This window comes from Acetobacterium sp., assembly GCF_041752335.1.
Taxonomy (GTDB): domain Bacteria; phylum Bacillota; class Clostridia; order Eubacteriales; family Eubacteriaceae; genus Acetobacterium.
The window spans coordinates 1-57,671 of the sequence record NZ_JBGSHG010000006.1 but is presented as its reverse complement, the minus strand read 5'-3'; the positions used below and the strand labels follow the sequence as shown (position 1 = coordinate 57,671).

At 45.5% G+C, this 57,671-nt stretch carries 49 protein-coding genes; 23 read left to right on the top strand and 26 right to left on the bottom strand.

The annotated features are described in order from the left end of the window. Positions 1-106: 106 nt before the first annotated feature. A complete protein-coding gene (locus ACEW8F_RS01380; RefSeq protein WP_373481681.1) occupies positions 107-3,148 on the top strand; it encodes a methyl-accepting chemotaxis protein in 3,042 nt (1,013 codons plus the stop codon). Positions 3,149-3,315: 167 nt separating this feature from the next. Here ACEW8F_RS01380 and ACEW8F_RS01375 read toward each other — a convergent pair whose 3' ends face one another. The 6 genes from ACEW8F_RS01375 to ACEW8F_RS01350 form a co-directional block, all read right to left on the bottom strand. Then, positions 3,316-4,536 (bottom strand): SHOCT domain-containing protein, encoded by a 1,221-nt coding sequence (locus ACEW8F_RS01375; protein ID WP_373481680.1) that lies wholly within the window; start codon positions 4,534-4,536, stop codon positions 3,316-3,318. Positions 4,537-4,687: 151 nt separating this feature from the next. Next, positions 4,688-6,280, bottom strand: a complete 1,593-nt coding sequence (locus ACEW8F_RS01370; protein WP_373481679.1) for an FMN-binding glutamate synthase family protein — start codon at positions 6,278-6,280, stop codon at positions 4,688-4,690. Positions 6,281-6,600: 320 nt separating this feature from the next. Then, complete coding sequence (locus ACEW8F_RS01365; RefSeq protein WP_373481678.1) at positions 6,601-7,290, bottom strand: DUF4956 domain-containing protein; 690 nt, start codon at positions 7,288-7,290, stop codon at positions 6,601-6,603. Positions 7,291-7,301: 11 nt separating this feature from the next. Further along, the gene (locus ACEW8F_RS01360; protein ID WP_373481677.1) at positions 7,302-8,093 is read right to left on the bottom strand and encodes a polyphosphate polymerase domain-containing protein; all 792 of its coding nucleotides are present in this window, start codon (positions 8,091-8,093) and stop codon (positions 7,302-7,304) included. 162 nt (positions 8,094-8,255) lie between these two features. After that, positions 8,256-9,800: a sensor histidine kinase gene (locus ACEW8F_RS01355; protein ID WP_373481676.1), complete on the bottom strand. Its 1,545-nt coding sequence runs from the start codon at positions 9,798-9,800 to the stop codon at positions 8,256-8,258. A gap of 4 nt (positions 9,801-9,804) precedes the next feature. Continuing rightward, a complete protein-coding gene (locus ACEW8F_RS01350; protein ID WP_373481675.1) occupies positions 9,805-10,476 on the bottom strand; it encodes a response regulator transcription factor in 672 nt (223 codons plus the stop codon). A 216-nt stretch (positions 10,477-10,692) separates the two neighbouring features. On the opposite strand from ACEW8F_RS01350, the gene ACEW8F_RS01345 reads away from it, so the two are divergent. The 3 genes from ACEW8F_RS01345 to ACEW8F_RS01335 are packed head-to-tail and all read left to right on the top strand — an operon-like array spanning position 10,693 to position 12,631. Continuing rightward, the gene (locus ACEW8F_RS01345) at positions 10,693-11,046 is read left to right on the top strand and encodes a rhodanese-like domain-containing protein (RefSeq protein WP_373481674.1); all 354 of its coding nucleotides are present in this window, start codon (positions 10,693-10,695) and stop codon (positions 11,044-11,046) included. 25 nt (positions 11,047-11,071) lie between these two features. Continuing rightward, positions 11,072-11,296 (top strand): hypothetical protein, encoded by a 225-nt coding sequence (locus ACEW8F_RS01340; RefSeq protein WP_373481673.1) that lies wholly within the window; start codon positions 11,072-11,074, stop codon positions 11,294-11,296. 6 nt (positions 11,297-11,302) lie between these two features. After that, positions 11,303-12,631, top strand: coding sequence for an ASKHA domain-containing protein (locus tag ACEW8F_RS01335; protein WP_373481672.1), 1,329 nt, complete (start codon positions 11,303-11,305; stop codon positions 12,629-12,631). A gap of 83 nt (positions 12,632-12,714) precedes the next feature. On the opposite strand, the gene ACEW8F_RS01330 is transcribed toward ACEW8F_RS01335, so the two are convergent. After that, the gene (locus tag ACEW8F_RS01330; protein WP_373481671.1) at positions 12,715-14,088 is read right to left on the bottom strand and encodes a TrpB-like pyridoxal phosphate-dependent enzyme; all 1,374 of its coding nucleotides are present in this window, start codon (positions 14,086-14,088) and stop codon (positions 12,715-12,717) included. 480 nt (positions 14,089-14,568) lie between these two features. On the opposite strand from ACEW8F_RS01330, the gene ACEW8F_RS01325 reads away from it, so the two are divergent. Then, on the top strand, positions 14,569-15,687 hold the full coding sequence (locus ACEW8F_RS01325) for a G5 domain-containing protein (RefSeq protein WP_373481670.1): 1,119 nt from the start codon (positions 14,569-14,571) through the stop codon (positions 15,685-15,687). 105 nt (positions 15,688-15,792) lie between these two features. Here ACEW8F_RS01325 and ACEW8F_RS01320 read toward each other — a convergent pair whose 3' ends face one another. Next, positions 15,793-17,403, bottom strand: a complete 1,611-nt coding sequence (locus ACEW8F_RS01320) for a hypothetical protein (RefSeq protein ID WP_373481669.1) — start codon at positions 17,401-17,403, stop codon at positions 15,793-15,795. 520 nt (positions 17,404-17,923) lie between these two features. Between ACEW8F_RS01320 and ACEW8F_RS01315 the strand changes: the two genes are divergently transcribed. The 4 genes from ACEW8F_RS01315 (at position 17,924) to ACEW8F_RS01300 (ending at position 23,781) form a co-directional block, all read left to right on the top strand. Further along, positions 17,924-18,679: a tRNA1(Val) (adenine(37)-N6)-methyltransferase gene (locus ACEW8F_RS01315; protein ID WP_373481668.1), complete on the top strand. Its 756-nt coding sequence runs from the start codon at positions 17,924-17,926 to the stop codon at positions 18,677-18,679. A 254-nt stretch (positions 18,680-18,933) separates the two neighbouring features. Continuing rightward, positions 18,934-19,536 (top strand): protein-glutamate O-methyltransferase CheR, encoded by a 603-nt coding sequence (locus ACEW8F_RS01310; RefSeq protein WP_373481667.1) that lies wholly within the window; start codon positions 18,934-18,936, stop codon positions 19,534-19,536. 14 nt (positions 19,537-19,550) lie between these two features. After that, positions 19,551-20,138 carry an MBL fold metallo-hydrolase gene (locus ACEW8F_RS01305; RefSeq protein ID WP_373481666.1) on the top strand — a complete coding sequence of 196 codons (588 nt, stop codon included), beginning with the start codon at positions 19,551-19,553 and terminating at the stop codon, positions 20,136-20,138. 52 nt (positions 20,139-20,190) lie between these two features. After that, complete coding sequence (locus ACEW8F_RS01300) at positions 20,191-23,781, top strand: methyl-accepting chemotaxis protein (protein WP_373481665.1); 3,591 nt, start codon at positions 20,191-20,193, stop codon at positions 23,779-23,781. An 86-nt stretch (positions 23,782-23,867) separates the two neighbouring features. Here the strand turns inward: ACEW8F_RS01300 and ACEW8F_RS01295 are convergent, their stop codons facing one another. Both ACEW8F_RS01295 and ACEW8F_RS01290 read right to left on the bottom strand, forming a co-directional pair. After that, complete coding sequence (locus ACEW8F_RS01295) at positions 23,868-24,830, bottom strand: ATP-binding protein (RefSeq protein ID WP_373481664.1); 963 nt, start codon at positions 24,828-24,830, stop codon at positions 23,868-23,870. Further along, positions 24,817-25,845 (bottom strand): DnaD domain protein, encoded by a 1,029-nt coding sequence (locus ACEW8F_RS01290; RefSeq protein WP_373481663.1) that lies wholly within the window; start codon positions 25,843-25,845, stop codon positions 24,817-24,819. The genes ACEW8F_RS01295 and ACEW8F_RS01290 overlap by 14 nt, the downstream gene beginning before the upstream one ends. 272 nt (positions 25,846-26,117) lie before the next feature. On the opposite strand from ACEW8F_RS01290, the gene ACEW8F_RS01285 reads away from it, so the two are divergent. From ACEW8F_RS01285 to ACEW8F_RS01240, 10 genes are all read left to right on the top strand, one after another. Next, entirely contained in the window at positions 26,118-27,395 is a 1,278-nt protein-coding gene (locus tag ACEW8F_RS01285; RefSeq protein ID WP_373481662.1) for a UDP-N-acetylglucosamine 1-carboxyvinyltransferase, read from the top strand. A gap of 170 nt (positions 27,396-27,565) precedes the next feature. Next, on the top strand, positions 27,566-28,354 hold the full coding sequence (locus tag ACEW8F_RS01280; RefSeq protein ID WP_373481661.1) for an MBL fold metallo-hydrolase: 789 nt from the start codon (positions 27,566-27,568) through the stop codon (positions 28,352-28,354). Between the two features lie 28 nt (positions 28,355-28,382). Continuing rightward, positions 28,383-29,486, top strand: coding sequence for a S1C family serine protease (locus ACEW8F_RS01275; protein ID WP_373481660.1), 1,104 nt, complete (start codon positions 28,383-28,385; stop codon positions 29,484-29,486). Between the two features lie 449 nt (positions 29,487-29,935). Continuing rightward, on the top strand, positions 29,936-31,189 hold the full coding sequence (locus tag ACEW8F_RS01270; RefSeq protein ID WP_373481659.1) for an ammonium transporter: 1,254 nt from the start codon (positions 29,936-29,938) through the stop codon (positions 31,187-31,189). 70 nt (positions 31,190-31,259) lie between these two features. Then, entirely contained in the window at positions 31,260-31,598 is a 339-nt protein-coding gene (locus tag ACEW8F_RS01265) for a P-II family nitrogen regulator (RefSeq protein ID WP_373481658.1), read from the top strand. Between the two features lie 525 nt (positions 31,599-32,123). After that, positions 32,124-33,380 (top strand): ammonium transporter, encoded by a 1,257-nt coding sequence (locus ACEW8F_RS01260; RefSeq protein WP_373481694.1) that lies wholly within the window; start codon positions 32,124-32,126, stop codon positions 33,378-33,380. A 130-nt stretch (positions 33,381-33,510) separates the two neighbouring features. After that, the gene (locus tag ACEW8F_RS01255; protein WP_373481657.1) at positions 33,511-33,849 is read left to right on the top strand and encodes a P-II family nitrogen regulator; all 339 of its coding nucleotides are present in this window, start codon (positions 33,511-33,513) and stop codon (positions 33,847-33,849) included. A 243-nt stretch (positions 33,850-34,092) separates the two neighbouring features. Next, positions 34,093-35,109, top strand: a complete 1,017-nt coding sequence (locus ACEW8F_RS01250) for a sugar-binding transcriptional regulator (RefSeq protein WP_373481656.1) — start codon at positions 34,093-34,095, stop codon at positions 35,107-35,109. 2 nt (positions 35,110-35,111) lie between these two features. Further along, positions 35,112-35,900 (top strand): HAD-IIA family hydrolase, encoded by a 789-nt coding sequence (locus tag ACEW8F_RS01245; RefSeq protein ID WP_373481655.1) that lies wholly within the window; start codon positions 35,112-35,114, stop codon positions 35,898-35,900. Between the two features lie 119 nt (positions 35,901-36,019). Then, entirely contained in the window at positions 36,020-36,295 is a 276-nt protein-coding gene (locus tag ACEW8F_RS01240) for an HPr family phosphocarrier protein (RefSeq protein WP_373481654.1), read from the top strand. 235 nt (positions 36,296-36,530) lie between these two features. On the opposite strand, the gene ACEW8F_RS01235 is transcribed toward ACEW8F_RS01240, so the two are convergent. The 16 genes from ACEW8F_RS01235 to ACEW8F_RS01160 all read right to left on the bottom strand — a co-directional run bounded on the left by ACEW8F_RS01235 (position 36,531) and on the right by ACEW8F_RS01160 (position 52,492). Beyond that, entirely contained in the window at positions 36,531-37,346 is an 816-nt protein-coding gene (locus tag ACEW8F_RS01235) for a homocitrate synthase (protein WP_373481653.1), read from the bottom strand. Beyond that, a complete protein-coding gene (locus tag ACEW8F_RS01230; RefSeq protein ID WP_373481652.1) occupies positions 37,318-38,301 on the bottom strand; it encodes a hypothetical protein in 984 nt (327 codons plus the stop codon). The genes ACEW8F_RS01235 and ACEW8F_RS01230 overlap by 29 nt, the downstream gene beginning before the upstream one ends. A gap of 333 nt (positions 38,302-38,634) precedes the next feature. Next, positions 38,635-38,943, bottom strand: a complete 309-nt coding sequence (locus tag ACEW8F_RS01225; protein ID WP_373481651.1) for a 2Fe-2S ferredoxin — start codon at positions 38,941-38,943, stop codon at positions 38,635-38,637. 73 nt (positions 38,944-39,016) lie between these two features. Continuing rightward, positions 39,017-41,731: a nitrogenase cofactor biosynthesis protein NifB gene (gene nifB, locus ACEW8F_RS01220; RefSeq protein WP_373481650.1), complete on the bottom strand. Its 2,715-nt coding sequence runs from the start codon at positions 41,729-41,731 to the stop codon at positions 39,017-39,019. Further along, positions 41,724-43,079 carry a nitrogenase iron-molybdenum cofactor biosynthesis protein NifE gene (nifE, locus tag ACEW8F_RS01215; RefSeq protein WP_373481649.1) on the bottom strand — a complete coding sequence of 452 codons (1,356 nt, stop codon included), beginning with the start codon at positions 43,077-43,079 and terminating at the stop codon, positions 41,724-41,726. Before nifE ends, nifB begins: the two co-directional genes overlap by 8 nt. Positions 43,080-43,126: 47 nt before the next feature. Continuing rightward, on the bottom strand, positions 43,127-44,491 hold the full coding sequence (nifK, locus tag ACEW8F_RS01210; RefSeq protein WP_373481648.1) for a nitrogenase molybdenum-iron protein subunit beta: 1,365 nt from the start codon (positions 44,489-44,491) through the stop codon (positions 43,127-43,129). Further along, complete coding sequence (nifD, locus tag ACEW8F_RS01205; RefSeq protein WP_373481647.1) at positions 44,491-46,080, bottom strand: nitrogenase molybdenum-iron protein alpha chain; 1,590 nt, start codon at positions 46,078-46,080, stop codon at positions 44,491-44,493. The genes nifK and nifD overlap by 1 nt, the downstream gene beginning before the upstream one ends. A 15-nt stretch (positions 46,081-46,095) precedes the next feature. Next, entirely contained in the window at positions 46,096-46,479 is a 384-nt protein-coding gene (locus tag ACEW8F_RS01200) for a P-II family nitrogen regulator (RefSeq protein ID WP_373481646.1), read from the bottom strand. Positions 46,480-46,493: 14 nt separating this feature from the next. Next, entirely contained in the window at positions 46,494-46,820 is a 327-nt protein-coding gene (locus ACEW8F_RS01195; protein WP_373481645.1) for a P-II family nitrogen regulator, read from the bottom strand. Between the two features lie 46 nt (positions 46,821-46,866). Continuing rightward, positions 46,867-47,688, bottom strand: a complete 822-nt coding sequence (gene nifH / locus ACEW8F_RS01190; RefSeq protein WP_373481644.1) for a nitrogenase iron protein — start codon at positions 47,686-47,688, stop codon at positions 46,867-46,869. Positions 47,689-48,240: 552 nt separating this feature from the next. After that, a complete protein-coding gene (locus tag ACEW8F_RS01185; protein WP_373481643.1) occupies positions 48,241-49,191 on the bottom strand; it encodes a hypothetical protein in 951 nt (316 codons plus the stop codon). Between the two features lie 12 nt (positions 49,192-49,203). Then, on the bottom strand, positions 49,204-49,842 hold the full coding sequence (locus ACEW8F_RS01180) for a Fe-only nitrogenase accessory AnfO family protein (protein WP_373481642.1): 639 nt from the start codon (positions 49,840-49,842) through the stop codon (positions 49,204-49,206). Positions 49,843-50,087: 245 nt separating this feature from the next. Then, positions 50,088-50,570 carry a DUF6773 family protein gene (locus ACEW8F_RS01175; protein WP_373481641.1) on the bottom strand — a complete coding sequence of 161 codons (483 nt, stop codon included), beginning with the start codon at positions 50,568-50,570 and terminating at the stop codon, positions 50,088-50,090. Continuing rightward, positions 50,557-50,769, bottom strand: a complete 213-nt coding sequence (locus ACEW8F_RS01170; RefSeq protein ID WP_373481640.1) for a helix-turn-helix transcriptional regulator — start codon at positions 50,767-50,769, stop codon at positions 50,557-50,559. The genes ACEW8F_RS01175 and ACEW8F_RS01170 overlap by 14 nt, the downstream gene beginning before the upstream one ends. A gap of 169 nt (positions 50,770-50,938) precedes the next feature. Further along, positions 50,939-51,823: a radical SAM protein gene (locus tag ACEW8F_RS01165; protein WP_373481639.1), complete on the bottom strand. Its 885-nt coding sequence runs from the start codon at positions 51,821-51,823 to the stop codon at positions 50,939-50,941. A gap of 24 nt (positions 51,824-51,847) precedes the next feature. Continuing rightward, the gene (locus ACEW8F_RS01160; RefSeq protein ID WP_373481638.1) at positions 51,848-52,492 is read right to left on the bottom strand and encodes a pentapeptide repeat-containing protein; all 645 of its coding nucleotides are present in this window, start codon (positions 52,490-52,492) and stop codon (positions 51,848-51,850) included. Positions 52,493-52,643: 151 nt separating this feature from the next. On the opposite strand from ACEW8F_RS01160, the gene ACEW8F_RS01155 reads away from it, so the two are divergent. The 4 genes from ACEW8F_RS01155 to ACEW8F_RS01140 all read left to right on the top strand — a co-directional run. Continuing rightward, on the top strand, positions 52,644-53,852 hold the full coding sequence (locus tag ACEW8F_RS01155; protein WP_373481637.1) for a pyridoxal phosphate-dependent aminotransferase: 1,209 nt from the start codon (positions 52,644-52,646) through the stop codon (positions 53,850-53,852). A 139-nt stretch (positions 53,853-53,991) separates the two neighbouring features. Further along, the gene (locus ACEW8F_RS01150) at positions 53,992-54,939 is read left to right on the top strand and encodes a 3'-5' exoribonuclease YhaM family protein (protein ID WP_373481636.1); all 948 of its coding nucleotides are present in this window, start codon (positions 53,992-53,994) and stop codon (positions 54,937-54,939) included. A gap of 9 nt (positions 54,940-54,948) precedes the next feature. Beyond that, entirely contained in the window at positions 54,949-55,677 is a 729-nt protein-coding gene (locus ACEW8F_RS01145) for an acyl-[acyl-carrier-protein] thioesterase (protein WP_373481635.1), read from the top strand. 377 nt (positions 55,678-56,054) lie between these two features. Beyond that, a partial coding sequence (locus ACEW8F_RS01140; protein ID WP_373481634.1) for a formate--tetrahydrofolate ligase occupies positions 56,055-57,671 on the top strand: 1,617 nt, incomplete at its 3' end.

Here is a 57,671-nt window from a genome sequence, read left to right as displayed (position 1 = left end):
GGGTCTAACATGCTTCATTAAGAATGATGATAAAATGTTAAATTTTTTAAAGCAATTGCGATGCTAAAAATAACAACATCATGATGTAAACGAAAGGAACCTTGGTATGGACCAAAACAAGCAAATCCCGAAATCCAAGTCGATTCAGGTAAAACTATTGATTGTCCCACTCATCTGTGTATTAGCTGGGGTAGTAATGATTGGTGTCATTTCTTCGTATTTAACCCGAAACAGTTTACTGGCAGAAATGAAAGAAAACGGGTTTTCATCTTCACAACGTTTTGTCGATCGGATTGAAGATAATACGGAAGCGGTAAAAACTATGAATGAAATGCTGGAATCCCAGATTCGTAGTATTGGGAACATCGTCATCGACAATCGGGCCAGCATCAACGATGGGTATTTAACCCAGCTGGCCGCGCAAACAGGGATCGATCATATCTATTGGTACAATCCATCAGGGGAGATCATCAATGCCGCCAATGGCGAATACCTGGGATGGAAGGCCGAGCCGGGGGATCCCATTCATAATTTTATGATCGGTGGCGCCCCGGAGTTGATGGAAGAAATCAGAAAAAGCACCGAAACAGATGAAAATTTCAAATACGGTTATATCAGAAGCAACACCGGCGAATTTGTTCAGGCCGGGGTTTCGGCCGATCGGGTGCTGGAACTAACTGAAAAATTCGGTTATCAGGCTTTGATTGATGAACTGGTATCCGATGAAAGCATTGTTTATGCCAGCTTTATTGATAAAAATTTAATTGCGGTAGCTGATAGTGATATCGATGACGTTGGCAAAAGCTATCAGGATGATGAAGCGATAAAAAAGGTGGCCCTTGAGGGAGAAATGAGTGCAGAAGAATATTTTTATGAGGCTGAAAATGTAAAGGTCTATGATGTATTGTATCCGGTGGTGGTCAATGGCGAACTCCAGGGAGCCTTAAATATTGGGTATTCCATGAGCACGGTACAGTCGGCGATCACAAAAAATATCCTGCTGATTGCCCTTGCCGGTCTGATTATTTTTCTGTTGCTGGGTATCATCCTTTTCAAGATTTCCACCTCCATCATTAAACCCATTGCCAGCATCAACCATATGATTAAAGAAATGGGAAAAGGGCATTTAGGCATTCGAGTAAAGCTCGATTCACAGGATGAAATTGGAGAGATGGCATTGGCCATGGATCAGTTTGCGGATGATCTTCAGAATAAGGTGATCGGCACCATGAATCAGATTTCGGCCGGGGATGTATCGGCAAATATTGATACAGCGGATGAATTAGATGAGATCAGCCCGGCGCTTAAACGGACGATTCAGACCATTCGTGATTTAATTTTGGAAGCCACTCAATTGTCGCAGGCAGCCGTTTCAGGACGGTTGGAAATAAGAGGAAATGCCCGGGCTTTTGAGGGCGGATTCAAAGAAATTGTTGAAGGGGTTAATGCCACTTTAGACGCAGTCGTGGGTCCGCTTCATATCGCCGCCGAATACGTAGACAAGATTGGCCAGGGTGAGATACCACCGAAAATCACCAGGAGCTATGAGGGTGATTTCGATAAATTAAAACAAAGTATCAATGCCTGTATTGATGGTTTGGGGGCTTTGAAAGAAGGAAATCGAATTCTTGCTTTGATGAGTAAGAATGATTTCAGTCAGAGTATTGAGAAACAATATCTGGGTATCTATGGCGAAATAGGCGAGGCGATTAATTCCGTTCACAACCAGCTTGTCCGAATTGTCAATATCGCCAATCATATTGAAGCGGGGGAACTCAGTGATTTAAACGATTTGAAAGCCATTGGCAAACGAAGTGAAAATGACACCTTGGTACCCAGTCTGATTGGGATGATGGAAAATATCATGATACTGGTCGAAGAGACTCAGATTATGGCTCGAACAGCAGTGGCAGGGGATCTGAGTTTCAGAGGCGATCACGATAAGTTTTCTGGTGAGTACGCCAAGGTCATTGAAGGTTTTAACCAGACTTTGGACGCAGTGATTCGTCCGATTAACGAAGCTTCAGAAACCCTCAAAGAGTTGGCTGAGGGTAATCTCAATACCGCCATGAGCGGTGATTATCAGGGCGATCATGCCATCATCAAAGAAGCTATGAACCAGACCATTGCCAATTTGAAGCGATATGTCAATGAAATTACCAGTACCCTGGAAGAAATGAGCGGGGGAAATCTGAATCAGGAAATTACTTCCGCTTACACTGGAGACTTTCTGGCTATCAAAAATGCCCTCAATGGCATCAGTTCCAGCTTGAGTACAACCATGTCGGAGATTGATGTGGCGGCTGCTCATGTGGAAATCGGGGCCCGACAGATTTCTGATGGTGGTCAGGCACTGGCCCAGGGAACCACCGAGCAGGCCAGTTCCATTGAGGAATTAACCGCCTCCATTGAAGAAGTGGCTGGTGAAACCAAACAGAATGCCCTCCGGGCCAATGACGCCAATGAACTGGCCGTGCGCGTCCGGAAGAATGCTGAAGTTGGCAATGGGCAAATGGCAAAAATGATTTCCGCCATGGGGGATATTGACGAATCATCCCAAAATATTTCCAAAATTATTAAGGTGATCGATGATATTGCCTTCCAGACCAATATTCTGGCACTGAATGCGGCCGTTGAAGCAGCCCGGGCAGGGCAACATGGCAAAGGTTTTGCAGTAGTGGCCGAAGAAGTCCGGACGCTGGCAGCCCGAAGCGCCGAAGCCGCCAAAGAAACCACGGGTCTTATTGAAGGCTCCATTGAAAAGGTTGGCGTCGGAATAAAAATTGCCGATGAAACAGCCGAAAGCCTCAAAGAGATCTTAAATGAAATTGAAAAGGTCACCAGCTTAGTGGGAAACATTGCTCGGGCTTCTACCGATCAGGCCTCCGAAATTGCCCAGATCACCCAGGGGATCGAACAGGTTTCGCAGGTGGTTCAGACCAATTCAGCCACGGCTGAAGAGAGTGCGGCATCTAGTGAAGAATTATCCGGTCAGGCCGAAATGCTTAAACAGATGGTGGGAGCATTTAAGCTGAAGGGAAAAGCCAATCGCAATACAGAAGCCACTGCAGATAAGTATGCACAGAAAAAAAAGCATCGATCACAGCCACAGATTGTCCTGGACGATGAAGACCTTGATAAATACTAGCGCATTGAAGCGATTGTATGGAGAAGCGGATTGCCAGGCTGGTCTGCGATAAACTTGAGCACTGATTTAAGCGATTTGCAGTCTTGCGTGAATAAAAAAACAGAGGCCATCCCATCAGGGGAAGGTCTCTGTTTTAATTTTTGACAAAAATCGGATTGGTGAGATTTCTATAATTTAGCCAGCAATTCCTGTTTCTTCTGATTGAATTCTTCCTCGCTGATGATGCCCTTTTCTTTTAAACCAGCCAATTTTTCGATCATGGCGATGGGGTCTTCTGGGGGCGGATCGGTGGTCGAGGTGACTGTTTGAGGCGACTCAGAGGCCGATTGTTCAGGGGCTGTCGGGGCGGATCCGGCCGGTTTATGGGCGTTATAAATTGCGATAACCCGTTCGGCTTCCAGGGCATAGAGGATGCTGATGGTTTCGATGGCATCAGCCGTTTTTATCTCCATATCATTGGGATTCATCCCTAGGGTCAGGGATAAGTCAAGGAAAGATAAGGTACTGGGTTGGGTGGACATTGACACAATCTGGTCGTAGTGAAAACTTTTTTTTGTGCTCAAATTTCGGTCGTAGAGAACAATTTTACGGTTAGTACAGGTGATGAACTTTTTGGAAACCAGGCTGCCCAGTCCCCAGGCAAAATAGACCAGCATCTCGTCAGGCTCCAGAAAGCTTTTGACAATTTCCAACGTGGTGGGATCCAGTTTGGAAGCAATGAAGGCATCAATCTGAGCATCATCAATTACAAAATCATTGTTAGTCAGGCGCCAGAGATATTCAGTTAAGGTAATGATGTCAATGGTTTTGACTTCTTCGGCCGGGGTGGTGATCAAGGTGATGGAATTTACAATGAGGGTACAGTGTTCCTCGCCCTTATTGATGGCGATGGAAAAGAGTTTTTCGCGGGGAATGGAGCCCGCCACAAAAAATGACTGGTTTTCAGGGAAGCGTATTTTAAAATAAAGGTTACTGGTAGTTAGCAGCAGGAGCTGACCTTTGGAATCTTTGAATTGAAACAAGAACTTTTCCAGGATATTATAGGTCGGAAAAGTTTTTAGAACATTTTTCAAAACTTTTTCTTCATCGGGATGCATGTCAATTTTGGTAGCCGCTGGGCTGTTGGCAGGAAACAAGAGTTTCTCACAGAAATTTCGGGTGAACCCGACGACTTCATCATCCCCGGCATTGATCAGGGGGCTGTCTGGTGCTGCCACAGGGTTAAGAAGCTGTGTCACCAGGGTATCGGTATAGGTTTTGATCCGCTGATCCATTTCTGCTTTTAACCGTTCCTGTTCTTCTTTTTTAAGGGCTAAATCGGCTTGAATTGAATCAATACTTTCCTTGGCCAGATCGGTAACATCTTTAAATAGATCTTTTATTCCCATGATTGTTCTCCTTTTGATTGATGAATTACTTTTTGATTAATTACTTTCATTTTACCTAAGGATGAGGAAAATAGCAAATTAAAACAGCCGCCTGAATTGATCTTTAAGATAAATCCAGACGGCTGTTAAAAAAATATTTAGTTAAGGATGTTTAGCCTTTTAAAATAGAAAGGGCTTCTTCCCGGCCGCATTCCATCAGGTAAGGAATTCTGGTGACTTTGGCACATTCTTCAGTTAAAGACATCAGTTCGTTGCGGGTGATGCTTTCGGTATTGAAGCATCGGGCACCGGCCATTAACTGCTGTAAGCCAACCCGGATTTTGTCGGAGTAGCTGTAGATTCCAATGGCTCCCAAAGGAATATTTTTGATTTCCTTAGCGCCGACGATTTCTTTGACCGTTTCGTAGCAGACAAAAATTTCTTCTGGCGTGGAACCAAACTCGCTGACCGTTTTTGGCAGGTTGTTTTCTTTCATCCATTGATGGATGTTTTTACCAACCATCCCCGGAATCATCAGGGCCCGACCCATACAAACTGCTTTAACATAAGGTGCGCCAAGCGCTAAAGCTTTGAAGACACCGTCTTCGCTGCTGAATCCGCCGGCAAAAGCCAGGTCAGTAACGCGTTCGCCCTGAGCTTCCAGAATTTGAGCAAATTCAACGGCGGCTGAATGCAGATAAATTGAAGGCATACCCCATTCTTCCATCATTCGCCAGGGACTCATCCCCGTTCCGCCGGGTGCACCGTCAATGGTCAACAGGTCGATTTTTGCTTTTGAACACCATTTCATTGCCATCGCCAGTTCTCTTAAACCATAAGCACCGGTTTTTAAGGTGATTCGTTTGTAACCTAAGGCTCTTAATCGTTCAACTTCGGCCATAAAGCTTTCTTCGCTGATAAAGCCAAGACGGCTATGTCGTTCAAATTCTTTGATGGCGCCGTCATTAAAGGCCGCCTGAATAACTGGATCCATCGGATCAGGGGTGACAATGTAACCACGTCGTTGCAGCTCCATAGCCCGTTCGATGGTGTTAACCTTGATTTCACCGCCGATACATTTAGCGCCCTGGCCCCATTTCAATTCAATGGTTTCAATATTGTGCTTGTTGATGATGTATTCGGCAACGCCCAGACGGGTATCTTCAACATTCATCTGAATCAGGATTTCACCTTTGCCAGTGTGATATTTTTTATAGGCTTCGATGCGGCGGTCCATATCAGGGGCTTCGATGACCATATTGTTTTTGTCTAAAACCAGACGGGGATCAATGCCACAGACATTTTCACCACAGACAATGGTAACACCGGAAATAGCCGCACCCACGGCGAAATGATCCCAGTTTTTACGGGCGATTTCAGTGGAGCCCAAAGCTCCGGTAAAAATCGGAACATCCATGGCTACTTTTGAATCCCAGCCATAGGCACATTCGGTGCTGACATTGGGAAAACGGGCATTGTCAGGCGTGCCCACTTCGCCATTTGGCAAGCCTTTTGCACCCAGGGCATAACCCTGGATATTTAAATGAGAGTAATCGACAGGATAGTCTTTGTCGCCGCCGGCAGTAACATCACCGAAGGGACCAGGATAGATCAGTTCCCGGCCTCTGAAAGTAGCCTTGAAAACTTCGCAATTTCCACGACATCCGTCCACACAGCGTGAACAGATACCGGAAGACGGGACAATACTTTTTGAACGGTTAAAGGTTCCTGTGGCATCGTTGCCATTAGGTCGTTGAAGATTCATTAATTTTCCCCCTTGAAAATTCTGTTTTGTAAACTGCAAATTTTTATGATGAATTTCTATGATAATTTGCATCTTTGGAAATTATCAATTTACCTTTATACTCAACTAAAAACTTACTTTATCATTATAAATCAAATACAAAGATTGTCAATAGAGTCTCAATATCAGCGAATGAAAACATATACAGTGACGCCAATGCGTTTTGTTTTTATTTTGACGACAGATATAAAAGAAATCAGCCGATCGGACACGATTGTACTATTTTGACGGACAGTTGTATTCTGATGGTGGGTGGAAATGCAATATTTTTACGAAAAAAATTAAATATAAACTTTTTCATCGATAATTTCAGTATTGAGGACAATGCTTAGGTTGCCGTTTCGACACCGTAATTTGTCGATAAATTCTTTTTGATCGGCATCATTTTTCAGGCAGATACAATAGATGATTTCAAAGAGGGCACCAAAGTCGCTGGTTTTAACCCGCTGAATCTTGTGGCTGACCGTATATTGTTTTAAAATATCATCGAAACTGTGTTGAAAGTCAATATCTTCAGGAATGGTGATTTTCAACTGCATGTTTTTGATCTTGGGTTGGCCGTATTTAGTGACGTTGATGATCACCATTACCGTACAGAGAATAACGGCAAAGATGGCGCCATATAAGATATAACCCATTCCACATGCAAGACCCACCGCCAGGGTAAAGAAAACGTAGGAGATATCAATGGGATCCCCAGGAGCACTTCGGAAACGGATCAGGCTGAAAGCGCCGGCTAGACTGAAGGCCCGGGCGACGTTGTTGCCAACTAATAGAATGATGATGGCAATAATCGCCGGCAGCATGATCAGGGTGACTACAAAGCCTGGGGAATAACCGTCTTTACCGCGGGTTCGGGTGTAGACAAAGCTGATAAATAAACCCATGATCAGGGCCGCGAAAATGACACTCAAGGTTGTCTTGATGGTGAGGGTTTCGGTGAGGGTGGTTGAAAAGAGTGATTCAATCATAATATGCTCCTTCAGTTATTAACACAGGGTGTCAATTTATTATTGGTATTGCCATTGGTGTAGATAGGCAGGTTGATCAGTTTGCCAATACTTTGCTGGCGGTAATCCTGATAGGCTTTTCCGTATTTTGAAAAACTGCTGCTGTATATTTCCAGTTCAGACAGGGCGTGGGTCAGCCATAGTGGAATCGCCCCCAGAATTTTAACCTCCATTAAATATTGATCCGCAGGGATCAGAAAATGTCCAAAATCACCTTTGTCCAGAGACAGACTATGCTGCCGGCTTTTCAGGTTGTAGTCAAAGGTAACCCGCAGTTCAGGGTCGTCTTTTCCGACAAAGGCAATCCGTTCATAGCCGATGTAGGTTTTAGGGGTCACGGGATGGTTTTTTAAGAAAACTTCGATTTCTTCCAGCACCAGCTGGTTCATTGTGTTGATTTCTTTGGGGTATTCCAGTTTTGAAATAAAGCGGGACGCTTCACCAAGACTGAGGGTAGCTCGACGCTTATTGACAACTCCGCCGATTTTCTTTTTCAGCTCCAGGAAAACCTGATCATCTGGGGAGGTGGGGATCGCATAGCTTCGTAAACGGAGCTTTTCTTTGTAATAGGGTTTGGCAAGGGAATGACGGATGATGTCGTAGTTATCGGTATCATAATAGATATTGTAAATCGAATAGCCGTTATTTTGGGATGTGTAGGCATCTGGTTTCATCTGAGTTAACAGCACGGGCATCAGCTGATTGAGTTGGCTTTCATTTAACTGATATTTATTTTCAAAGCGTTTAAAAGTTTTTGTGATCATTGTAGTACCTCCATAAAGTTTTGTGTGCTTGTTTTATATCGCTGCTTTTCTAAAGTATACGCGACCAGTTTGTTAAGAGCTTGTTAACTTTGTGTTTTTTTGGTGAACGTTCTGAAAATAAAAAAGACGCACCCAAGGTGCATCTTTTATTTGGAAGCGTATTTAAATTTTTAGCGTAAACCAGAAAACCGAACCTTTATTGAGTTTTGAGGTGACGCCGTAATCACCGTGGTGCATATCGAGGATGGATTTGACAATGGATAGACCCAGGCCGGTGCCGGTGACCGCCCGCTTGTGGGTTTTATCAACCTTGTAATAGCGATCCCAGATGTAGGGAAGGTCTTCTGCGGCGATCCCTTCGCCGGAATCTGTCACTTCGATCTTAATCCAGTCAGCCAGATCGTCCGCCGGGTTTGGGAAGATGGTTTGGGTGACGATGATTTTTTTATCCTCACCGGTATAGTTGATGGCATTAGTCAACAGGTTGTAAAAGGCCTGAGAAATCCGGGTTTCATCGGCTGCCAGGGTAACTTCCCGGTTGCTGACAAAATCAATCTGGTAGCCATCCATTTCCATCAGTTTATTCATCCGGTTAATCGAGTCGCTCAGGCTGGCGGTTAAGTTATAGGGTTGGCGATGGATGCTGATATTGCCGGTTTGCAGCTTCGAAATATCCATGACATCATTAACCAGGGTGGTTAATCGTTTGGTTTCATCGACGATAATCTGGGCATTTTCGGAATTGTTTTCATCCGGTAAATCCCGCATTGCTTCGGCATATCCGCTGATCAGGGTTAAGGGGGTGCGCAAATCGTGGGAGATATTGGCAATTAACTCCTGACGCAGCAGCTCAACCTTTGATAGCTCTTTGGCAGTATAGTTAAGCGTATCTGAGAGCTCGGCAATTTCTTTATAGCCAGTACCCTTAAACCGGGTGGAATAGTCGCCGGTGGCCAGCATTTTGGTGCTGTTGTTGATGGCTTCGATTGGTCGGGAGATCCATTTGGCAATGATCAGGGCCAGGATAACCGAAAACAGAATCATAAAAGCGGTAATATAATAAAGTTGTACCCGCAAGGTATTGACCGTGGCATTCACCGGGGAAATGATTGAGTTAAGCACCAGGGTTAGTTCCTCATCGTTTGCATCGATGATCGTTTTAGCGTAAATAAGGGTATCCTTTTCTTTCTCTTTTTCCTCTGACGGCGGTTTATCCTGAGTTTGCGTGTTATCAGTTTGAGTCGCATCAGAATCGGGTGCGGGCTCTGGTTCGGTTTCTCTGCTGTAACCATCATGATTGTAATATTGAAACAATTCGCCGTCATTATTGGTCACCTCTGAGGGCAGGGTTTTTTCATCAAAGTCGGGCTTGCTATGGATGATGCAGCCCTTGACAACATGGGAAGAATAGATGGTATCACCGGAACTTGATAAAACCTTGATGCAAATATCGTTATTTTCAGAAACGGTGGAAATGATGGTGGCAATATTCTCGTCATTAATGCTCTTTTCAATGGTGTTGGCAGTCGCTTTGATTTCATTGATTTTAATGCCCTTGTAAAAACTGTTTAAAAAAATCACCTGAAAAAACCACAGCAGTATCAGCAATACGCCGCAAAAGCCCAGCAGAAAAAGAAAAATCTTCCATTTGATGCTGATTTGGCGGGGCTTGTTTTTCTTCTGGAATGAGATTGTGTTTTTTTTCAATGGTCTAACCTTCAAACCGGTAGCCCACGCCCCGGAGGGTGGTGATCAGTGCGGCATATTCCCCGAGACTTTTGCGAAGTAATTTAATATGGGTATCGAGAGTCCGGTCATCCCCGTAGAAATCATAGCCCCAAACCTCAGTAATCAGTTTTTCCCGGGTCAGGGCGATATTTTTGTTCCGGATCATATAAAAAATCAGATCAAATTCTTTTGGTGACATATCAATGTTTTCGTTATCAATGAGGACTCTTCTGGCGGTAAAGTCGGCGGTCAGGCCGTCCTTCACAAAGATGTCGTGCTCCTGGGGTTGGTCCCGGGTGGCCCGTTTCATAATGGCATCAATGCGCATCATCAATTCTTTAGGCGAGAAGGGTTTCACCACGTAATCATCAATGCCCAGCTCAAAGCCATGAATTTTGTCATATTCTTCACCCCGGGCCGAAAGCATCAGCACCGGAATGTTCTGGGTTTTTCTAATTTCTTTAACAGCGGAAAAACCGTCCAGTTCCGGCATCATCACATCCATAATAATAATGTCAAAGGCTTCTTTGCGGCACAGCTCCACGGCTTCCATCCCGTTTGCAGCTTCAATAGCCGTATGTCCTTCGAAAATTGCATATTTTTTAATCAGTGCTCTGATTTTTTCTTCATCATCAGTTATTAATAGCTTATACATCCACTTCACCTCTTTTTCTCATTATATTATAAACAGGATAATATTACTAAGTGTTTATTGCGTGAAGAGGCTCTGATTAATAGCTGAAAAATTATTTAGAAATTTTAGAATCTATGTGACATCATCACAGAAATAAATCGGGAAAGGCGGTAAACTGGAAATATCAAAGAAGCATAAAAATTTACACCAATAAATTATATAAAGGAAGGTTTTATTATGTTAAACTTATTATCAAGAAAATCAGAATCAAAAAATTCAGTTAAGAGAATATCCCCGGATGAGGCCAAAAAACGATTGGATGCCAATGAAGCGATTGTGCTGCTCGACGTCAGAGAAACAACCGAGTATACCAATCAGCATATTCCGAACAGCATCAATCTCCCATTAAGCCAGATTCAGACGGTGGATAAAATCCTTCCGGATAAAAATGCCACCATCTTTGTTTACTGTTTGAGCGGTGGCAGATCGCAAAATGCGGCCAGCCAGATGGTCAAGATGGGATATCAGAACATTTACAATCTTGGCGGTATCAACGGTTGGAAATATGGAACCGTCAGGGGCAGTCATTAAATAAGACAAAAATAATGAGGTGGGTATGGGAGAACAAAAAATTAATGCATTAACCAGGAAGCTATTTCTAAAAATATCACCACCTGGAAACGGTGATATTATTGGTGATCAGGAACGCATTCTTAACGCATTGACCCGGGAATACGGGGCGGTGCGTTTTTCCCGTCGTCTACTGAAAAAAGTATACCCGCTGTGTCGGGAGGCTAATTGGGAGATTACTCTGACCCTGGTAAAAAATGGCGCTAACTAGGAGCTGGTGGAACTGGAATCCGGGGATCAGCGGCATCGTCATTTTGGCGTAGCGGTAGATTTAGGCAGTACCTCGGTGGCCATGAAGATGGTGGATTTAAGTACCGGCAGGGTATTGGGCGAAGAAAGTATCCTAAACCATCAGATTCAGTATGGCGATGATATTCTCAGCCGGATCTTTTATGCCAAAAATAAACCCGAGCATCTCATCGCGGTGCAGGAAGCAACCGTCAGCACCTTTAATGCGCTGCTACAGCAGCTGGCAGAAGCGTCCGGGATCAATGCTCAGGAATCCTCTATTATGGTAGTTTCGGGTAATACCACAATGATCCACTTTTTATTGGGCATTGATCCCTGGCCAATTTTTGAGTATCCCTTTGCGCCAGTGTTTAACCATACCGGGTATCTGGATGTCCAGGATCTCGGTCTCAATACCAGTGGCTATCTTTATTGCATGCCCTCGGTGGCCAACTATTTAGGTGGCGATACCGTTAGCGGATTGCTGGTGGCCGGCCTTCATGAAAAAGCTGAATTAGGCTTATTTATTGATATTGGCACCAACGGAGAAATGGTGTTAGGAAATAAGAGCTTTCTGGTGGCTGGAGCCGGCGCTGCCGGACCGGCACTGGAAGGCGGCATCAGTAAAAATGGGATGAAGGCCACTGCAGGTGCGGTAGACTCGGTCATCATTGCCAAAAATGAGCTCAAGCTGACAACCATCGGCGAACAGCGACCACTGGGTATTTGCGGATCCGGGATTGTCGATTTGATTGCTCAGATGCTGTTAAGCGGTTGGATTGATTTTTCCGGCCGCTTTAATCCCGAGAAATCCCCGCGGATTGTTAAACGTGATGGGGAGTTTGGCGTTTTATACGCCGGTCGGGATGAATCCGGCAATGGTGAAGAACTGCTTTTTACCCAAAGCGATATGAGCCAGTTCATTGACACCAAAGCCGCGGCCAGTACCATGGTTGCCTATCTGTTAGAACGGCTCGGGGTAGCGCCGATGGATGTCGAGCGGCTGTATGTTTCCGGGGCTTTTGGGACTTACATCAACCTGGAGTCGGCAATCACTATCGGTCTTTATCCCGATTTACCCCGAGAACGTTTTGTTTCCTTGGGAAACAGTTCATTGAATGGAGCCTATGCGCTGTTAACCAATGGCGAGAAAATGGAAGCAGTAGCGATGCTGCAGGAACGGATCGAATATCTGGAATTTGGAGCTGCTACGGATTTTATCTCGCGGATGTATGCCGCCCGGTTTCTGCCCCATACCGATTTTGATCTCTATCCCACCGTTAAGGCGGCGCTTAGAAAACAGGGACGATTGCGATAGTCGGTAAAAAAACATGCCGCCCGGTAATGGAAATCATCCATTGCCTGGCGGCCTTTGTTTTGCAAGTAATTAATTGTAAATAATTATTTTTGTTCGATCTGGGGCAGACTGTCAAAGCCGATTTGAAGATCTTCGTCAGTGGGAACATAGTCGGTCATGTTGCCAGCATTGTAATTCATGTAAGCGGTCATATCAAAGTAGCCGGTGCCGGTTAAACCAAAGACGATGACTTTCTTTTCCCCGGAGGCTTTGCAGGCCATGGCTTCGTCAATGGCGGCTTTAATTGCGTGAGCAGATTCGGGGGCAGGCAGAATCCCTTCAATTCGGGCAAACTGGGTGGCAGCCTCAAAGACTTCATTCTGGGTATAAGATTTAGCGCGGATATAGCCGTCGTGGTAAAGCTTGGAAATAATTGGGCTCATGCCATGGTAGCGTAATCCGCCGGCGTGGTTGGGCGAAGGCATAAAGCCGCTGCCCAGGGTGTACATCCGAATCAGTGGGGTAGTTTTGCCGGTGTCGCCAAAGTCCAGGGCATAGCGTCCCCGGGTTAAAGAGGGGCAGGAGGCGGGCTCGATGGCGACAAAGTCGATGTCATTCTTGCCTTCGATTTTGTCAGCCATAAACGGGGCAATCAGACCCAGTAAATTGGAGCCGCCGCCGGCACAGCCGATGATGATATCCGGTTTGATGTCATATTTGTCGCAGGCGATTTTGGTTTCCAGACCGATGATGGACTGGTGCAGACCGACATGGTTTAAGACGCTGCCCAGAACATATTTACAGCTGTCGGTGGTAACCGCCACTTCAATGGCTTCGCTGATGGCGCAGCCCAACGATCCGTTGGTGTCCGGGGTTTCAGCCAGAATTTTGCGTCCAGCGTTGGTGGTGTTGGATGGGGAGGCAATCACCTTGGCGCCATAGGTTTCCATTACCGCGCGGCGATGGGGTTTCTGTTCAGCAGAAATCTTAACCATATAAACGGATAAGTCCAGATTAAAGTAGGCACAGGCCATCGACAGGGCAGTCCCCCATTGTCCGGCACCAGTTTCGGTAGTTAATGAGGCTAACCCCTGTTTTTTGGCGTAATAGGCCTGGGCAGCGGCAGAGTTTAACTTATGGGAGCCAGAGGTGTTGGTTCCTTCGTATTTATAGTAGATTTCGGCCGGAGTATCCAGCTCTTTTTCCAGACAATAGGCTCGAACCAGGGGCGATGGTCGGTACATTTTGTAAAAATTACGGATTTCTTCAGGGATTTCAATGTATTCATCAGTGGTATTCAGTTCCTGATCGACCAGTTCCTCGCAGAATACTGGCAGCAGTTCTTCTTTGGTACAGTATTCGCCGGTGCCGGGATTTACAAAAGGCTCAGGCAGCTCCTTCATTTTGGCCCGAAGATTCATCCAGTATTTCGGCATCTCATCTTCATTTAAATAAATCTTGTAAGGTATTTTTTTCATGGCAATTTCCTTTCTTTCTGCTGTTGACTCATCACAGGTAGAATTTACCTGCAAATACAAAAAACTCGTCCTCAACTAAATGTAAAGGACGAGTATAACGACTCGTGGTGCCACCTTTTTTCACAGGATCAAACCTGCCTCTGCAGAATACTAACATATTCCTCAACACTTACGTAGTTGTCACGTCATGGAATACTCGGTTTAAGCCTTTGACCATGCCCTCAGCGGTCCATTTGATGGATTGCGTTCTGCAAGGCTCTCAGCCTACCTCGCTCTCTGTTAGTGCATCTTCCACCGTTATCTCCGCATCAACGGTTTATTTTATCTTTAATTAGATATATTTTAAATCAAAAATTAAGAAAAGTCAATTAGTAAATTCTAATCTTGACAATTATCTGGAAATGAAGTACAATCGATTTGTAAAGAAATTGTAACGAAACGGAGTTTCGATCTCAGGATTGAAATGGAAATGGAGGTTTTATGATAGAGAAAGAGAAGTTCAGCCCTAACAAAAGAAAAAAGTCGATTCTTAAAATAGGGATGGCCAGCGTGATCATTACCTGTGTAGTGGGAACCGCCAGTTCTTTTGTTTTTGCCAAGGAGATCAAGGTAACTGTTGATGACACGGAAAGAGTGCTCAGCGGTGGCATCTTCCAGAATGTCGGTGAGGTGCTGGAAGACAATGGTATAAAACTGGGCGATCAATATACCGTCGATGTGGATACGAATTCGGTGCTGTTTACAGTTGATACGATCGAAGTGAAGAGCAAAGCCAGCGGCGAGCTGTCATTTGACGGGAAAACCATTATTTATCAGACTGAAGCTAAAACAGTCGGCGATTTGCTCAAAGAGTATAAGATTGAACTAAAAGATCTTGACCGGGTGGAACCCGGTAAGTCGACACCATTAGAAGATGTCGAGGAAGTTGACGTGATCCGGGTTGCGGTTGATGAACTGCCAAGCCGACAGGTCATTACCTATACGATCCAGAAAAAAGACGATCCGGAAATGGAAGTTGGCAAAACCAAGGTTGTTCAGGTTGGTGTTAATGGTGAATCCAGTCAGGTTGAACGGGTGCTTTATGAAAACGGCGTCGAAGTCAAACGTGAAATTATTTACGACGAGATTGTTACCGCGCCGATTCCGGAAATTGTCGAAGTGGGAACCAAGGCAGTTGTTGTGACACCGGCTCCGGTGGCTGAAACTCCGGCCGTTGTGCAAACTCCAGAACCGGTCCAGACACCGGTTACCGAAACCCCGGCGGCTGTCCCGGCGCCGGTGGTCGAAACCCCGGCCCAGACAACCGCCACCAATACCATTCCCGAAGGTGCGGTAAAAATGACCATTCAGTGTACGGCCTATACGGCAACCGGAAATGCTACCGCATCGGGTGTGATGCCAGTGGCCAATCATACCGTAGCAGCCTGGAGCGGTCTGCCATTTGGTACCAAGATTTACATCCCGGCTATGGGCACCACCTATACGGTTGAAGATCGGGGCGGTGCTGTTACTGAAGGAATCGTTGATATTTATATGGATTCTTACGATGCCTGTATTCAGTTTGGACGACAGAATTTGGAAGCTTATATTGTTTATTAAAATGAAATGAATAAAACATAAAAAGGATGTGCTGCAGCACATCCTTTTTATGTTGATATAATTGAGAGAAATAAAAAAGCAGAAACCATTCATGCGGTTTCTGCTTTAATTTTTAAGATGTCGTAAGACCAGGGCCCGATAATCGAAGGGATTGGTAATATCCCGGCTGTAGGGAATTGATGCGATGTTGAGCTTCACATCAGGTTCAATGGCTTCATATTCGGATATCAGAGCATTAAAGGCATCGGTGATCTCCTGATTAATCAGCATTTGATTTTTAACCGAGGTGTTTTCCATCAGAACACTGAAAACACTGCCATCGAGAATATAAATCAGGTGGGTGCTATAGCAATGGGTTTTAATAATCTTCAAGGTTTTATATAGAATTTCGTCCCAGAGCCGCGAGCCGTTCATGGTTTTAAGTTCCTCCAGATGGCGAACCGTAATCATTTCCAGAGTCAGAATGGTTTCGCCCCGAGAAGCGCGATCCATAGCATATTTAAGATCCTTGTAATAGGCTTTTTCAATCGTCAGCCCCGGACTTTCTTCCAGATCATCATAGGAAGCAATTTGCTGTTCCAGATTTTTTTTGAAATGGAAAAGCTCCCGGACCTTTCTGATTAATAAGGCAGAACTCCATAAAATCATCGGGATCACTACCAGCCAGCCAAGCTGGTATAATTTAAATGGCACATCAAGGTAGAAAACCGAAATGATGGATAACATCACATAACTGCACAGTAGCAGGATCATAAAAAAGATACTGGCGCCATAGGGCATGGCAATGGTAAAGATCAGGCAGGTGAATAAAATAAAGACGACACTGTAATCGATAAAATTAAATTCTGAAGCGGTAAAAATCAGAAAAGCGCCAAAAACGATTAATCCCATAAAGAAAAAAACAACCGGCGGAACCATATTGGTTAAGCTGGGCTTTTTAAGGGGGGATTGGTTTGCTTTTTTTGTTGGTTTGGTCTTTTTTTGTTTGGCCGTTTTAGCTTTGGTCTTTATCGGTTTTTCTTTTCCCGGTGGCAGCGGTTTTTTCTGAATCGGTGCTTTGGCAGTCAGAATCGGTTTTGCCGGTTCGATCGTCGGTGCTTTTAGCAGTTCAGGGGATGGATCAGGACGCTGTGCTTCCTGGACCGTTTCGGGAGGAGACAGCGCTTCCGCAATTTCTGAAACACTGGTATTGAGAATCGCAGCAACGGTGTTTGGCGGCACTGGTTGGGCTATCGCTGCTTCGTTTGACACCTGGGAGAGGGCTGCTGTCCGCTCCGATTCATAGGCGTAAGGCGTGGTCCGGCCCAGTATTTTTGAAAGGGTGGGCAGTTCCTCATCATCTTCGCTTTCGCCGATGGGGGTGGAAAAGCCGACCAACTCATTGGGATGCGATGATTGATCAGTGAGACGATCGCCATCAAATGCCAGCCTGTTGATTGGGGTTTCGAAAGGACGGGAATTGAGAACCGCCTGATCCAGAGCATCGTCATCCAAGATATCCACACCGGAAAGAAAATGTTCGCCGGGTTGGTAGGGATCCTGGATGGCTGCTTCAAGAATGTCAGGTTTTACTTCCGCAGAAATGAAACCATCATCAATAAGTGAAGCAAGCTTTGCATCAATTCGTATTTCACATTCCCGGATGGTGGCATCCAGATTCTGTTTTTTTTCGAGAATAATATCCAATTTACTCGGCTGGATTTTGTCATTATTCATATATATCCATCGCTTTCGCAAATAATTTCATTGCAATATTTTTTGGTCATTGACTTTATCATCATAATCGTGGATGATAAAGGAGTTTTTAGAGGCGTGGGAATCATTACAATAAATTAGAAATAGTCCTCTACAACTACACATTATAGCAAAGATTTTGCTTACATTAAAGGGGAAATCGAAAAAAGGCAGTAAATTCAGAAAAAATATTTTATCAACAGCCAAAGGGGCCTGTTATTTACAGCGAAAGAAGTTTAAACTGCCTGTTAATGGGGTTCTGATAATGGGATGAAAAGTTTCAACTTTTAGCTGTGCATATGTGGATAATTTATACAAAACAATCAACAGTCTGATTGAAAAAAGGATAATCCGAAAAGCCCATGATTTAGGCAGTTATCGGGAAAAGGTGAAGCATTTACAAAACTTATCCACAAATAGTGGATAGAATCGACAAAACTGTGGATAAAGCTGTTGATTATCGGTGAAAATAATAAAATTGTGTGGATAGGAGGAGTTAATTGTGGATAACTTTCTAAAAAATGGGGAGAGAATCGAGGATTTAGGGCTTAATAATTTGAGGATTATCCAGAATCCGGATTATTTTTGTTTTGGCATGGATGCGGTATTACTGTCCTGGTTTGTTTCCCGGCGCCTTAAAGGGTCTCCCCATATCATCGATTTGGGAACCGGGACGGGAATAATTCCGCTATTGCTTTATGGCAAAACAAAGGCGGCCTCCATTACCGGCCTGGAAATACAGGAACCGCTGGTGGAAATGGCTAGACGGAGTATGGCACTCAATGGTTTATCAGCCCAGATCAGGATCATCGCCGGGGATATTAAAGAACCCGGCAATGAGATTTTGCCAAACACTTATGATGTGGTGGTCAGTAATCCCCCCTATATGCGGGCCCAGGCGGGACTGAAAAATAATTGTGAAACAAAAACGATTTCCCGGCATGAAATTTTATGCAGCATTGAAGATATTCTCATTTTCAGCAAGCGGATGCTGAAGGATCGGGGACGCCTGTTTCTAGTTCACCGGCCGGAACGGCTGGGGGATATTATTTCACTGATGCGTCTTTATAAAATTGAGGTCAAGCATCTGCAATTTGTTTACCCTTCCATTAAAAAAGAAGCCAATCTGGTCTTGATTGAAGGGCGAAAAAGCGGTAAACCAGGCTTAAAAACCGATGCGCCATTGATTGTTTATCAGGAAAAGGGCGAATATACCCAGGAAATCTATGATATCTATGGGATGACAAAGCCGAAATAGTAGAGTTGATCAGTCTCAAAGGCTGATCAAGCGGAGACATAAAAAAAGAATAATGAAGGCTAGATACACAGATGATTATCTCAATGTTACAGAAGGGGTAATCTGTAACAAAAAAAATGTTTGAGTCAAGAAAATAGTGGTATAAATATCAGCAATGCAGCTAAAAATTCTGAAATCATATGAGTTTCAGGGGAAGCTGGCATTGCTTATTTTAATATCATTGGATTTAATGTATACATGAAAAAGGAGACACAATGGCATTTACTTACTTTTTTAGAGATTTACAAACCCTGGAAATGATTTGTGACCACGCCATTCCCACGCTGCGATTAAAACAGAAGATTAAGATCTGGGATGCCGGCTGCGCTATGGGACCGGAACCCTATACTCTGGCGATGCTGCTTCGGGACCGTATCGGTCACATGTATTTCAGAAATGTAAAAATACAGGCAACCGATATCGATGGCAGCGATCTTTTCGACAAGATTATTTATGAGGCCGAGTATCCCCGGGAGCAGGTGCAACGGATACCTAAGGAAATTTTTGAAAAATACTTCGTCAAGGTGGAAAATCAGGATCGTTATTGTTTGATTGATGAGATCAAAGCGGCTGTCAGTTTTCAGAAGCACGATCTGCTGACCCTTTCCAGTATTGGTCAAGATTTTGGACTTATTTTATGTAAAAATGTTTTGCTTCATTTTAACGAGCAGGAACGCATCGCTGTGATCCGGATGTTTCATGATTCCCTCATCGATGGCGGATATCTGGCGATGGAACAAACCCAAAAACTTCCGGTTGAGTTAAAAGATTTATTTGAACCGGTTGTCTCCAATGCACAATTATATAAAAAAGTGTAAAAAGGAACAGAATCATGAAAATTATCAATTTATCAGTGGGCAGAAAAATTTATACTTCGAATGTTTATTTAGTTACTGGTGACTGGAATAAACTTAGTGACGTCAACACTCTGATAGACGTGGGTCGAGATCCGACTATTTTTGAAAAAATTGATCAGGCATCCACTGGCGTAGGAAAAAAACGCATTCAAAAAGTTGTGCTGACACATAGTCATTATGATCATGCGACCCTTCTCCCGATGATTAAGAAACGATATAATCCCAAAACATATGCCGCATCAACGGTGCTGGAAAATGTTGATGTCATTTTGAAAGGCGGTGAACGATTGAAAATCGGCGATCAGGAATTTGAGGTAATTTATACCCCGGGGCACAGCAATGATTCAATTTGTTTGTATTGTAAAAAGGAAAAGATTCTCTTCGCAGGAGATACCCCATTGGTGATTCGCACCAAAGATACAACCTATGAAAAAGCATTTATTCATGCATTGGAGGAAATTTCAAAAAAAGAAATTGAGACGATTTACTTTGGTCATGGAGATCCCTTAATTGGGGAGTGTAAAAAAGTATTATTAAATTCACTTAACAATGCTAAGAGTTAGAAAAAGGAAGTCAAGCCAAAATTATAAAATAAAGGGAATCATAGGAGGTTCTATGAAAACGTTTGCAAACATGAAGATTAAAGCCAAGTTATTGACTGGATTTGTTATCATGGCAATTATTGTTACGATTGTAGGGGTTGTGGGAATAACAAATATTAAGGCATTAGATCAGTCGGATACTGAATTATATGAAAATATGACAGTGCCTATATCTCAGGCAGGTCATATATCAACGGCTTTTCAACGGATGCGGGTTAATATCCGGGATATGATCATTGCCAATGACCCGGTAGTTATTAAAGAGAATGCAGATAAAATTGCAGAACGTCAAGCTGAATTGGATACCCTGACAGCTGAATTTGAAAGCCGGATTGTTTCCGATGAAATGCGGACTGCCTTTGATGAATTTGTCGAGGCCCGAAAAAATTATAAAGGCTCGATTACAGAATTGATTGCGTTAGCGAATCAAAATCAGGATGCCCAGGCTTTTGCACTGATGGCTGACAGCGGTGTATCAGGGATTGCTGCCCGGGCTGAACAGGATGCAATTGAAAAACTGGTCGAGCTTAAACTGGCTGATGGCAGTGCCAAGGCCACCGCCAATACAGTCCAGGCCAATAGCGTGGTTACCACCATGATCATCGTTATTGTGATTGGTGTGTTGATGTCAATTGTGTTAGGCGTTTTTCTGGGATCTGCCATTAGTAAACCACTAAAAAAAGCGGCCGCCATGTTAAAAGAAATGAGCATGGGTCATTTAGGAATGCGTTTGAAGATGGACTCAAAAGATGAGATAGGAGAGATGGCTATTTCAATGGACAGTTTTGCTGATGATCTTCAAAATGTCGTCATTGGAACGATGAAACAAATTTCGAGAGGCGATGTTTCAGCGAACATTGAAATCCGCGATGAACAGGATGAGATTAATCCAGCGCTCAAGGAAACCATCGAAACCATCAGAGGGCTTATCGTTGAAGCCAATATGTTATCTCAGGCAGCCGTAGCGGGCCAATTGGATACCCGGGGAAATGCCGATGCATTTAACGGTGGATATAAAGAAATCGTCGAAGGGGTTAACAACACTCTGGACGCGGTGGTCGGACCGCTGAACGTGGCGGCTGAGTATGTGGAAAGAATCAGCAAAGGGGATATCCCGCCGAAGATCACCGACAGCTATAATGGCGATTTCAATGAAATCAAGAATAACCTGAACACCTGTATCGATGCTGTTACAGCCCTGGTCGATGATGCCGCTATGCTATCCCTGGCCGGGATTGAAGGCCGACTGGATACGCGAGCGGATGCCAGCAAACATGGCGGCGACTTTGCCAAAATTGTAGACGGCGTCAACAATACCCTGGACGCCGTGATCGGACCGCTGAACGTGGCGGCTGAGTATGTGGACCGGATCAGCAAGGGTGATATTCCGCCGAAGATCACCGACAGTTATAATGGCGATTTCAATGAAATCAAGAATAACCTGAACACCTGTATCGACGCGATTACGGCATTGGTGGAAGATGCCGCTCATCTGGCCCAGGCCGGCATCGCCGGACAGCTGGATACGCGTGCCGATGCCAGCAAACATGGCGGCGACTTTGCCAAAATTGTAGACGGCGTCAACAATACCCTGGACGCCGTGATTGGACCGCTGAACGTGGCGGCCGAGTATGTGGATCGGATCAGCAAGGGTGATATCCCGCCGAAGATCACCGACGATTACAATGGCGATTTCAACGAGATCAAGAATAACCTGAACACCTGCATCGATGCCGTTACAGCCTTGGTCGATGATGCCGCTATGCTATCCCTGGCCGGGATTGAAGGCCGACTGGATACCCGAGCGGATGCAACCAGACACGAAGGCGACTTTGCCAAGATTGTAGATGGCGTCAACAATACCCTGGACGCCGTTATCGGACCGCTGAACGTGGCGGCCGAGTATGTCGACCGGATCAGCAAGGGTGATATTCCGCCGAAGATCACCGACAGCTATAATGGCGATTTCAACGAAATCAAGAATAACCTGAACACCTGTATCGACGCGATTACGGCATTGGTGGATGACGCTGCTCATCTGGCCCAGGCCGGCATCGCCGGCCAGCTGGATACGCGAGCAGATGCCAGCAAACATGGCGGCGACTTTGCTAAAATTGTGGATGGCGTCAACAATACCCTGGACGCCGTCATCGGACCGCTGAACGTGGCGGCCGAGTATGTCGACCGGATCAGTAAGGGCGATATCCCGCCGAAGATTACCGACGATTACAATGGCGATTTCAACGAAATCAAGAATAACCTGAACACCTGTATCGATGCCATCACGGCGTTGGTGGATGATGCGGCTCATCTGGCTCAGGCCGGCATCGCCGGACAGCTGGATACGCGAGCCGATGCCAGCAAACATCATGGTGACTTTGCCAAAATCGTCGAAGGGGTCAATCATACCCTAGATGCGGTGATTGAACCCATCAACGAGGCTTCAATCACGCTAAAAGAGCTGGCCAATGGCAATTTGAACACTTCAATGAAAGGACAGTATAAGGGCGATCATGCATTAATTAAGGAAGACATGAATCGGACGGTCAATTCTCTCAACCGTTATGTCAAAGAGATAACCGGTACACTTGAACAAATGGGTCGAGGGAACCTTGATCAGGAAATAAAATCAGATTATCAGGGAGCTTTCCTGGATATCAAGATTGCGCTTAATGATATTACCAGTCAACTTAGTGCGACCATGGCGGATATTGATGAAGCCGCTGGACAGGTTGAAGCCGGAGCCAGACAGATATCTGATGGCGGACAGGCACTGTCCCAGGGAACCACTGAACAAGCCAGCTCCATTGAGCAGATCAATGCCTCAATTTCAGAAGTAGCTGAGGAAACTAAAAAGAATGCCGTTAATGCCAATGCTGCCAATGAGTTGGCCGTTGAGGTCCGAACCAACGCCGAAGTTGGTAATGGTCAAATGGATGAAATGGTCAGTGCCATGATCGAGATTAATGAATCATCTCAAAATATTTCCAAAATCATTAAAGTTATTGACGATATCGCCTTCCAGACTAATATTCTGGCCTTGAATGCGGCAGTAGAAGCAGCCAGAGCGGGACAACATGGTAAAGGATTTGCCGTTGTTGCGGAAGAGGTACGAACCCTGGCAGCCAGAAGTGCCGAGGCCGCGAAAGAAACTACCGGCCTCATTGAAGGATCCATCAATAAGGTGGAAATTGGAACAAAAATTGCCGATCAGACTGCCATCAGTTTAAAAGAAATTCTAAGCGAAATTGAACGGGTGGCTGATCTAGTGGAGAACATCGCTCATGCATCCAATGAGCAGGCATCCGAAATCGCCCAGATAACCCAGGCAATCAATCAGGTTTCCCAGGTAGTTCAAACCAATTCAGCCACGGCAGAAGAAAGTGCCGCAGCCAGTGAAGAACTGTCAAGTCAATCAGAAATATTGATGGAAATGGTGGGAGCATTCCAACTTAAGGAAAATCCGAACAAACGCAATCAGGAAACAGGTGGATCTAAGCGAATAATGTCGCCTGTTAGTAAGCCGGTGGAACCAAAAATCGTATTAAATGATATGGAGTATGGGGAAATAAAGGTTGATTCAGTGAGGCTTGATAAATACTAAGACAGGATTCAAAAAAGGGCGGTTTTTCCGCCCTTTTAATATTTTATAAGATTAGTGGATTTTGAAGAAGGCTAAAAAGCAGTAAATTATCTTCCCCGCCGGGCCTTGAGAATCCGGATATCTTCGCCCAGAAAAGGAATGGTTTTAAAATAGCCGGAGATTCGGGAAGAAAGCCGTTCGTCATAAAGGGATTTTATTTTAAGCACCGTCAAATTACTGGAAATGATCATCTTTTTTTCGGCATTAAGGCGGCTGTCGATGACCTCGTAGAGTTGTTTCTGGCTGTATTCAGAAGAAAATTCAGCCCCTAAATCATCGATGATCAATAGATCGCAGAGCAGCAGTGGTTCATAAATTTCGGTGGAGGTTTTCTTTTCTCGGAACAGCTGATCCTGAATGCTGGCAACCAGGTGAGCAGCCGTGACGTAGACAATCCCATAACCTTTTTCGGTGAGTTTGTTGACGATGCAATTGGACATAAAGGTTTTGCCCACCCCGGGCGGACCGGTAAAGAGGAGCTGGTCTTCGATGTTATCAAAATTCTGACAATATTTGAGCATATTCTGTTTAATGCTGAGGGCATTGGAGCGATGACTGGCAACACCCGAACCAAGGGGCTGCTCGGAATAATAGTCAGGATTAAAGGTTTCAAAGGTTTCCCGCTGGGCCCGGGTTTTCAGGTCATAGCTGGAAAAACTGATTTCGGCCAGACACTGGTTCAGACAAGCGCAGATCCCTTCGGGGAGAATCCCTGAGTCTTGGCATAACGAACAATAATAGGAGTGGCTCAGCAGGGTGGCATTTGCTCCGGCCAGGGCTTTTTTTGTGGCCTCGAGTTCGCTCATTTGCAGTCGGATGGACACAGTTTTATCGAGCTCCCTGGCGATGGTCGCCCGGGTCAGGGCCACCCCCAGGCGGTTGATTTCATTATCAATATCAGAAAGCTCCGGAATCTGACCATAGAGGGCTGCTTTTTTCTGGCGCAGTTTAAATTGGTAGGCCTGCTGCTTTTCCTGCAGCAGGGCAAAGGCTTCATTATAGGTCTTCATCGTTTATCTCCAGTTCCGGCCATAAATCTTCGGCATAATCAACTTCCATATCCAGGTAAGCCTGTTTACGGGCATCGCTCATGGGTTCAAGGGACTCTTTATGATCAAATTTGGGTTTCGGTTTGTCATTTTTGATATCTTCCAGGGTTTTGAAACCCTGTTCGTGCCAGTTTTTTAAAATCCCGTCAATATATTTCATATTTGGTTTGTTAGTCCGGGATAAGGCCTGGACAATGATATCCATCGAAAAACCGTAGTCCCGAAACCAGGTATCCATCATCTGCCGCTCCGAAACCATGGGGTTTCGCTGAATTCCCAGGTATTTAAAGATCTGATAATAGGCCGTCCGTTGATGGGCTGAGTCTTTAATATAGGCTTCAGCCTCGATATGATCGCGAACCTCGGCATCATGAAAGCTTTTGGCCACGGTTTCCAGATAAGAGACCACCTGAGCCGGGGTGAAGGTGCGATCTTTTTTATTGATCATGTTAATGGAATATTCGACAATCAGAATCACCGCTTCCGGGGTGAAATTGTAGTCGTCCAGCCAGCGTTTAAAGAGCAGGGTTTCTTTTTTGGTGATGGTCCGGCTTTCGTACATATCCTGGATGGTGGTATACATTCTTTGGATTCGGTCTTCCATGAGATTGGAGGATTGGGCATTTTTAGGAACCGTGGTTTCCGGAATGGCTTCATTTTTATAGAGAATTGTGCCGGTGATATTATAAAAACGAACCAGTGCGTCCCGGGTGCCGGTGTATTCAATGGCGATGATTTTTTCAGAGGCCCAGTAATCCCAGGCTTTTTTCACGTCAGTTTCCAATAAATTCAGATCCTTGGCGATATCTTCATTGCTGATGGGAGTAAGACCCTGATTAAAGCATCTCTTTAAGCCGTAAAGATAGACCTTCACGTAGTCGCCCCGAGCCATGGGCATATAGTGATTGATAAAAATATTCTCAATGGGCGTCACACCCAGATCATCATGGCTGGAAACTAATTCGAAACGATTCATTTTTTACCTCGAGTTATGGATTGATAATCTTTTGTTAATAAAAATTTTATAGATAGCATACATATAATTATGCTATTATATCACATCGTATTTAATTTGTGAGGAATTCCTGTTTTCTTTAAGCGGGGAAAAGAATTCTTAAAGAGTATAAGAAAAACCGGGATACTGATAAAAAACCGGCGTAAAATCACGAGAATTCTTGATAAAACTGAAACTTATGATATAATTATCAATTGGATATTGCATATACACTTGCACTGAAAGGAATAAATATGGATGCTTTTATTATAGAAGGAGGTAACCCCCTACAAGGTGAGGTTACGATCTCCGGGGCAAAAAATGCCGTGCTGGGAATTATTCCGGCGGCAGTACTTTGTGCCTGCTCAAGTAAGATAGAAAATGTTCCCGATATTAAAGATGTTAACAAAATGATTGTTATTCTGGAAAAATTGGGCGCTGAAATATATAGAGAAAATGATACCCTGATTATTAATACCGAAAAACCGATTTCATATGATGTGTCAGATTATGAAGAGGAAACCGGCCAGATGCGGGCCTCCTATTACCTGTTGGGCGCGTTACTGGGACGATATCGCAAAGCGATTGTGCCCTTGCCCGGCGGCTGCAACATCGGTGATCGGCCGATTGACCAGCATATTAAAGGCTTTCAGGCCTTGGGCGCAACGGTGGTGATCGAACATGGCCAGGTAAAAATGGAGGCACCGGAATTAAGAGGCGCCCACATTTTTATGGATGTAGTCAGTGTCGGCGCAACCATCAACATTATGCTGGCGGCGGTGCGGGCCGATGGTAAAACAATTATTGAAAATGCTGCCAAAGAACCCCACATCGTTGATGTGGCTAACTTTTTGAACCTGATGGGAGCAAACATCAAGGGTGCGGGAACAGATGTTATCAAGATCGTCGGCGTTGAAGAAATGCATGGCTGCGAATATTCGGTCATTCCCGATCAGATTACCACCGGCACCTATATGATGGCCGCAGCGGCCACTGAAGGGGATATTTTAATCAAAAACGTGATTCCCAAGCATATGGAAGCGATCACCGCAAAGCTCAGCGAAATGGGTGTCATCGTCCTCGAAGAGGATGACGGGATTCGGGTTATCGGGAAGCATCCCTTAAAGGCGGTGAATGTGAAGACCATGCCTTATCCTGGTTTTCCCACCGATCTCCAGCAACCGATGGCCGTTTTAATGACCATTGCCCAGGGTACCAGTACGATTACCGAAAGTATTTTTGAAAGCCGCTTTAAATATGTGGATGAATTACGCCGGATGGGCGCCAATATTTCCATTAACAGCCGGACGGCAACGATTAACGGGGTCAAAACCTTATCGGCCACCAAAATCAGAACCACCGATTTAAGAGCCGGAGCCGCCATGGTGATCGCCGGTTTAATTGCTGACGGCGAGACAAAAATTACCGAGATTGTCCATATTGACCGAGGATACGAAAATCTTCAGGAAAATCTGCGTAATCTGGGCGCTGATATCCGCCGGATTTCCGAGAAAGATCCGGCTGGCCTTTAGCGTAATTAAGGTTGATGAAGCGGAAAGGGACAACGATTACCTTAAATCTCGTAAAGTTAGGTTAAGTCAGGTTTAAGCATCATTCGCTAGGATAAACCTAACAATCCTGCTGGCCCCTGGCGCATTTAAATGGATGTTTTATAAGGTGAAAATGAACAAGGGAGCAACGATTGAAATTTTGTAGTTTATATAGTGGAAGTTCAGGAAATAGTTTATTTGTCTCAAACAACAGCACCAAAATACTCATCGATGCTGGCCTCAGCGGGAAACGGATTCAGAGTGCCCTGGAGGTCATTGAAGAGGATCCCCGGGGAATTGGCGCCATTATGGTGACCCATGAACACAGTGATCATATCCATGGGGTTGGGGTTTTATCCCGCCGTTTTGACCTGCCGATTTACGCCAATCAAAAAACCTGGGAAGCGATGATGAAGGATCTGGGTAAAATCGCCGAGCATAATATTAAAGTCTTTGATTTTGAAAAACCTTTTAATATCCAGGATTTTCAGATTGAAGCTTTTAAAACATCTCATGATGCGGCGGATTCGGCGGGCTTTGTCATTTCTGACGGAAAAAATCAGCTGGGAATCGCCACCGATTCGGGGATTATTACTCCGGAGATGCGCAGTGCCTTATGCGGCTGTGATCTGGTGGTGCTGGAATCCAATCATGACGTGTCAATGCTGGAAGCCGGATCTTATCCTTTCTACCTCAAACAGCGGATAAAAAGTGACTTCGGTCATTTGTCCAACGAGACGGCCGGAGATCTGGCCCTGACACTGGTCAAGGAAGGCACCCGGCAACTGGTGCTGGCCCATCTCAGCCAGGAAAACAATTACCCCCTGCTGGCCTATGAAACCACCGCCCGGATTTTAACCGGGGCCGGGGTAGTGCTGGATGGGGATGTAAAACTTTGTGTGGCCAAAAGAAGCTGTGCCAGTGAGACAATTAACCTTTAAAAGAACTCAACTAAGATTGAGGTGAACGATGAACGACGATCTGAAAAAAGAAAAAAAATCGAATTCCTTTATCACCGGTATGATCGGCGCGATTATCGGCGGTGTGATTGTGGGTGTTCTGCTCCTTGGTGTTAACTTTTTTTTCGACAACAGCACTGTGATTCAGGGCGCTAAAAACGAAATTGTTGTCAGCCAGGGATCAGCAGACTCGGTGGTAGAAGCCATTGCTCAAACCGTGCCGCCATCGGTGGTGGGGATTGAGACAACCGGGGTGGCCATGACCGCTTATGGACCTCAGGAAGCCAGCGGCGTCGGTTCCGGTTTTATTTTAACCAGCGATGGTTATATCGCCACCAATCAGCATGTGGCATCGGATGACATTTCCGGCATGACCGTATCACTGGCTGACGGGAACACCTATGAGGCTAAACTGATCTGGTCGGATCCTAGCCTGGATATGGCCATTATCAAGATTGATGCCACGGATTTGCCGGTGCTCGAACTGGGTGATTCAGACAATGTCGTCGTCGGGGAACTGGCGGTGGCGGTTGGTAATCCGATGGGATTGAACTTTGAGCGAACGGTGACGGCGGGAATCATATCAGCCCTGAACCGAAGTATCCCCCTGGAGACAGGTTTAGCAGAAGATCTGATTCAAACCGATGCTTCTATTAATTCGGGAAACAGCGGTGGACCTCTGGTCAATAAAAATGGTGAGGTTATTGGTATCAATACCTATAAACTGACCACCGGAGAAGGAATGGGTTTTGCCATTCCCATCAATATTCTAAAACCGATTCTTAACGAAATTGTTGCTACCGGAAAATTCAATTCCACGGTAATGGGCATCACTGCTTATGACCGGGCCATTGCCGATTATTATATCACCGATAGCAAGGTCAATTTTAGTGAGGGAATTTATATCGCCTCAGTGCAACAGGGTGGCGGGGCCGCCAATGCGGGCATGGCTGCAGGTGACATCATTAAAGAAATCAATGGCGTTAAAACCAACACCATGCTTAAGATGAAAGAAATTCTCTATGCGGTCAATGCTGGCGATAAGGTAAGTGTTACCTTTGAACGGAATGGCCAAAGTCAGACAAAAGATGTGGTTGTGACGGCGGGGCAGTAAAAAGAAAACCGTTTGAAATTGAAAATTAATGAAAATCAATTGACACTGGATTTTTATGGTGTTATAATCAAAAACATCTTAAGGTTAGCTTAACAGTAGTCAATGAAGACAGGATTGTTAGGACAGATACCTAATGATTTTTGAACGCTTATCAAAGGTGATAACAGGAAACCCTGTTATCACCTTTTTTTATTCAAACCAAATAATCGAATTTATTTATCAAAGGTGATAACAGTCATGAATGTTATCACCTTTTTTTAAATAGATGAGAGAGTCTTTATTAAACGTTTGAATGACATAAGAAAAATGAATCGCCACTGAAATAAGCAAGATTTGGCGGATCAAAAGAAAATAGAAATTATAAATTGCCTAAAAAGGCGACTTTGGTAACTGTATGATCGTCACGATACGTCAGTTGATCAAAATAATTGAGAAAAGAGGAAATTAAAATGATTAATTCTGGTGATGTCGCATTTGTTCTAATCGGTTCAATGCTGGTATTCTTTATGACTCCAGGCCTGGGATTGTTCTATGGCGGGATGGTTCGCAGAAAAAATGTGATCAATACATTAATGTCGGTATTATTCTGTTGTGGTTTGGCAACGGTGATGTGGTTTGCTGTCGGTTACTCAATTTCATTTGGAGAAGATGTCGGTGGACTGGGTGTTGTCGGAAATTTAAGCAATGCCTTTTTCAGCGGTGTCAGTGCTACTGAAGCAGGTCCCTATGCAGCCAATATACCTGGTGCATTATTTGCCATTTTTCAATTGATGTTTTGTATTATTACACCAGCCATTCTGGTGGGCGCTCTAGAAGGCCGAATGAAATTTTCAGCCCTGTTTATTTTTATCACTTTCTGGTTGTTGCTTGTCTACTATCCATTAGCTCACATGGTTTGGGGTTTAGGTGGTTTTATTGCTGGACTGGGAGCCGTCGACTTTGCTGGCGGTAATGTTATTCATATCAGCTCCGGGGTTTCGGGATTGATTGCCTGTATCATCCTTGGTAAAAGAAAAGGCTATGGCATTCAGGCCTATCATCCCCATAGCATTCCGATGGTTTTCACCGGTGGTGCCATTTTATGGGTGGGCTGGTTCGCATTCAATGGCGCATCAGCTTTAGCAGCCAACGGACTGGCCGTTCAGGCCATGGGCAATACGATGATCGCTTCGGCAGCAGCAATGTTAAGCTGGATGCTGATGGAATCGATTCTTTATAAAAAAGTGACTGTCCTGGGTGCTGTGACTGGTGCGATAATTGGATTGGTGGCCATTACCCCGGGTTCTGGTTATGTACCCTTTGGTGCGGCCTTGTTTATTGGTGCTTTGGTTAGTCCCATTTGCTTATTCTTTATGACAAAGATCAAACAAAAATTCGGTTATGACGATTCCCTGGATGCCTTTGGCTGTCACGGAATTGGTGGAATCTGGGGCGGTATTGCCACCGGCTTATTTGCTCAATCTGCCATTAATCCTGTTGCTCAATGGGATGGACTGTTTTTCGGAGCCACCGAATTATTTGTTGCTCAGTTGATGGCGGTAGCTATTTCAGTTATCTACTCAGCAGTTATGACAGGGGCAATCATGCTGGTACTTAAAAAAGTAATGAACATCCGTGTTTCGCCTGAAGCCGAAGCATTGGGTTTGGATATCAGCGAACACAGAGAACAAGGTTACCCGGCATTCTCAGGAATTGATCAATAGAACGGTATTAAAATACGGTTGCGAAGCCATAATGTCATGGCTTCGCAATCAGTAAAGAAAGGAAAAACTTATGAAACTGATTGAAGCAATTATCCGTCCGGAAAAGTTAGAACCTTTAAAGGATGCGTTTTTAGAGGCGAAAGTCAATGGCATGAACATCCGTCAGATTCTCGGATGTGGGAATCAATTTGGTTGGGTGGCTCATAATCGGGGAACCTCGGTAATGATGAACATGCTTCCAAAAATTGAAATAAAAATTGTAGTTGCCAATGATAAGGTCGAGGAAACCGTACAGTTGATTATGGATACCGTGCGAACAGGAGAAATCGGTGATGGAAAAATTTTCATCAAACCTGTCGAGGAGTGCATTCGGATCCGAACCGGCGAGCGCGGCGATATCGCTCTTTAAAAGAACTAATCAATAAAGGACAGCGGCGTTTAAAAGCGATTATATTAAATATTTGATATAATCGCTTTTTTTTTGCGCGCTTTTTTGAAATAATACGAAAGACCCCCAACTCTGATAAATTCAAGGACTGATAAATTCAAGGATTGACTCCAGGGGTGACTAATGCTATAATTCGACTTGCTGAGTCAGCGATGAGTCGGCAAAAATTAAATTAAATATTATAATCAACCTTAAATAATAGCGAAAAGGTTCAGTCGATTGTCAATGAGGAGAGTCGACGAAAAAATGAACCGGGTATGTCATTTAGAGTATCAAAGGCGATAACATTTTTTTTGTTGTCGTCTTTTTTTGCGTTGAGCGTCTGCAATTACTGATTTGTAATTAGCTAATTGAACCAACTTATCAAAGGTGATAAGTGTAGCGGCCAGCCTGTTAAGGGTTGGTTTTAAAGTGGGTTGATCTGATAATCATTGGACCGTTTTCAGTGATTGGCATAAATAACGAAAACAGAGAATTACGGAGGAAATTATGATTAATTCTGGAGATGTGGCATTTATTCTGATTTGTACAATGCTGGTATTTTTTATGACCCCAGGGCTGGCATTATTCTATGCTGGCATGGTGCGGCGAAAAAATGCCCTTAACACGATCATGTCGGTGGTGTTTTGCTGTGGTTTGGCCACAGTAATGTGGTATGTAGTGGGGTATTCGATAGCCTTTGGCCCGGATCTGGGCGGATTCGGCTTTATCGGTGATTTTAGCAACGTCTTTTTTAGGGGTATCAGTGCTTCTGAACCAGGACCCTATGCCAGTAATATTCCCGGTCAGCTGTTTGCTATTTTTCAACTGGTGTTCTGCATGGTCACCCCGGCCATTGTGGTGGGTTCACTGTCGGGAAGAATGGGGTTTTCAGCGCTATTTATTTTTGTAACCTTCTGGATGCTGCTGGTCTATTATCCGATGGCTCATATGGTCTGGGGTCAGGGTGGTCTGATTGCTGGCCTGGGCGCAGTGGATTTTGCCGGGGGATTGGTCATCGAAGTCAGCTCGGGGATTTCGGGTCTGGTGGCTTGTATTATTCTGGGTTCCCGAAAAGGTTACGGCATCAAGTCCTATCATCCCCATAATATTCCGCTGTTTGTTATCGGCGGGGCGATTTTATGGGTGGGCTGGTTTGCCTTTAATGGGGGTTCAGCCCTTGCTGCCAACGGATTGGCTGTGCATGCAGTTGTGACTACCTTACTGGCTTCGGCGGCGGCAATGTTAACCTGGATGCTGGTAGAAATGGTGGCTTATAAAAAAGTTACCGTCATGGGTGCCATCACCGGATCAATTGTCGGTCTGGTTTCGATTACTCCCGGGGCTGGTTTTGTGCCAACCGAAGCGGCCTTGTTTATCGGCGGCGTAGTGAGCCCGATCTGTTTCTTCTTTTTAACAAAGGTAAAGGTGCGGTTTGGCTATGATGATACCTTGGATGCCTTTGGCTGTCATGGCATCAGCGGGATCTGGGGAGTTATTGCCACCGGACTGTTTGCCCAGACGGCGATCAATCCGGTAGCCCAATGGAATGGATTGTTCTTTGGTGATACCCAGCTATTTGTGGCTCAGATTATAGCGCTGTTGATTGCGGTGATTTATTCGGGCACGATGACTGCGGCGATTATGCTGATCCTCAAGAAGGTTATGGCTATTCGGGTTGCCCCTGAAGCTGAAGCGTTGGGTCTTGATATTAGTGAACACAGTGAAGAAGCTTATCCGGCATTTTCCGGAATTGACCAATAGCAGTTTATCGACTAAAATACAAAGTGGAAGTCAGCACCGGATATTAGGGAAAATGAAAGTAAAACAATCATTGTTCCGGTAGTTGGAAATTGCCAATGGCCGGTTATTTTAAGTAAGAAAGGAAAATGCTATGAAACAGATCGAAGCGATTATCCGTCCGGAAAAATTGGAACCGTTGAAGGACGCATTTTTGGCGGCAAAGGTCAACGGAATGAATATCCGCCAGGTGTTGGGATGTGGCAATCAGTACGGTTGGGTGGCTCATAACCGGGGCACCACGGTGATGATGAATATGATTCCCAAGATCGAGATTAAAATTGTGGTAGCCGATGATAAGGTGGAAGAAATCATCCAATTGATTATGAATGTGGTCCGAACTGGTGAAATTGGTGATGGCAAAATTTTCATCAAACCAGTGGAAGAATGTATCCGGATTCGAACCGGCGAAAGAGGAGATGTGGCATTATAAAAAATGCGGTTTTCACTAGTAAAAAAACAGCCACTTATATTTACGCATGTAAATATAAGTGGCTGTTTTAGTTGACCTTTTTTACAAAATGCAACGAGGTGATTGACATTTTCATCAAAAAACATATAATTAATACAATAAATTACAAAATTTCAGAAATGCATAAAAAGCAAAGTATTAAGGCCACGAACGCTCTAGATCGTTGCGCGAACGCCTAATAAGGCAGAAACAGGGAGGTAGCAGATGAAAAAAGTAGTGGATGATGAGCGTCTGATGGTGAAAATCTGTGAGATGTACTATAATCAGGAGATTAATCAAAAGCTGATTGCAAAGGAGTTGGGTCTGTCCCGGCCGACGGTGTCCCGGATTCTTCAGAACGCCAGGGAGCGGGGCATTGTCAAAATAATTATCGATCCAATTTTTGGCAACAATTATGTGGATCTGGAAAAAAAATTGGAGAACCGCTATGGTTTAAAAGAAGTCTTTATCGTCGATATGAAACAGGATAACCGTGATCAGAAGGATGAGCTGGCCAGGGCTACGGCCAACTATCTGGAGCGGTTGATCAAAGATGATACCATTATCGGGGTTTCCATGGGTTCGTCCATTGGTCAGATCTACCGTTTTGTATCCAAGGGTGCCTCAAAGCGGGTGACCTTTATTCCGCTTATCGGCGGAATCGGACATCTGGGTATGGAGTTGCATTCCAATACCATTGTGGAAGCCCTGGCCAAGTCTTTTGGCGGTGTTTCCTATCTGCTCCATGCACCGGCCCGGGTGTCCGGGGTCAAGATCAAAGAGGAATTGATGAAGGAGCCGGATATCCGGCGGATCATTAAAATGGGTGACGGTTTGGATGTGGCGGTGGTGGGGATCGGAGTGCCCAATCGGGGCTCAGCGATTATGGCCACCGGTTATTATGATGAAAAGGATATGGAAACGATGCGCCAGAAAAATGTGGTGGGCGATGTCTGCATGCAGTTTTTTGATATCAATGGCAGCACCGAAGCCTTTGAGGCTGATAACTGGGTGATTGGGGTTGACATTAAAAAACTCCGGCGGGTTCCCCATTCGATTGGGGTGGCCAGCGGTCCCGAAAAAGCTCAGGCCATCCAGGGTGCCATCACAGGGGGGTTTATTAATGTGCTGGTTACCGATGTGGAATGCGGAAAAAAACTGCTGGAGCTGGATGAAGATGCAGAACTGACAGCCAAGAATGGGATGATCGATGCAGAAACCGAGAGGATTAACGGAAAATGATCATGCCAAAAAAAGAAGCATTAAAAGATGTTAAACTATTTGCCCTGGATATGGACGGCACGGTTTATCTGGGCAATGGCTTAATCGACGGGGCCCTGGACTTTATCGATGAACTGCGAGCCCGGCAAAAAGATTTTATTTTCATCACCAACAATTCATCCCGGGTGCCCAGTTTTTATCAGGAAAAGCTAAAAAAAATGGGTTGTTTTGTGGAAGCAGACCGGATCATCACCTCCGGGGATGTGACCATAAAATATTTAAAAACCTACTATCCCGGACAATCCGTCTATCTGATGGGCACCCCGCTGCTGGAGGAAAGTTTTCGACAACACGGCATCAACCTGGTTCAGGAGCAGCCAGATGTGGCGGTGGCCAGCTTTGATACGACCCTGACCTACCAAAAGCTCGAAAAAATGTGCACCTTTATCTTAAATGGTGCGGTCTTTTTGTCCACCCATCTGGATTTGGTCTGTCCTACCGAAACTGGTTTTATTCCCGATTGCGGTTCAATCTGCGCTCTGATTACCAAATCTACCGGGGTGGAACCCAAATATTTAGGCAAGCCCTTTCCCGAAACCATGGAAATGATTCTGGCTATCACCGGGCATAGAAAAGAGGATGTAGCCTTTGTCGGGGACCGGATCTACACTGATGTGGCCACCGGCGTCAATAACGGCGGCAAGGGCTTTCTAGTACTGACTGGGGAGACCAAGCTGGGGGACCTGAAAAATACGGAGGTGGTTCCGGATTGTGTTTTTGACTCGCTGAAAGAAATGACGAGCTATTTATAAGATTGTTTATTTTATAAAAATTGGGGAAGATAATAAGAACAAGGATCATCACAAGAATATGACCAAAAAGAAGCAAAAATAAACTGAAAGGAATGAAAGATTCATTAACAGGTAGGACGATGCACTCAAAAACAGTTACCATTATTAATCCCACCGGTTTACACGCACGACCGGCGGCGACGTTTTGTCAGAAGGCCGGAGAATTCAGAGCTAATATCAGAATCAAGAAGTTAGGGAACGATCCCAAAGAGGGCGAAGCCAAATCGCTGCTGAGTATTATGGCAACGGCGATTAGCCAGGGCGATGTGGTGGAAATTTTCGCCGAAGGCGAGGATGAAATGCTGGCGGTGGAAACCCTGGTAGCGCTGATCGGCAGCGGCTTTGGTGAAGTGTAATTATTATAGGACCTAAGAAGCACCTGGAACAGCAACAGAAAGTGAGGTTGGTGATACCCTACCGTACCGATCAATTGTTAATCTGTTGTTCGCTGCGGGAGCGAACAGCTTTATCAATCTGTTCGCCCCGATGCGTACAACATGATGTAACAATTGTCGGTACTGGGTTAGCATTATGACAAGCCCTCACTGCTAACGCAGCAGGTGCTTTTTTTATGTCTGAAATCAGGGCCGATCAGGCATACACCAGTTTGTTTTTATAAATGATCGATTTTAAATCAGCTTGCCGCCACTGGAGTTCGTCCAGGCTGATACCGAAGTCCAGTTGACCCTGGGTGGCGATCAGGAGATGTTCGAGGTTGCAGTTGCCGGCCCGTTCGCCGATGCCGAAGAGGGTGGAATCGGCATATTTGGCGCCGGAGCGGAGTCCCTGAATGGAATTGGCCACGGCCATGCCCAGATCGTTGTGCATGTGCACCTCAATGTCGATGTTGTCAGGAATCCGGCTGATCGTGGCCTTGCAGAGGCTGGGCGACATAATCCCCACGGTATCTGAAAAACGCAGGGTGGTGGCCCCCAGGTCCCGGGCGGTTTCAATCAGTAAAACGACGAAATCCCAGTCGGCCCGGGAAGCGTCCTCCAAACCGATGGTCAGTTCTCGTTTTTCGGCGTGGATGGCCGCGGCGCAGGCGCTCAGTTTTTCCAATACCTGGGACCGGCTGGTGCGCAGCTTCTCGCGAATCAGCAGATCCGAAGCCGGGACACAAACATGGATAATGTCGGCGCCGCAGCCGATGGACTGGCTGATATCTGAGAGATTCATCCGGTTCCAGCCAATAATCTGCGCCTTCTGACAGGCCAGCTTGATTTTTTCAAAGGCCCGGCATTCTTCTCTGCCCATGGCCGGGGTTCCGGCTTCGATCCGGCTGACCCCCAGGGCGTCCAGAGATTTCGCGATGGTGACTTTTTCCCGGACGGAAAAGGCCATCCCCGGGCTTTGTTCGCCATCTCTTAAGGTCGTATCAACAATATACTTTTTTTTGTTTGTCATTTTGCACCTCGCTGGCAAGGGTTCGCAGTTCCCGATCAGACAGGTTTCGGCCTAACTGGGTACAGCGGGATTTAATGCGTTTTAAAATAGTATGAGTCGCCGATTCGGATAAATCAGAATCGTTTAGCTTATACAACAGGCTTTGCCGACCGGAGTGTTTTCCCAGCACAATCTCCCGTTGGTTGCCAACAGTTTGCGGATTAAAGGGTTCATAGGTGTGGGGGTTTTTTAATACCCCATCGACATGAATGCCGGATTCGACCTTGAAAATATCGGTTCCGATGATGGCCTTCATTTTACCCACCGGCTGGCCGGCCAGCTTTTCATAAAGGTCACGCAGCTCACCTAAAACCGATAAGTCACCGGTAAACAAATCAGGTTGGCTTAGTTTCAGCCCCATCAGCACTTCTTCCAGCGGTGGGAAATTATGGTGGTTGGCAAAACCGCAACTGATACTCTGTCCGCCGGCCAATAGCCATTCCAGGGCGATGGCGGTGGCGCAATGCATCTGGTTGTCGGGGCATAGGTCCAGGGTGTCAACACCGCTGTCCAGCAGAGCGGCAAAAACTGCCGGATAGTCCCGGGTCATCAGGTCTTCCAGCCCGGTGATCCGGATTTTTTGATGGTACCGGGGATTTAATTTGGTGACGGGGATGTTTTTTTCCACCAGCTCATTGGGTTCAAGTCTCCAGAGTGGTTTCGATTCTTTCGGTCCCGGGCGATCTGAAGCGAGCGGATCGGGATAAATCTGGGTCAGAAAAAAACGTCGTCCCCCCAGCCATTGTTTCAAAACGGCAGCAGTGGCCGGAAAACTTAGCCGGTCAACCAGGTCCGGGGTCAATTCGATTTTTGTGATCCCACAGGTAAAAAGCAGGTTACAGAAATGGTTGAGATCCCGGGCGGTCATCCCGGATGTATTAAAGGTTGTCAAGGTTCGATCGATAATAGTAACCATTTGTGTACCCCGCTTTCGTTTGTTTTAATTTAAAAGTTTGGCCGTGATATCCCGTACCGACCAATTGTTAATCTGTTGTATGCGCACACCACGAGAAATCAGCTGCGCTTCTTTCTCTTTGGTTCGCGGGCAGTCGCCAACTACAAGCAAGCTTGTGATTGGCTCGTTGCCTTCGCGCAATTCGTACAGTTGCAATAAGAGTTGATCATAAGTAAATAAGTTAGTTAGCAACTGTTCGCCTTGAGGCACACAACATGATGTAACAATTGTCGGTACTGCGTCAGTGCGCTGTACCGAGGGTTAAAGTAGCTTGATTCTTATCAAAGTAAGGAGTTAAATAACCAGGTCTTCGACCACGTTGCCGCCTTCGATGTGTTCGTCCATTATCCGTTCCACATCGTCCACGGTCACCTTGCCATACCAGACGCCTTCGGGATAAACGACCACGATGGGGCCCTTGTCGCAGATGCCGAAACAGCCGGTGTTGTTTAACATCACGTCGCCGGATAATTCCCGCTCGTCGATTTCTTCAAGAAATGTCTGCAGGATTTTCACTGAATCCTGTTGAAAACAATACCCCTGTTGGGTGCCGTTGATCCGGCAGCTGGTGCAGATAAAAATATGATGTTTAGGACTGACCATTTTTAAATTCCTCCTGATCGTTTATAAATAGTTTTTAAATGATGTAATAATTGGTCGGTACGGTAGAGCAATGTTAGAAATTACCGGCAGTGCGCAGTTCGGACTTTAACATTTCCTGGGCCGCCGTTTTAACGGCATCTTCAATCCGGTCGTAGGTTGAGAAGACCTTGATGCCCCTGCTTTCCAGCCGTTTACTAGGCAGGTCGCCGATGCGCATCGTGATGGCGCCGTCGCAATCATTTAAGGTTTTCAGGATGGTACCGATCTTATCTTCCTTTTCGTCACATTCTTCGGCGCCACTGCAATACTTGGCGATCACCCGTTTTTCTTTAAACTGGACCTCGTCGTCAAGGTAATCATATATATAAAGTTCAGAGGCCTGGCCGAAATGCTGATCCACCAGCATCCCGCCTTTGGAGGTGATCGCAAAGCGCAATCCCTTTGGCGCAGTCAGAACCATGGCTTCGCTTTTAGCTTCATTTTCCCGGAAATCCAGGGAGATATCGCTGTCAAGTTTGCCGATGGCATCGGCCCGGCATTGTTTGCAGTGATACATTTGTTTTAAGTGAACCCCACATTTATCGCGAATCGCATTGATTTCGTGGTTGGTGGCAATTTGCAGACCTTCAAAGGCAGAGCCTTTCACGGGAATCAGGGGCATCACATTAGAGATAAAGCAGCCCATGTCTTTTACCGTTTTGACCACTTCTTCGATGTGCGTATCATTGATTCCCATCAGGGTGACGGTATTGATTTTGACGATTACCCCTTCATCGATCAGGAGCTTGATCCCTGAAAGCTGGTTGGCCAACAGAATTGAGGCACCGGCTTCGCCTTGGTAGCGGTTCCCCATAAAATCCACATGTTTGTAGATTTTGGCACCGATGGCCGGATCAACCGCATTAACCGTGACGGTAACATGGGAAACACCCAGTTTGGCCAGTTCTTTGGCATAGTAGGGCAGCATTAAGCCATTGGTGGAAACGCAGAAGGTAACATGGGGGTCATGTTCATGGATCAGGGTCAGGGCTTTTCGGGTTTCGTCAAAGTTTGCCAGAGCATCGCCGGGGCCGGCAATCCCGACGACGGTGAGGTTGGGCACCTTTTCTTTAACCCGTTTGTATTTTTCAAAAGCAGCCTCGGGGGAAAGAATTTCGGTGGTCACGCCGGGACGGCTTTCATTGGGGCAATCAAATTTACGGACACAGTAATTACACTGAATATTGCATTTAGGGGCGATGGGGAGGTGCATCCGGGCGTTTTTCTGGGAGGCACCACAGCTATAGCAGGGATGATTGGCGGTTTTTTCTTCAATGGTCTGCGCCTGCGGGGTCAGTGGGTCAGTTGTTTTGTTGTTTTCCAGCACTTTCATTTTTGCCTCCGTATCCGGCTCTAATCCGTATTTGGATTTGGGCCCTTCATTATAATAGGTGTTATAGAGGGTTTCCCGGAACCCGCCTTCTACTGCTTTAAGAATGGTGTTGGTAATCTGGTCCAGGAGTACCTGGGAGCCTTCGTAGCCCAACGTCCGAACCCGCTGGCCGCCGATGCGGTCATGGATCGGGAAGGCGCAGCGGATCAAGGGAATCCCGTGTTTTTCTTCAATCCGGCGGCCGTCGGAATTTCCCAACATCAGGTTGGCACCGAGTCGCAGCGCTTCTTCTTCAATGGTTTCAAAGTCGACATCATTTAAGATTACGTAGTTGTCAACAAAAAGCACATCGGCCAGTTTGGAAAGCTCAGCCTCGATTTTTTCTTTGAGCTGAGGACAATTGGAACCAGTAGCAGCGATTACCGGCATCACACCATTTTCACAACAGAGCCGGACCGCCGAAACGACAAAATCCGGTTCGCCGAAGATGGCAATGCGTCCCAAGGCATTGTATTTATGGGAGTCCACCATGCCATCGAGATAGCGCCCTCGTTCCTTGGTGATTTTTTCAGGAATGGGTTTTTTCGACAATTCAGACAAAAGCTCCATTAAAGCATCAGTATCCCGCAGTCCCATCGGCAGGTTGAGCCGTTTATAGGGAACCCCATAGTTTTCGTAGAGGTAAATACCTGGGGATTCGTCAGGCTTAATGGTGTCGGATATTTCGATGGTAGCCCGGGCTCCGGCCATTTTCTGGATTTCAGAAATGGGGGTGCCGTGCATCGGCAGCCGATAGTAACTGCTCTGGTGGACACCGTCAAGGTTTTCGGAAAGATCCGGCAAAAGGATATACTCCAGACCAAACTGATCCAGCAGATCTTTTAAATAACGGGTATCCGCCGGGGAAACCATGGTCGTGATGATATTGATCTTATCATGTTTGGTGGGATCCATCTCGACATGGGAGACAATCGCCCGGAGTGCCCGGGTAAACCCTTCAAATTGGGTGCCGCCGTAACCAGCGGATTTGACCGGGATAATTGTCACCTTTTCATCAGGGTGAGAAGCGTAAAAATTTTTAATAATAAACTCAATATCTTCGCCAATGGTTTCCGCCAGACAGGTGGTCGAAACCCCAATGACCTCCGGTTGATATAATTTGATCAGATTTTCCAGACCGATGATCAGGTTTTTCTCGCCGCCGTAGACGGTGCCTTCTTCGGTGAGGGAAGAGGAGGCGATGTCCACCGGCTCGTTGTAATGGGTGGCCATATGGCGGCGGATATAGGTGCTGCAGCCCTGGGAACCATGGAGGATGTTCATACATTTTTGAATGCCGTAGAAGGCATTGGCGGTTCCCATCGGCATGCACATTTTACAGGGATTAACATTTAGGTTGACTAAATTCTTAGACATTTTTGATACCTCCTATGATTTCCCAGACAGGACTGTTCATCGACAGGTTGATTTCTGAGGCAAAGTTCAGGGTGCCTTCGTAGCCCGCCAGGGGATGCTTGCGTTCATGGTTGTGATCGCAGAAGGCAACCCCCAGCTTATAGGCCAACGGCCGTTCCTTGACGCCGCCGACTAATATATCGGCTCCCATTTCCTTCATAAAGGCTTCCAGTTCGGCTGGATTGGCATCATCTAAAATGACGGCATCCTCGTCCACCAGATGCTGGATGACTTCGTAATCATCCTTGCTCCCGGTTTGGGTGCCCACCATCACGGTGTTCATGCCAAATTCGTGAAACTGTCGGATCAGGGAGATTGCTTTAAAGCCGCCGCCCACATAGATGGCGGCTTTTTTTCCTTCAAGATTTTTGCGATATTTATTTAAAAGAGGGATAACTCTATTTTTTTCTTCTTCAATAAAAGCTTTGGCGCGCTTGATAACTTCTTTATCACCGACGGCATAGGCAATCCGCATCAGTGAATCGGAGGTGTCGGTGACGCCGAAAAAGCTGACTTTGATAAAAGGGATATCAAAAACTTCTTCCATCTGTTTGGCCAGATAGGTCATCGAGCCGGCACATTGAACCAGATTGAGTTGGGCTGCAGGGGCTTTTTTGAGATCCTCGACTTTGGCATCGCCGGTAATATTGGCAACCACTTCGACACCGATGCGTCTTAAATAGTTTTTGATGATCCACATTTCCCCGGCCAGGTTAAAGTCGCCGAGAATGTTAATACCGGCTGTTTTGGCTGGTAAAAATTCGGGGGTGATCAGGCTCATAATGGCGTTGCAGGCCATTTTATAGCCGGTTTTCTTGGTTCCTGAAAATCCCGGGGATTTAACGGCGATGACCCGGATGCCGTATTTTGCTTCGGCGTTGCGACAGACAGCGTCGATATCGTCACCGATGACGCCGACAATACAGGTGGCGTAAATAAAAATGACTTTGGGGGCATGGCTGGCCATGATTTCATCGATGGCGGCCACCAGTTTCTTTTCGCCGCCGAAAATGACGTCAGTTTCCCGCAGGTCGGTGGAATAAGAATTCCGGTAGCCTTCTTCACCGCTGGATAGACTGCCACGGATATCCCAGGTATAACTGGCACATCCAATCGGGCCATGGACAATGTGGAAGGCATCGGTGATGGGGTTTAAAACAACCCGGGCACCGCAGTAAACACAGGCCCGTTGACTGACTGCCCCTGAGACACTTTCTGACTCACACTTGATTCCGCTGCCGTCTCCGCTGCATTCCGAAAAACGAATCGACTTGGCTCTCTCTGGTAAAATTGCACTGTCATTTTTCATTTCACAGCCTCCTTTCAAATAAAGGGGAGGAAAACCTCCCCAAATAATTACATTACCATTTCAAAATCTTCGTCTTCGCAGTCACGATCCTGACGATCCATGAGGGCGTTGAGGATGAGTTCGGCCAATCGGATGGCACCTTTGTAACCAACAATCGGCAGATAAGAGTGAACATATCGGTCGATGATCGGGAAACCAACGCGAACCAGCGGGATGTCTTCGGCGCGGGCAACTTGCTTGCCGTGGGTGCCGCCAATTAATAAGTCAACTGGATCATTTTTAATCCATTGGTGAAGTTCAAATAAGTCACCGCCTTGTTTAGCAGTGCAACCGTCAACGCCGAATTTTTCCAGTAGTGCAGCAGCTTTTTTATCAAAAGCGGCTCCGGGGGTACCGGTTACCATGTATTTTGGGATCATCCCCATTTCCAGAGTGATTTGAGCCATGCCCAAAACGGTGTCTGGATCGCCGAAAATAGCGACGGTTTTGTTGTGGGTGTATTGATGTGAATCCAACAGGATATCCATTAACTGGCCCCGTTCTTCTTCAATTTCATAAGGCACTTCGTTTTTGGAGAATTGATTTAAGGCCATTATGAAAGCATCGGTGTTTTCCACGCCAATGGGCAGGGGTAAGGTTTTATAGGGAACCTTACATTTTTTTTCCAGAAAATCAGCTGGGAACTCAGAAGTCAATTCACCTAAGCCAAGCGTCATTTCACAGTTGCCCAGATCGCGGATATCCGGAATGGAGGTTCCACCCTTGGGATACATGGAGTAAGTTCCTGTCATCGGAGCATCTAAAACGCCGCTGGTATCGGGAAGCATAATGAACTCGGTGCCCATCAGTTTCATCAGGCGTTTCATTTCCCGCATATCACCAGGATTGACAAATCCCGGGAAAAGAGCCAGCTTGCCGTTTTTTTCGCCGGTTGATTGAGATAAATATTTAATAAATCCGGCGATCATGTTATAATAACCGGTAATATGTGAACCAACATAACTGGGCGTATTGGTGTGAACGACCAATTTGCCTTCAGGGATCTTTGCGTCCTGGATGTAACCGTTAAGGTCATCACCAATGGTTTCACTTAAACAGGTAGTATGGACGGCAATGATCTCGGGATCATAAATATCAAAAATGTTTTTAATCGCCGTTTTCAGGTTGGAGCCACCACCAAATACGGAAGCGCCTTCAGTAAATGAACTGGAAGATGCAATGGCGGGATCTTTAAAATGCCGGGTTAAAAACATGCGATGAAATGAGCAGCATCCTTGCGAGCCATGGCTATGTGGCATACATTGGTGAACACCCAGGGCGGCGTACATTGCCCCAACCGGTTGACATGTTTTTATCGGATTGATCCGTAAGGTGGATCGGTCCGATAATTTTTTTGGGGTTAATTCTAACATTATTCCATACCTCCTAAGCTGCCAACTAACGTGGGCTCACTTTTCCATGGTGCTTGAACCATGTTCCAAACAGGGGTGTAAGTGGCCATAGTAATATCTTTGGCAAAATTTAATGCTCCTCTGAATCCAGCGTATGGACCACTGTAGTCATAAGAATGTAATTGTCGTGAGGGAACACCTGATTTTTGAACAATAAATTTATCTTTTATCCCCGAGAAGAAAATATCAGGCTTTAACAGTTTTAAAAATTCTTCGGTTTCGAAATGGTTGAAGTCATCGGTGATGATGGCACCTTCGGCGATGTCAGTCCAGAGACCATCGTATTTTTCGAGGGGCACACCGGCCGCTTTCAATGCTTCAATTTTTTCTGGTGTATGGAAGGCTTTATAGTTGGCTTCGTCCTTGGTAACCGTGATGCTTTCAATATTTTTAGAGTCGGCATCGATTTTAATGCTGGGAATAACATCCCGGCCTTCATAATCATCACGATGGCCAAATTCATAGCCAGCCAGGACAACATCGACACCCAGGTATTTTAATAAATTGATGTAATGATGGGTACGCGATCCCCCGACATAGACAGCGGCTTTTTTACCATCCAGTTTTGATTTGTAGTAAGCCATGCCTTCTTCGATTTCGTCCAGCTCTTCAGCGATAACTGCTTCTGTTCGAGCTAATAATTCCGGGTCACCAAAGTAGGTGGCAATATCCATTAAGGATTTTTTAATACTTTCCAGACCGATGAAATTGACCTTGATCCAGTCCATTCCATATTTGGTTTTCATCATTTCGGCAATATAGTTAATCGAGCGGTGGCATTGAACCAGGTTCAGATCGGCGGTGTGGGCGTTTTTCATATGATCATAGCTACCATCGCCGGTCATCACTGAAACAACGTGATAGCCGATTCGCTTTAAGATTCGTTCAACTTCCCAGCCATCACCACCGATGTTGTATTCGCCTAAAAGGTTGACAGAATATTTCACCGGTTCGGCATCGCCGGTACCGATGATGTATTTCATCAGACCATTGTTGGCAATATGGTGACCACCGGATTGACTGACACCCTTATATCCTTCACAGCTAAACGCCAATACTTTAATGCCATATTGCTTTTCAGCTTCAGCGGCAACGGCGTGGATATCATCGCCGATAAGTCCAACCGGACAGGTGGAGCTGATCATGATACATTCCGGGTTGAATATTTCAACAGCTTCTTTAATAGCCTGTCGTAATTTCTTTTCACCCCCGAAGACGATGTCAGTTTCCTGCATGTCAGTACAAAAACTGTATTGGGTGAAATCTTTGGTGTTTTCATCACCTTTGGCTTTATTTCGTCGGGTACCCCAAGTGTAGTAGGCACAGCCGATGGGGCCGTGAACGATGTTAACAACATCTTTTAAGGGCCCGATAACAACCCCTTTACAACCAGCGTAGCAACAGCCACGGTTGGTCATGATGCCGGGAATCGCCCGGGTATCAGCGGCGATGACTTGAGGTTCGCCGCTGGCAATTTCAATGACGTGTTCTTTTCTGTTTTTATATATTTTAGAGCTATATTTATCGAGTACTTTATCTCTTGAATCCATTCAAATCACCTCTTTCTAAAATGCATCCGCATTTTTTTCGCCACTTCGTACACGAATGGACTCCATAATCGGGATGACGAAAATTTTACCATCGCCGGGGTTTCCGGTTTGATTGTTGTCGATGATAATGGAAACAACCTTGCTGACATCTTCATCGTTGCAAATCACGGTGAAAAACCGTTTCGGAATTAAACGGGATGATTCTGTTAATGCTTCACCAACGGTTGAGACGGGCATTTCCCCGGCATCAACAATATCCTGGATAATGGATAAATCAATGGTTTTCTTGCCGCGACCAAGAACCTTTAAACAGGTAAAAGCAGGGTAGCCTTCATTGACTAGAGCTTCTTTGGTCTGGTTCACTTTATTCTGCCGAATAATCGCCATAACTTCTTTCATATCAATTCCTCCTTTTACAGGCCGGTTGTTCCAGTACTGATTGTATAAGCTTCTTCTACAGGAGAAATGAAAATACGACCATCTCCAAAAGTACCATCCTTGCCAGTTTTTGCATTTTTCATAATTATTCTACAAACATCATCTTTGTCTTCATCTTTTACAATACAAAGCAGCATCACTTTGGGAATTTCATCATAATAAACATCTCCAACCTTGATTCCTTTTTGCTTTCCACGTCCATATACATCCAGTTTAGTAACAGCTGAGAATCCAGCGGATAACATTTCGGATAAAACAACTCCTGTTTTTTCAGGTCTGATAATTGCGCGTACCATTAACATATGTTATACTTCCTTTCACTTTTAAATCATTACAATTGAGTACGGACTAAATATCCATTAAGCCATGTTCCATCAGCAGTTCTTCCAAACGATCCTGATGCATTGGGGTAGGAATTACAAACAGTTGATTACCGTCAATTGCCGCAGCCAGATTACGGTATTCCTGAGCTTGCACGGCCGTATCATCAAATTCCAGAACGGTTTTCTTATTAATTTCGGCTCGTTGAACCATGTTATCACGGGGTACGAAGTAGATTAATTGGCTGCCTAATTCTTTGGCAAAGGCGTCGACCAGTTCTCTTTCACCGTCAACATTACGGCTGTTGCAGATGATTCCACCTAAACGAACACCACCGGTAGAAGCGTATTTCTGAACGCCTTTAGCTATATTGTTGGCAGCATATAAGGCCATCATTTCGCCAGAAGCAACGATGTAAATTTCCTGCGCTTTACCTTCACGGATTGGCATTGCAAACCCGCCACAAACAACATCGCCAAGAACATCATAAAATACATAATCCAGATCGGGTGTGTAGGCGCCTAATTGTTCCAGCATCCCGATGGAAGTGATAATCCCCCGGCCGGCACAGCCAACCCCTGGTTCAGGCCCACCTGACTCAACACATTTTATGTCGCGGAAGCCTGGTTTTAAGATGGCATCCAGTTCAATTTCTTCACCTTCTTCACGAAGGGTATCCAATACGGTTTTTTGTGCCATACCACCAAGTAACAACCGGGTTGAATCGGCCTTTGGATCACATCCGACCACCATGATTTTTTTGTCCATTAATCCAAGTCCTGCGGTGAGGTTTTGAGTTGTAGTAGATTTACCAATACCACCCTTACCATAAATAGCGATTTGTCTCATAATCTTTCCTCCTGAGTGTGAATGTTTGAAAATTCAATGCAAGTTTGGCAAAAAACAAAGAAGTCTTTTCCTCTCACAAAAGCGTAAAAGGTAAGACTTCCTTGTCTAAAAAAACTTATTTTGTTTGCATAAACGAAAAGATCTTAATTGGCAGCGTTTTTTAGCGGCGAATTAAGACCTCTTTGTCTAAATAGCGCGGATAAAAAGAAAAAAAGGTCTCAACTCTTACCCATTTGTAAGGAGCTGAGACCACATTGTCTTTGTAAATCCGTATTGCATTGTTTTCTATGGGCTTATTATCCATGGAATGAGGCGATAAGTCAAGCGGCTTCGGTTGTAAACCCTTTTCAAAATCAAATGGGTTTAAGTATTTAAACGACCAGGGGGATTTTTATGCAGTGAAAAATCGGGATTGTACTTTAGTTGGTTGATGTATTTTTCATCTGATTGGTGGGATGAAATCATTTTCAGCGGTTTGGAATGTTTTTGGGCCGAACCAGTTTTGAGCTACTTCAATAAAACTTAAGTAATTCTTAAGATCGAGCCAAGGGATCAGCCACAGCTGGTGCAGGAAGAACAGTCACCGCAGGATTTTTTCATCGGATCATGAACCAGAATGGCCCGGACAGTGGCGGTTTTTAAATCCACAGTGACGATGTCATCCTGAATGATCTCCATTTTGTCATCGCTGAAGACGATGGTCATCGGTTCGGGAATCAGAACGTCGGGATCCAGGGTGCCTGGTTTCATCAGCGGCTGGACGAACTGCTTACCTTCCGGGGCGGTGATCATCAGGCCGTTATTGCCGGTGATCAGGGATCTGATCACCCCGGTGGGGGAATAGTTGACTGAGTTTTCGTCGCAATTAATGCCGTGGGCATTGCTGTCATAAGCGATCACAATCCCGATTGGGGTCACAATGGGTTCTGGCAGAGCGGGCTCAAAACTTTTTAATTTGCCATTTTCATATAAGGAGAAACCGTAGCGCACCTTTACCAGCCCATCGGGACTATTAATTTCGATGGTTTCCTGGGGCCACATGGTCAGGCTCTTGAGAGCGCCGCTTTCATAAAAGCAGAGGCTTACGACCTTGGCTGAAAAGGTTCCGACGGCCAGATCAAAGGCAATTGGTTTGGCCAGGGCGTATTCATCATTCTCAGTCCAGTAGCCGTTGATCCGGCCATTCAGGGGGAACAGGCGGTGGATCCGGCCGTTTTCATAAAAGCTGATCCGTTCGGCGGCCAGGGCTCCCAGGGAGGTGATCACCTCGGTGGCGGTTTCCAGATCGATGCTTTTGATCTGGCCGTTCTTGAAAAATTCCAGTGCCAGTCCCTCGCGATTTCTCAGGTTGGCAGGGCCATAGTTGGGCACCAGAATGCCCACCGGGGTATTGATGGTATTGGCTTCGTCAAAGGCACAGCCTTTGGGCGAACCGTCGGTATAGGTTTCTAAAAAGGTAATCCCGGTGAGGGGGCCATATTTTTCAGTTTGGCAGGTTGACATGACGAGCTCCTTTTATTCACACGCCACATGGGTGATGACCACATGTTGGGTGGAATCATTTTTATTTTCGATCCGGTATTGCAGTTGCATTTTTGGTAATTGCTGTTCAAACCATGGTGGGATATGGTCACAGATCACTTCCAGGGTGTAAAAGGCGGTCTCTTTTAAAAAGGGCAGCAGGGCTTTTTTTGAACTTATCTCCGGGTGTTTTTTCTGCAGCTGGGTTAAATCAAAGAGGTAATAACCAGGGACATCGGTTTCTTCCGGGGTTTTGACCAGCAGACTGGTGTCTTCCTGGATTTCCGCGTCCTGGCGGAGCAGATCGGCCTGGATGGCATCCAACAATTCCAGATCAAAGGTTTCGGATTCGCAGATAATAAAACCGGAACGGTCAAAAATCTGGTAGGGAATACCGGCGATGGATTGGGTGATGATGATCCGACAGTCATTAAAGGCCCCCAGCATCTGACTGATGTTTTCCCGGATTGAAGCTAAACCACCCGACAGATCACAGCTAAAGGGAACCCGATCGGATTGACGCCAGCCGCTTTCTGCTTTGGAATAAAAGACAAAATGGGTCATCGCATCGAACCGGGTAATCCGGTTGGTGTCATCACAAAAAACAGCCATTACATTAATTTTTTCTTTCATTTGTTCACCTCATAGAATCAAATTAATACGGATTGCTGATTAAAAACAGAATTGCTTAAAATTAGTTGTAGTATAGCATAGAAATAAAAAAGCGGGACTTAATTAACCCGAAGTTGATGAAAAAACGATTGCAGAAATTTTGCGGTATAAAAACCATGGTTCATTACTGGAGTTAAAAGATATAAAATTTGACAATAAAAAAGTCCCTGAAAAATCAGGGGCTGATCTCATAGAAAAGGGTGCAGTTATTGTGAGTCGTCATCGCTGAACTGGTCTTCCAGTTTTTTCTGGCGCTTTTTCACCAGGGTGCCGGTGATGAACAGGGCAGCAAAGATCAGGGCAAACAGCATGGCAAAGATAAAGGCCGTCAGAGCGCCCAGCGCCAGCAGATTGTCTTGTAAATAAACGTTATTCATATACATCGTAATGGCATAGATTACCGTAAAGGCCCCGGAGCCGATCAGGCTGTAGAGCAGGTAGTTTTTGGTGGTGGGTTTGCTGTAAAAATCCCATTGGCCTTTTTTATAACAGCCTACGATAACCCCGCCGCAGTAGATCATAAAGACGGCCCATTCAAAACCCCACTGGGTAAAGGGGGCATTGAGAAACATTGATTGCACCATGATGCTGCCCAGCAGTAGCCAGAAAACAATCCAGAAACAGACATGCTCTATTTTATACAGCTCCAGTTCCTGGCGCTCATCGACTACTTTTTTAAATTTTTTCATTGTCGTTTTCCTCCCAAAATAAATCATTCAACGTTTTTCCCAGTGCTTTACAGATGGCAATGCACAATTGTAAAGAGGGGTTGAATTTACCAGCTTCAATCATCCCGATGGTCTGCCGGGTGACGCCGACTCGCCTGGCCAGCTCTTCCTGAGAGATGTCTTTCTCGGCTCGGGCCACTTTTAATTTTATATTCTTCATCTGATCACCCCTTACACGATGTATAGTACAGTATACAATATAAAATGTCAAGTATATATTGCATAAAGTACATTATAAAAAGCAGACAGTGATTATCTGCTAATTAGAAAAGGGGTTTAGGTGGCAGCTGGGGGGTATCGACCAACTGTTAATGAGTGCTCAGATTAGCTTAAAATAAAAATGATAATTGCTGGCTGCCGTGTTCCAGTTTGTACCGGGCGACGATGTCTTCCATTTTGTAGAGCAGGCCCAGGTGCTGACATTCCCGGGTGAAGCTGGTCCAGAGGCTTTTGGCCTGGGGGCTGGAACAGCTGAAGGTGTTGCCAAAGCTGCGAAGATATTCTTTTTTGATGCCGGGAAAATGGACATCCAGCTGGTCGTAAAAATAGCGGCGCTGGGAATCCCGGAGGGTGACCCCGAAAGCGGGATAAATAAAACGGGCGCCCTGTTCGGCCGCACTGGCGACAATGGCCTTGATGTTTGCCGGGGTGTCATTGATAAAGGGGAGTATCGGCATCAGCAGCACCCCGGTAAAGATGCCACTGTCGGACAATTCTTTGATCGCGGCAAAGCGGCTAGAGCTCGGCGCGACATGGGGTTCGATGATTTTGGACAGCAGATCGTCGGCACAGGTAATGGTGATTTTAACCAGCACTGGCGATCGCTTCTGAATTGCGGCAAGCAGATCTTTATCCCGGGTAATAAGGGGGCTTTTGGTGGCGATGGCAACCCCGTAGCCATAGCGTTTAAACAGTTCCAGGGCCTGGCGGGTGAGCTGGTGTTGCTGCTCCTGGGGATTATAGGGATCGCTCATGGCGCCGGTGCCGACCACGCCCTTTAAGGTTTTGCGGCGCAGGTTATCTTCCAGAATGATCAGGGCCTTTTCCTTGGCTCGAACCCGGTCAAAGTCTTCAATTCCATAGCAGTCACTGCGGCTGTCGCAGTAGATGCAGCCATGGGAACAGCCCCGGTAGATATTCATATTATAGTCGGTGCCGAACCAGAAATTATCTTTGGTTCGGGTCAGCATATTTTTAGCAGCGATGGTTTCCATTGGTAACCTTTCTTTAGTGCGCCTTCAGCGGACAATCAAACCCATTAACTTGGCCAGTTCAGCGGCCTGGAAGGTGGAGACAACGGCCCCGCTCAAGGCGTCGATGGAGACAATCAGGCCGTCGATCTGGCAGGTGGTGAAGTCCAACCCTTTGAGAGGGGTCTTGAAAAAGCTGGTTTGACTGAAATTGACATCATCCAGTTTGATCTGTGAGAGTTTGCACTCACTGATGGCGGCTTCGCTGAAATCGCATTGGGAGATTTCCAGGGCTTTGAGTTTGGCCTTGCTGAAATTGGCATATTGGAAACTGGAGTCAGAGGCCAGAAAATTCTCCAATTGAGCCAGATGAAAATCAGCCCCCACCAGCTTACAGGCAAAAAACTCACAACGGTTAAAATAGACCTCGGCCAAATTACTATTGGACAGACTGCAGGATTGAAAACGTAGATCCCGGCAGTCGATTTTTTCAAAGTTACAGTCAGAAAAATCACAGTTTTCAAAAAGTGATTCCCGGAACGAGAGATGGGAAAAATCCCCACCGTTTATGGTTAAATCTTTAAAATGCCGGCCTTCGATATCCAGTTCTTCCTCCCGGGCCCAGGCCAGCAGGGTGGTGAGATCCTTGGTCATCTTAAGATTAGGGGAGATGTTTGGTATTGATCGTTTCATAAAGCCTCCGTAAGCGTGTTATTTAGACCAGTTTAACATGATTTTTAAAAACTGTACAATTAAATAGGCTTCAGATATTTGCAATTTTTATTGATAAAGTTTATAATTTTCAAAAGAGACATTGTGATAATACGAATAAACAGGAGAAAAAATGGAAACATCGCAGCGCATCCAAAAAATGGGGGAACCCGCCCTTTTAAAATACTATCCGCTGGTAAGCGAGGCTCAGAAAAAGGGGAAGAAGGTTTATTTTTTAAACATCGGCCAGCCGGATATTAAAACCCCGGCCGGTTTTTTAGACAGTGTCAGTGGCATTGATCAGCAAGTCTTATCCTATCAGGCCCCGGAAGGGATCATCGAGCTCCGGGAAGCGGCCTGCGATTATTATCGGCGCCTGGGACTGGATTATGACATCGGCGATCTTTTTGTCACCAATGGCGGCAGTGAAGCGCTGCTGTTTACCTTTATCGGGATCTGTAATGCCGGGGATGAAATCCTCACCGCTGAACCGCTTTATAGCATTTACAAGGAAATGGCCGCCGCCACCGATGTTAACCTGGTTGGTTTTAAAACCTATGCCGAAGACGGCTTTGCCCTGCCCGATGCGGCGGTGATTGAAGCGGCCATTACGGCCCGGACGAAAGCCTTGTTAATGACCAATCCCGGAAATCCCACCGGCAAGGTCTTTTCCAGGGAAGAAATTGAGGTGATGGTGAAACTGGCCATCAAACATAATCTCTATCTGATTTCGGATGAGGTCTACCGGGAGTTCGTCTACGATAGCCAGGACTATCTGAGTCCGGCTCAGTATCAGGAACTGGCTCAGCATTTTATATTAATTGACAGTATTTCCAAGCGCTACAGCGCCTGTGGGGCCCGGATTGGTTTTATTGTGTCTAAAAATAAAACCCTGATGAATCAGCTCAAAAAGTTGGTTCAGATGCGGCTGTCGGTCTCCACCGTCGATCAGATCGGGGCGATTTCACTGCTGCAGCTGGATGGCCATTTTTTTGACGGGATCTTAAAGGAATATACCTGCCGGCGGGAGATTGTTTATGCCGCCTTGCAGGAAATTCCCGGGGTGATCTGCAAAGAACCCCGGGGTGCCTTCTATTTCATGGCCAAGCTGCCGATCACAGAAGCCTGTCATTTCATCGAGTGGCTGATCAATGAGTTTGATTATCACGGCGAAACGGTGCTCTTATCACCGGCCAATGATTTTTATTTAAATCCCAAAGACGGTACCGACGAGGTCCGGATCGCCTATGTGCTTAACGGCGAAGAAATGAAAAAAAGCATGGAAATTTTAAAGCACGGTCTGGCCGCTTACGCCATGGCTTTTCCGGAGCTGTGTAAATAAGCAGTGGCATGATGGCAGGGATGTCAGTTATATGAACCAGAATCAGGGACTGGTGGTAGGCTGAGTACCCCTTGGTCATTATCAATCGCCCGCACCATGGCCTGATGCTATAAATTAAGAAAACCACAAGGAGAATACATTGAAAATTAAGTCAGTACAGAAAGGTCAGGATTACCTTGGCTTTTTATTTATAAAGTCGCAGATGACCAAAACCGCCACCAATGGCAGCCGTTATTTTAATATGGTCTTGAACGATGCCGATTTTGACGAAATTGATGGCAAAAAGTGGGACGTTAAGCCCGAAGATGAGGAAATCTTTACCAATGGCAAGCTGGTAAAAATCAAAGGTAAGGTCCAGGAATTCAACAACCGGCTGCAGCTGATTGTCGAGAAAATGCGATTGATCGACGACACCGATGAGGTAAATATCGATGATTTCATTGAAACCGTGCCGGTGGACATCGACGAAATGCTGGGCTATATCAGCGATACCATTGATGATTTTGGCAATGCCGACATCGCTGCCATCACTAAAAAAATCTTTGGCGATCAGGTCGCCGTCCTGAGCTATTTTCCGGCGGCCAAAAAGCATCATCATGCCATTAAGGGTGGGCTGCTCTACCACACCTATTCGATGCTGCGAATCGGCAAAGGTCTGGTGGGGATTTACCCCTTTATCAACCGGGATCTGCTGTATGCCGGGATCATCCTGCACGATATCGGCAAAATCAATGAAATGGTCTCCGACGAAAACGGGTCGGTTTCGGATTATACCCCCGAGGGTAAACTGCTGGGCCACATCACTCAGGAAATTGTCGAACTGGAAGTAGTGGGCCAGTCCCTGGGCACCGATCCTGAGGTGTTGATGATGCTCAAACACATGATTCTTTCCCATCACTACCAGCCGGAATTTGGCAGTCCCAAACGGCCAATGTTCCCGGAAGCCGAGCTGCTCCACCATATTGATATGATCGACGCCCGGATGTACACCATGGAACAGGCTCTCAACCGGGTCGAACCAGGGAGCTTTACCGAACCCAACTGGAGCCTTGACGGCATTAGTCTATTCCGCCGCAGTTTTGAATAGGAGCATCTCATGAGTCTAGTTTATCAGGAAAAAAAGCGGGTTACCTGTTACGAATCCGATTCCACCGAAAAAATGCTGCCCACCACCGCCATGAACTATTTTCAGGAAGCCTCCACCAACCAGGGCAATCAGCTGGGTCTGGGCGGGGACTATCTAAAGAAAAATAACCTGGCCTGGTTTTTGGTCAAATACTGTATCAGCTTTAACGATTATCCCCGCTATCAGGACGAGGTTACGGTGACAACCCGAGCCACTGGGATGGAGAAGTTCTGCGCCACCAGGCGGTTCACCATCGAAGATGCCGCTGGAGTGGCGAAGGTCGTCGCCGACACCCAGTGGTTACTGATCAACCGGGAGTCCGAAAAGATGGAGCGCATCGACGAACATCCGGAGATGTCAGCTTATGAGTGTTTTGAAAAAGGGGAGCCGATTTTTAAAAAGCTTTCAAAAATCAATCGGATTGATCTGGAAAAATCCTTTTCGGTCCGGTTTCTCGATATTGATTTCAATCAGCACGTTAATCATGTCAAATATCTGGCCTGGGCGATCGAGGTGCTGCCCCTGGAAGTGGTTAAAACCATGGTGTTGTCGGAAGCAAAGATTGTCTATAAGGCGCAGTGCTTTTACGGGGATCAGGTTCGGGCATTGGGGGAACAGCTGGCCGAGAACCACTATCGGATTGATATTGTGAATCAGGAAGACACCATTTTGTGTCAGTTAGAGCTGATTTTAAGATAAAGAAAAAGCCTACGCCTCGTTAGCGGCGCAGGCTTTTCTTTTACCGGGAAAGCAGATGGGAAAATAATAGTAAAAATTAAATATTTTACAAACAAAGTAATAAAACGCTTTCAAAGAATATAAAATGGGGTATTTGTAAAAAAATTGGTATTAAATTGAAATGATAATTTAATAATGGAAAAGAAATACACAAGATTGAAGATTTAAGGGAGGTAAAAGCATCAAGAGTAAAAAATGATACAAAACTAACATTTCAAATTCAGATTCGGCCCCAAATACTAGTAAAATTTTATCATAACTATTGTTTGATTTTTGCGATGGAATCGGTTAAACTTATAATAGTTGTTAAATATTTATCAAAGTATTGGAGGAAAAAAATGGGATTTAAATCAGATATTGAGATTGCACAAGAGGCTACACCACAGGATATTCGTGTGATAGCTAAGAAATTGGGTTTAACAGAAGACGATCTGGACTTATACGGCAAGTATAAAGCAAAGGTTGACTACAATCTGTTAAAGAAAAAAAGCGACAAAAAAGCACGTTTAATCCTGACCACTGCCATCAATCCAACACCAGCCGGTGAAGGAAAGACCACGACCACCATTGGGGTAGCCGATGGTTTGGCATACTTAGGAAAAAATACCCTGGTAGCATTAAGAGAACCTTCCTTAGGACCCGTTTTTGGTGTTAAAGGCGGAGCTGCCGGCGGCGGATACGCACAGGTTATTCCAATGGAAGATATCAACCTGCATTTTACCGGAGACTTTCATGCCATCGGCGCAGCCAACAACTTATTGGCAGCTATGTTAGATAATCACATCAAACAAGGCAACGAATTAGGAATTGACCCTAAGAAAATCACATGGAGACGTTGTGTTGACATGAATGACCGTCAATTACGAAATATCGTTGATGGTTTGGGAACATCCGGCGATGGCTTTACCCGAGAAGATGGTTTTGACATCACCGTTGCATCTGAAGTAATGGCAGCCTTCTGTCTAGCCTCTGATATCGTTGATTTAAAAGAACGATGCGGACGCATCATTATTGGCTACAGCTTCAAAGGCGACCCAATCACCGCTGAGCAATTAAAAGCCAACGGTGCCATGGCAGCATTGCTTAAAGACGCATTAAAACCAAACCTGGTTCAAACATTAGAAGGCACCCCCGCCTTTATTCATGGTGGACCATTTGCTAATATCGCCCACGGTTGTAACTCCGTAATCGCGACCCGGATGGCCATGCATTTTGCTGACTATGTAGTAACCGAAGGCGGATTCGGCGCTGACCTTGGAGCCGAAAAATTCCTCGATATCAAATGTCGGATGGCGAACTTAAAACCAGACGCTGTTATTATTGTCGCAACCGTCCGTGCCTTAAAACATAACGGTGGCGTCGCTAAAGCTGACTTAAACGAAGAAAACCTGGTAGCCTTGAAAGCCGGTCTGCCAAACTTATTAAAACATGTTGAAAATATCACTCAGGTATTTAAATTACCAGCCGTGGTTGCCATCAATGAATTCCCACTGGATACCCCAGCAGAATTAGAATTAGTTAGAGCAGAATGTAAAAAATTGGGCGTTAACGTAGCTCTTTCTCAGGTATGGGCAAAAGGCGGAGAAGGCGGAGCTGAATTAGCTAAAGAAGTCATCCGTCTGATCGACGAAAGCGAAGGAACCTTCGAATACTGTTACGAAGACGACATGACCATCAAAGAAAAAATTGAAGCCATTGCGACCCGTATTTACGGAGCAGACGGCGTCAACTTTACTCAGATTGCTGAAAAACAGATCGAAAACATCACCAATATGGGCTTTGGTAAAGTGCCAATTTGTATGGCCAAAACCCAATATTCCTTAACTGACGATCCCAAAGTATTCGGTCGTCCAACCGGATTCAGAATCACCGTTCGTTCTTGTAATATTTCCGCCGGAGCCGGATTTATTGTCGCTCTGACTGGTGATATCATGAAAATGCCGGGTCTGCCAAAA

Coding starts and splice junctions, on each gene's coding strand:
- ACEW8F_RS01380 (WP_373481681.1), top strand. CDS start 107: ATGGACCAAAACAAGCAAATCCCGAAATCCAAGTCGATTCAGGTAAAA.
- ACEW8F_RS01375 (WP_373481680.1), bottom strand. CDS start 4,536: ATGGGAATAAAAGATCTATTTAAAGATGTTACCGATCTGGCCAAGGAA.
- ACEW8F_RS01370 (WP_373481679.1), bottom strand. CDS start 6,280: ATGAATCTTCAACGACCTAATGGCAACGATGCCACAGGAACCTTTAAC.
- ACEW8F_RS01365 (WP_373481678.1), bottom strand. CDS start 7,290: ATGATTGAATCACTCTTTTCAACCACCCTCACCGAAACCCTCACCATC.
- ACEW8F_RS01360 (WP_373481677.1), bottom strand. CDS start 8,093: ATGATCACAAAAACTTTTAAACGCTTTGAAAATAAATATCAGTTAAAT.
- ACEW8F_RS01350 (WP_373481675.1), bottom strand. CDS start 10,476: ATGTATAAGCTATTAATAACTGATGATGAAGAAAAAATCAGAGCACTG.
- ACEW8F_RS01345 (WP_373481674.1), top strand. CDS start 10,693: ATGTTAAACTTATTATCAAGAAAATCAGAATCAAAAAATTCAGTTAAG.
- ACEW8F_RS01340 (WP_373481673.1), top strand. CDS start 11,072: ATGGGAGAACAAAAAATTAATGCATTAACCAGGAAGCTATTTCTAAAA.
- ACEW8F_RS01330 (WP_373481671.1), bottom strand. CDS start 14,088: ATGAAAAAAATACCTTACAAGATTTATTTAAATGAAGATGAGATGCCG.
- ACEW8F_RS01325 (WP_373481670.1), top strand. CDS start 14,569: ATGATAGAGAAAGAGAAGTTCAGCCCTAACAAAAGAAAAAAGTCGATT.
- ACEW8F_RS01320 (WP_373481669.1), bottom strand. CDS start 17,403: ATGAATAATGACAAAATCCAGCCGAGTAAATTGGATATTATTCTCGAA.
- ACEW8F_RS01310 (WP_373481667.1), top strand. CDS start 18,934: ATGGCATTTACTTACTTTTTTAGAGATTTACAAACCCTGGAAATGATT.
- ACEW8F_RS01305 (WP_373481666.1), top strand. CDS start 19,551: ATGAAAATTATCAATTTATCAGTGGGCAGAAAAATTTATACTTCGAAT.
- ACEW8F_RS01300 (WP_373481665.1), top strand. CDS start 20,191: ATGAAAACGTTTGCAAACATGAAGATTAAAGCCAAGTTATTGACTGGA.
- ACEW8F_RS01295 (WP_373481664.1), bottom strand. CDS start 24,830: ATGAAGACCTATAATGAAGCCTTTGCCCTGCTGCAGGAAAAGCAGCAG.
- ACEW8F_RS01290 (WP_373481663.1), bottom strand. CDS start 25,845: ATGAATCGTTTCGAATTAGTTTCCAGCCATGATGATCTGGGTGTGACG.
- ACEW8F_RS01285 (WP_373481662.1), top strand. CDS start 26,118: ATGGATGCTTTTATTATAGAAGGAGGTAACCCCCTACAAGGTGAGGTT.
- ACEW8F_RS01275 (WP_373481660.1), top strand. CDS start 28,383: ATGAACGACGATCTGAAAAAAGAAAAAAAATCGAATTCCTTTATCACC.
- ACEW8F_RS01270 (WP_373481659.1), top strand. CDS start 29,936: ATGATTAATTCTGGTGATGTCGCATTTGTTCTAATCGGTTCAATGCTG.
- ACEW8F_RS01265 (WP_373481658.1), top strand. CDS start 31,260: ATGAAACTGATTGAAGCAATTATCCGTCCGGAAAAGTTAGAACCTTTA.
- ACEW8F_RS01255 (WP_373481657.1), top strand. CDS start 33,511: ATGAAACAGATCGAAGCGATTATCCGTCCGGAAAAATTGGAACCGTTG.
- ACEW8F_RS01250 (WP_373481656.1), top strand. CDS start 34,093: ATGAAAAAAGTAGTGGATGATGAGCGTCTGATGGTGAAAATCTGTGAG.
- ACEW8F_RS01245 (WP_373481655.1), top strand. CDS start 35,112: ATGCCAAAAAAAGAAGCATTAAAAGATGTTAAACTATTTGCCCTGGAT.
- ACEW8F_RS01240 (WP_373481654.1), top strand. CDS start 36,020: ATGCACTCAAAAACAGTTACCATTATTAATCCCACCGGTTTACACGCA.
- ACEW8F_RS01235 (WP_373481653.1), bottom strand. CDS start 37,346: ATGACAAACAAAAAAAAGTATATTGTTGATACGACCTTAAGAGATGGC.
- ACEW8F_RS01230 (WP_373481652.1), bottom strand. CDS start 38,301: ATGGTTACTATTATCGATCGAACCTTGACAACCTTTAATACATCCGGG.
- ACEW8F_RS01225 (WP_373481651.1), bottom strand. CDS start 38,943: ATGGTCAGTCCTAAACATCATATTTTTATCTGCACCAGCTGCCGGATC.
- nifB (WP_373481650.1), bottom strand. CDS start 41,731: ATGTCTAAGAATTTAGTCAACCTAAATGTTAATCCCTGTAAAATGTGC.
- nifE (WP_373481649.1), bottom strand. CDS start 43,079: ATGAAAAATGACAGTGCAATTTTACCAGAGAGAGCCAAGTCGATTCGT.
- nifK (WP_373481648.1), bottom strand. CDS start 44,491: ATGTTAGAATTAACCCCAAAAAAATTATCGGACCGATCCACCTTACGG.
- nifD (WP_373481647.1), bottom strand. CDS start 46,080: ATGGATTCAAGAGATAAAGTACTCGATAAATATAGCTCTAAAATATAT.
- ACEW8F_RS01200 (WP_373481646.1), bottom strand. CDS start 46,479: ATGAAAGAAGTTATGGCGATTATTCGGCAGAATAAAGTGAACCAGACC.
- ACEW8F_RS01195 (WP_373481645.1), bottom strand. CDS start 46,820: ATGTTAATGGTACGCGCAATTATCAGACCTGAAAAAACAGGAGTTGTT.
- nifH (WP_373481644.1), bottom strand. CDS start 47,688: ATGAGACAAATCGCTATTTATGGTAAGGGTGGTATTGGTAAATCTACT.
- ACEW8F_RS01185 (WP_373481643.1), bottom strand. CDS start 49,191: ATGTCAACCTGCCAAACTGAAAAATATGGCCCCCTCACCGGGATTACC.
- ACEW8F_RS01180 (WP_373481642.1), bottom strand. CDS start 49,842: ATGAAAGAAAAAATTAATGTAATGGCTGTTTTTTGTGATGACACCAAC.
- ACEW8F_RS01175 (WP_373481641.1), bottom strand. CDS start 50,570: ATGAAAAAATTTAAAAAAGTAGTCGATGAGCGCCAGGAACTGGAGCTG.
- ACEW8F_RS01170 (WP_373481640.1), bottom strand. CDS start 50,769: ATGAAGAATATAAAATTAAAAGTGGCCCGAGCCGAGAAAGACATCTCT.
- ACEW8F_RS01165 (WP_373481639.1), bottom strand. CDS start 51,823: ATGGAAACCATCGCTGCTAAAAATATGCTGACCCGAACCAAAGATAAT.
- ACEW8F_RS01160 (WP_373481638.1), bottom strand. CDS start 52,492: ATGAAACGATCAATACCAAACATCTCCCCTAATCTTAAGATGACCAAG.
- ACEW8F_RS01155 (WP_373481637.1), top strand. CDS start 52,644: ATGGAAACATCGCAGCGCATCCAAAAAATGGGGGAACCCGCCCTTTTA.
- ACEW8F_RS01145 (WP_373481635.1), top strand. CDS start 54,949: ATGAGTCTAGTTTATCAGGAAAAAAAGCGGGTTACCTGTTACGAATCC.